This is a genomic window from Anaerolinea thermolimosa, from assembly GCF_001050195.2.
Taxonomy (GTDB): Bacteria; Chloroflexota; Anaerolineae; order Anaerolineales; family Anaerolineaceae; genus Anaerolinea; species Anaerolinea thermolimosa.
In genome coordinates this window covers 1-57,671 of the sequence record NZ_DF967967.1, presented here as the reverse complement: position 1 = coordinate 57,671, position 57,671 = coordinate 1, and the positions used below count along the sequence as shown (strand labels likewise).

The following is a 57,671-nucleotide window of genomic DNA, read 5'->3' as shown; positions in this document are numbered from 1 at the left end:
GTGGTGAATTTATACAGCGTGAAAACCTGCCCCCGATAGCCGGGGCGTTGTTGCCGGAAAAGAATCGGTCTCCCCTGGGTCGCCCAGATCAACAAGGCCAGAAAGGCCATCAACGGTGAGAGCAGCACCAGGGCGGGGATCGTCAGGATTAAATCCAGGATACGTTTAACAACCGGCACACCGCGTGGAAACAACACCAAGGTCATCCTTCTCCCTGTGGATGATGCCGGCCAGAACCCCACCGGCTTCTATATTATAATTACACTCAATCCTTTGGGAGGAAAAGCTCATGTGGTCCATTGAAATTACTTATTGCACGGTCTGACACTACACCGAACGCGCTGCCGGTCTGGCAGCAGAGTTGCTGAAAGCATTCGAGCCCGAGATCGCCCGGCTCACGCTCATTCCGTCTGATGGTGGCCGGTTCGAAGTGGTGGTGAACGGCCAGCTCCTTTATTCCAAGTTAAAAACCGGGCGTCATGCCAACCCGGGCGAAGTGGTTGAGTTATTCAAAGCCTTGCTTAAGAAAGGGAACTTATGACAAAAAAAGGTCGTGTTTTTTCGGGGGCTCGCCCCACCGGACGCCAGCATCTGGGAAACTACCTGGGAGCCATCCAGAACTACGTCGCTCTGCAAAAAGAATACGACTGTATCTACTGCATTGTCGATGTTCATGCTCTTACTACCCTCGAAACCACGCGCGATATCAAGAACAACACCTACGAGATGGCTCTCGACTGGCTGGCCGCTGGCATCGACCCGCGAGAATCCATCGTCTTCATTCAGTCCCATGTCCCTCAGGTAATGGAACTGTTCACCATCCTCTCCATGGTCACGCCTCTGGGAAAGCTCACCGATCTGCCCACCTTTAAAGAAAAAGTGCGCATGCAGCCGAACAACGTCAACCTGGGGCTGGTAGGTTACCCTGTGCTTATGACCGCCGACATCGTCCTCTATAAAGCCGACCTGGTGCCGGTGGGGATCGATCAGGCTTCGCACGTCGAGTTTGCCCGCGAAACGGTGCGATCTTTTAATTTCCGCTACAACACCAGCGTCCTCAAAGAACCCGATATCAAACTCACCGAGGTGCCCAAAGTAATCGGCACCGACGGCCAGCAAAAGATGAGCAAGAGCCTGAACAACCATATCGAGCTTGCCCTGACCCCCGAAGAAACCGAAAAAGTGGTCATGACCATGGTTACCGATCCGGCCCGCAAACGCCGCAGTGACCCCGGTAACCCCGATGTGTGCAATGTTTTCAGCATGCACAAGGTGTTCTCCAGCCCGGAAGAAGTGGCCATGATCAATCTCGAATGCCGACGGGCAGGCATCGGCTGTGTGGACTGTAAAAAGCTCTTCGCTAAAAACCTCAATGCTCATCTGGCTCCCTTCCGCGAGCGCCGCGCCGCCCTGGCACAGAACCCGGATGACATTCTGGACGTGCTCCGCGATGGTGAACGCCGGGCACGCGTCATCGCAGAGCAGACCATGGCTGAAGTCCGCGACGCCATCGGCCTGCCCTGATTAACCGGGGGGTTCCCCCGCCTTGCCGGTTTCTTCTGGAACCGGCCTCACTCCTCAGGAGGTACTGATATGCCATACGTCGCATCCGAAAACCGTTACGAGGGTATGATCTACCGGCGCTGTGGACGCTCGGGGCTCAAATTACCCGTGATCTCTCTGGGGTTATGGCACAACTTCGGTGGAGATCATCCCATCGAAAACTCCCGCGCCATGCTCTGCCGCGCCTTCGACCTGGGCATCACCCACTTTGACCTGGCCAACAACTACGGCCCCCCCGCTGGCTCAGCCGAGGAAACCTTCGGCCGGGTGCTCAAAGATACCCTCGCCCCCTATCGCGACGAGCTGATCATCTCTACCAAGGCCGGTTATTATATGTGGCCCGGCCCCTATGGAGAATGGGGCTCGCGCAAGTACCTCATTGCCAGTCTCGACCAGAGCCTCAAACGCATGGGGCTGGAATATGTGGATATCTTCTACAGCCACCGCCCCGATCCCGAAACCCCGCTCGAAGAAACCATGATGGCCCTGGATTATGCCGTGCGGAGCGGGCGGGCGCTTTATGTGGGCATTTCCAATTACTCCGCAGAGATGACCCGCCAGGCGGCCCAGATCCTTCGCTCGCTTGGCACCCCCTGCCTCATTCATCAGCCCTATTACAACATGTTTGGCCGCTGGATCGAAGACGGCCTCACTACCGTCCTCGAAGAAGAGGGCATTGGCTGCATTCCCTTCTCCCCGCTTGCCCAGGGATTGCTCACCAACCGCTATCTGGAAGGTCTTCCTCCCGATTCGCGGGCTGTGGCCGATGGTCGCTTCCTCACCCCCGATTCGATCACCCCGGAGAAAATCGCCAAGGTGCGCAAACTTAACGAGCTGGCCGTTGCCCGCGGGCAAAGCATGGCGCAAATGGCCCTCGCCTGGGTATTGCGCCTGCCCCAGGTAACCTCCGCCCTGATCGGCGCAAGCCGGGTAAGCCAGATCGAAGACGCCGTCGGCGTGGTCAACAACCTCACCTTCAGTGCTGAAGAACTGGCCCGGATTGATGAAATCCTGGCCTGATTCTCTTCAGCCGTTATAAGGCAGAAAAAAAGCGGGGCAAACGTGTGTTTGCCCCGCTTTGATTACGACCAGTGAAGGGTTTCGCGCTGTGCGGCCAGCAGGTCATCGGCCAGCTTCACCGCCACCTCCGGTGAGGATACTCCCCCATCAAGGATCAGAGCCTGGATGAACTTCTCCCGGCTCCGTTCCAGCGCCGCCTCGACCACCGTCTCTACCCACTGGAAGCGCGTGGCCAGGGTACCAGCAATGGCGGGCGGCAGAGGGGGCAGCGCCACCGGGTGAAGGCCACGAGAATCGGTAACGGCGGGTGCTTCTACCACCGCTCCCAGAGGCAGGTTGGGCACCTGCCCCGTGTTGGGTAAATTGGCCGAATACAGCCGCGGGGTGTTGGAGCGAATCGCCTGAATGATCTCCAGCGCCTGTTCATGCTCGCCCGAAAGCCGCTCAAAGTAATCCTCTGGAAGAGCTCCAGGCGCCTCTGCCTCTGCCTGCATTTCAGCGTATACCTGATCTCCCACAGCAATCGTCCCCTCAAAGGAGAACTCATCCACCCCCAGGGTCTTCCCGTAATAAGCCCCGGTGCGGAAGAACTGCGGAAAGAATTCAGTGACGTGCCGGTCGAGCGGTGCCGGAAAGGCCCCAAACCACTTCAGACATTGCCAGCTAAAAGGATGCTCCAGCGACGACTCGAAGGGGCTGCCACAGTGCGGCATGGGCTGTCCGGCGGCATGAGCCGCTTCAGCCTCAGCCAGCCGGGCCAGCACCCCATCGGCAATGGCATGCAGGCGCGGCATGGCATCCTGACCATCTACCTGCACCTCGGTAAACCAGGTGAGATGGTTGATGCCCACTGCCGTGTACGCCAGGTTCTCCAGCTTCACCCCCAGCAGGCTTGCAAGGAAGCGCGCTGTGTCAACCGTCCCGTGGCACAGACCTATCAACCGGGCGCCTGTGGCCTTTATCACCCCCCGGCAGACCGCTGCCATGGGGTTGGCATAGTTAATAAACAGTGCATCCGGTGCCAGGTCGAGTACATCGCGAGCAATTTCCACCATCGCCGGGATCATGCGCAACGCACGCGATGTGCCCCCCGGCCCAACCGTATCTCCCACCGGATAATACAGCCCATATTTGCGCGGCACGAAGACATCCTGCTCCCAGGCGCGCCTGCCCCCCACCCCAATGGTGGTTATCACAATGGTGGCCCCTCGCAAAACCTCTCTGCGTTCCAGAGCGGCGCTCAGACGAAGAGGCGCCCCAGAAGCGGCGATCATTTTCTCGGCCAGCCCGCTGGCCGTCCGTAAAGCCACCGGGTCAATATCCACCAGGGCCAGCTCGCCCCGCATTCCTGTATGAATCAGGTCGCTGACCAGCCCCCGGGTAAACATGGCGCTCCCGGCTCCGATCAGGACAATCTTCTCTTCCAATGTCATGCAAACCTCCCGTTTAAGACTTACCACTCCCGCCCTTCGTACGTTGCCAGCGCCCGTCCGATGGCCGTGAAGGTTTTCTCGAAGTGCTCGAAGGGGAAATCCTCTGTACACCCCATCACCAACCGTCCGCCAGGGGCCGATTCCTCCAGTAACCCCAGGGTGTAGTTAAAAATCACCTCTTCTTCTTCCAGGAACATCCCCGCGGGGAAATTCACCCAGACCACTTTGTCGGGCCAGGCGGCCTTGGCCTCCACCACACTCAGGTCACCTCCCGGCGGTGGGGTAAAGGCCTCGATCACCGGCAGGGCAGTTCGCGCCAGGCACTTGACCAGCGGGCGGTTAGAACCGTCGTAGTGCGCAATGGGAATCTTCCCCGCAGGTCGCAGCACCTCCAGCGCCCGTGCATAGGTTGGCGCAAGGTAGCGCTCAAAAAGGCGCGGCGAAATGATCGTTCCGGTGACGTTATCGCCAAACCAGATGATCTCCGCCGGGCTTTCAGCGGCGATCTGCATCTGCTGCATATACAGCCCTGTCAGTGCATCGAGAAGAGCTTCAAATTCTGCCGTGTGTTCATAGATACCCTCAGCAAGCCCTTCCACGCCCATCCAGTTCACCATGAGCGTCATAATCGGCACCGGCATGATCTCACCCACCACAATCCCGGCTTCTCCCATCTCGCGGTCTGCCTCGATCCACGGAGCATAATCCGGCTCGCAGAGCGTATGCCTGAAAAGGTACTCCACCGCGGGATAATCCTGCACACCTTTAATGAAATATTCCCGAATCCACAGACTGCCATATCCCTTTTCACGGATGGCCCTCTGGGTGAGGGTGCCCACCGGGGTTTCGATCACCGTATGGTAAATGGTCTCTCCACCTTCCAGGGTGGTTTCTTCACGGATGGAAGCCCCCGAAACCACCTCACGGAAGATACGCCGCGTGCCCATCAGGCTCAGGCCCTTTTCCTGCAGGCGGCGTGAGGCCTCATTCTGTGGCACCAGCCAGGCGTAACAGTTCCAGGGGATACGGTCTGCCATCCCGCCACGGAGCACGGTAAGCAGGCGTTCGCGTCGATTCATGGACACACCTGTTCTCCTGATGGTTTATTTGAAGCCCGTAAGGGCAATACCGCGCACAATCCAGCGCTGGAAGAAGAAGTAAATCACCACGATGGGTAAGATCACCAGCACCGAAGCCGCCATGGTCAGGTCAGCGCGTGAACCATGCTGTGAGTTGTACCAGGTGAGCATGATGGGCAGGGTGCGCTTTTCGGTGGTGGTGATGACAATCAGCGGCCAGAGGTAGTCGTTCCACGTGCCCATGAACTGGAAAATGCCCAGGGTGGCCAGCGCAGAACCCATTTGCGGCAGGATGATGCGATAGTAAATCCCGAATTCTGAAGCACCATCAATCCGCGCCGCGTCGATCAGTTCGGAGGGAATTCCTTCGATAAACTGACGCATCATGAAGATGCCAAACGCGCTCGTCGCACCGGGAACAATCAAACCCAGCAGAGAATCGGTAATTCCCAGGCGCACCAGCACCAGATAGAGCGGGATCATCGTCACCTGGAAGGGAATCATCATCGTGGCCAGAATGAGCGTGAAGAGCACATTCTTCCCAAAGAATTGATACTTGGCAAACACAAACCCCGCCAGCGAGCTGGTAAAAAGCACCATCGTTACAATGCTGAAGGTAACGATGACACTGTTCATGTAAAAGCGCCCCAGCGGCACGCGCGGATCGTTAAAAATGGTGAGATAACTGTTGAGAGTGAATTTCTCCGGGATGATCGTAGGCGGCATGCGCACGATCTCCGTAGCCGATTTGAAGGACGTACCCAGCATCCAGAGGAAGGGAATCAGGGTGTAAATGATCCCGACGGTCAATACCAGATACACCAGCACCTGCCCCAGTGTGACATGGAGACCTGTTTTCGCCGGAGCGGTGCCGGTGGTTTCTTTCAAAAGTGTTTGGGGTTTTCCAAGAACAGCCATGGTTTAGTACTCCCAGTCTTTACGCAGCAGTTTGAGCTGGATGAGCGTGGTGATCATGATGATCAGGAAGAGCACCATCGCCACCGTAGCCGCCAGCCCCATTTCCTGATAGCGGAACGCTGTCTCGTAAATGTGCAACACCAGCACGCGCGTCAGGTTGGCCGGCCCACCGCGGTTAGTCATCACGAAAAAGAGCACAAATACCTGCCACGAAGAAAGCATGGTCATCACCATGACAAAGGTCAGCGTGGAGCGCAATAAAGGCAGGGTGATGTACCTGAAGCGCTGCCAGGCATTTGCCCCGTCCACCACCGCAGCTTCATGATACACATCCGGAATGCCCTGCAACCCTGCCATGAAAATGACGATGTTGTACCCCATATCCGACCATAGATAGGTGATCAGCACACAGATCATCGGCAGGGGAATACCCAGCACGCGGGTATTGGGATCGCTCAGCCATGCAAAGCCGTTGAATCCCAGCGCTCGCAATCCCAGGTTGAGCAGGCCAAAGGTAGGGTGATAAATCACCCCCCAGACGAGAGATACTGCCACAGCTGAAGTGACCGTGGGCAGAAAGTAAATGGTGCGGAAGAAGCTCTTAATCCGGCTGGAAACCGATTCGATCAACACCGCCAGGGGCAGGGTAACGATGAGGTTGAGCGGCAGGTAAAGCAGTGAGAAAATCAGAGTATTCTTCAGAGAAATCCGAAATAACTGCCCTGTGGGGGTGTTTGCAAAAAGGTCCAGGTAATTATTGATGCCAACAAACGGGTTGGCCCCTCCCAGACCAAGGAACCCTTCACCCGCCCGGGTGGGGCTGTAACGGAAGAAAGTAATGAGAATTCCCCAGACCATGGGCACCATGGTGAAAAACATCATGTAGACCATGATCGGCGTGAGAGTGACTCCGGCAAAAAGATGCTGTCGGCGAAACAGGCTGCCTTTTTTGGGTGTCGCAACCGCCATGCTGGCCTTCCTTTCCCTCTGGCCGCGCGGCGCGGCCAGGTAGCAAGAAAATCTGGGCGGGTTCCCTCTGGAACACCGCCCAGAAGTGAAAACGCAACGTTATCCCTGCAACTTCTGATCGATCATCGCATTGGCTTCATTGTTCATCAGCTGCATGGTCTCATCCACCGAGCGGGCGCCCTGCAAGCACTCGGTTATGCGGGTAGCTAGCACCGTGTACCAGATATAGTCACGATCCTGGAGGAAACCCACATAACGCCCCTGCGGGAGCACCTTCAGGCTGGGTCCAATCCAGTCGATGTCCTGAAGCAGGGTAGGATCCTCGGCGACCTCAATGAGCGCCGGGATGGTGCCCGTGGCTACATTCCACTGTCGGGCGTTGGCTTTATCCATCGTACAGAAGGCAGCGAACTTCCAGCATTCGTCAATTGCCTTGCTGTTCGGAGAAACCACCTTGCCCCAGCCAGAGTCAGCCGCAAATTTGCGCTCGGAACCGAAATGCGGGCAGGAGACGTAGCCCCACGGGTCGGCAAAATCCGGATAGTTGCGGCGCCCTTCGGGGACAATCCACGGCCCGATGAACCCGATGGCTACCAGCCCCTGGAAGAAGGACTCACCCACCCAGTTAGAGTTGGGGTTGAAGGTCATGGGGTCTACCACCTTATCCTTCACCGCCATGTCGTACATCCACTGTACGGTTTCTTTGGCCTGCGGACTGGTCAGGTTGAGATGCACCCCATCATTGGCAAAATATTCGCCGCCTTTCTCCAGAACACCTTCCCAGAAGAGGAAGCCCAGCCCATCCCCGTTGACAAAGTGGAACCCCGCCACCGTCATGGTTGGGCCGTCAAATTTCGTCATCTTCTTGGCATCGGCCACCAGCGCATCCCATGAGGGCCAGTCGGGTGGGTCTTTCACACCGGCTTCGGAAAACATGCGCTTGTTGACCAGCACAGCGCCGTTCTCCAGGTTGTATTCATTGGGCATTCCGTAAAGCTTGCCTTCCCACACGTAACCATCCAGCGGGGCGGCATAGAACAGCTCACGAGCCTTACCCAGCGTCAGCACACCCTCATCCACGGGCGCCAGAGTCCCCCCCTTGGCGTACGATTGCACCCAGCTGCCGAACATTTCGATAATATCGGCCTCATTTTTGGCCGCCATAGAGGTCTGGATGTTGGTAATGAAGTCGTTGTAGGGGAAGTTCTCGTATTTAATCTCGATGTTCGAGTTTAATTCCATGTAACGGGCCACCAGCTTTTCATTGGCGCCCACGAAGGACGGGTTTTGATGAGACCACATTCGCAGGGTGATCTTCTCTTTAGAGCCCGCATCGGGCTTGGGTTGTTCACCACCGGCAGGGGCCGGGGTGGCCGTCTGGCAGGCTGCCAGTGCCCCTCCCACCGTCGAAAGCGCCGCTACACGCAGAAAGTCACGGCGGGACATCGATTTCTGAGCAGACATTTCATCCTCCATTTCCGATTCAAAGACTCAAAATTAGAAGCACGATCTCGGTTCTGCTGGACGTAGATTCATTTCTCCTTCCGCTTCACCTCCTTCCAGGCATCCCCACCCCTTCTACAGGTCAGGGGACGCTTCTGCCCCAATGCAGGTCTCACTCCGCTTTAGACCATGATCATTTGCACACCCATTTGTTCAAGTTCAGTGATCATCGAAGGCGCCACGCGGTCATCGGTCACAATAACGTGCGCGGCGGTGACCGGCGCAACGAACACCGAACAAATCCGGCCAAACTTGGTGTGATCTGCCACCACAATCACCTGCGATGAAATATGAAGGATCTTCCGGTCTGTGAGAATCTCTGGCAGATAATCGTTGGTGAACCCCAGGTGAGGATCAATGGCACGCATTCCCATAAAGGTTTTATCGGCACGGAACTCATCCAGCATCTGTTCGGCAGGATGCCCCACCATCGAAAGCTCATCCGGGCGTAACATGCCGCCAATCACCACCAGGCTGATGTTCTTCCGGCCCGTCAATTCATTGATGACCGGCAATGAATTGGTGATCACCGTGAGGGGAATTTCAACCGGGAGATGGCGTGCCACCTCGAGCGCAGTCGTACCACTGCTGATGAAAATCGTTTCTCCGGGGTTGACCATCTGCGCCGCCCGCTGCCCGATGCGCCGTTTGATCTCGGCCTCTCGGGGCATGCGCTGAATGACGGGCAGTTCAGCCGTGCTCGCCTGACGGATCACTGCCCCGCCGCGTGTGCGCTGTAACCAGCTGCCGTCCAGCTCATCCAGGTCTCGCCGGATGGTAGCCTCGCTCACATTGAGCATGGCGCTCAACTCAGCCACCGTCGCGCGCTGTTGCTGTTCCAGGAGCTTGCGAATTTGAGCCTGTCGGTGAACTTTCATCGGGTGGACTCCCTTGCTGGATGAAGGGAAAGAGCAACTTACACCCTCAGTTTAGCATGATTCACGCAAAAATCAATAGGTTTCAATCATTTTCATGCATTCTATCAGGCATTTATGCCGCGCCTCACACGAAACACCTTTCGTTTACGTTCACTTTTGCTCATTCGTTTTCGTTTCGCCCGCCTCTTGAAAGGGGTCACCGACAGCCTTCCCGTGTCAATCGATGCAGAAAAGCATGACATTCAATGTTTAATCCTGTGGTTTAATACACATAGAACCAATCTCCCTCTCCGCATCAGACGAAAGTGCAGGCCCTTATGCGATCTCCCGCCCGTTGTTACGATGCATTGCGTGCCTACCTGGAAACCATCCCCCTCATCGACTGTCACGATCATTCTTCTCAGACCGGCCCCCAACCTTCCGATCCCATCCGCGCTGTCATCGACTGGTACATGCAGAGCGATCTGCACAGTGCCTCTTCCGATGCTGACATTCAAATCATTTTTGACTCTGCCCGCCCTCTCGAAGAACGCTGGCCGGTGCTGGAACGAGCCTGGCAGCGTACACGCTTCACCGGCTACGCCCAGGTTGTTCGCCGCGCCATGCGGCGGTTTTACGGTGAAGAAGAACTGACCCTGGCCGCACTGCGCCGCATCAGCGAAAAGATGATCGACTTCAGCGATGAGCGCAATTACCTCTCGGTGCTCGATCAGGCGGGCATACTCGTCCGGCTGGAGGACATCGGCGCCGCACCCGACGCCGCACGGGGAAAATTAAAACAACCCCCGCGTTCACGCCTGATCATCGGCCTTCCTCCGTACCACGCCATCACCAGTTATGAAGAGGTGCAGTCTAACGTTGCCCCGCTTGGCCTCACTGTCACCAGCCTCGATGAATATCTGGAAGCCTGCCGCACGCTCTTCACCCGCTGCAAAGAGGCCGGAGCAGTGGCCTTCAAAGATCAGTCGGCCTACACCCGCCCGCTCGACTACACCAACCCCACCCGTTCTGCCGCCGAAGAAGCCTTCAACTGGATCATGGAAGACCCCCGCAGACGCCTTTCTTATCCTGAAGGCAACCGCCCGCTGGGAGATTTCCTGTTCCACCAGTTCATGCGTATGGCGCGTGATCTTGACCTGCCGGTGCAAATTCACACCGGGCACATGGCCGGCATCCGTAACGAAATCACCAAAACCAACGCCGTGCATCTCACCCCGTTGATCGAGCTCCACCGTCAGACGCGCTTCGACCTCTTTCACGCCAACTGGCCCTATAGCGGAGAACTGCTTTTCCTGGCCAAAAATTACCCCAACGTGGCCATCGATTTTTGCTGGGCGAACATGGTCGATCCCATTTACTGCCAGCAAATGTTCGCGCAGGCCATTTCGAGCGTGCCGCACGCCAAAATTCATGGTTATGGCTCCGACCTCCCCGGAGATGCTCTCATCTGCGCCTGGGCCCACGCCGACCTGGCGCGCGACAATATCGCCATTGCCCTGGCCAACCTGGTAGAAATGGAATACCTCAACCTCGACGAAGCCAGAGAAATCGCCCGCGGATGGCTCTTTGAGAATGCCAATCAGTTCTTTGGTCTGCAATTGCAGCCTGAGGGTACAACCCTTTGATCCAATCTCACCTTAAGGAGTTCAAACATGCCTGTCTCTTCCTCAATCTCTTCCCGCCCTGCCTGGCTGGAAGACGCCGTCTTTTACGAGATCTACCCGCAAACCTTTTACGACACCAACGGTGATGGCATCGGTGATTTGCCCGGTATCATTGCCAAGCTGGATTACATCCAATCCCTGGGAGCCAATGCCATCTGGCTCAACCCCTGTTTTGAGTCCCCCTTCTTCGATGCCGGTTACGACGTGGCCGATTACTACAAAGTGGCTCCCCGCTACGGCACCAATGATGATCTCAAGCGCCTGTTCGACGAAGCCCACCAGCGCGGGATGCGCGTCCTCCTCGACCTGGTCGTCGGGCACACCAGCATCGAATGCCGCTGGTTCAAAGAATCCTGCAAGGCCGAGCGCAACGAATATTCCGACTGGTACATCTGGAACGACAATCCCTGGCGGTGGGATGAACCCGGCTTCCATGTCGTGCATGGGTATGCCGACCGCCACGGAAACTACCTGACCAATTTCTTCTACTCCCAGCCCGCCCTCAACTTTGGCTTCGCCCAGCCCGATCCGCAAAAGCCCTGGCAGCAGCCGGTAGATGCCCCCGGGCCTCAGCGCGTCCGGCAGGAAGTGCGCAACATCATGAAGTTCTGGCTCGACCTGGGCGCCGACGGCTTCCGGGTAGATATGGCCGGTTCTCTGGTCAAGAACGACCCCGGACAGGTCGAGACGGCCCGCTTCTGGCGTTCCATCCGTGACTGGCTGGACGTGGAATACCCTGAAGCCGTTCTCGTTTCGGAATGGAGCAACCCCCCGGTAGCCATCCGGCAGGCCGGTTACCACATGGATTTTCTCCTGCATTTCGGCAGCCGCGGCTACACCGCTTTGCTGCGTAAACCTTACGCCAGATGGCACGGCGATCCTTACAGCTTCCCCTTCTTCGATCGCTCCGGGCACGGCAACATTCGTGAATTCCTCGATGAGTACCTCGCCTATTATGAGCAAATTGCCGGGAAGGGCCATATTGCCATTCCTACCGGCAATCACGACATCAACCCCCGCCTGGCCAAGAACCGGGACTGGGACGATCTGGAAGTGTTCTATCTCTTCTTGATGACCTTCCCCGGCACGCCTTTTATCTACTATGGCGATGAGATCGGCATGCAAACGCTCGATCTACCCTCCAAAGAAGGGGGTTACGAGCGCACCGGATCACGCACCCCCATGCAGTGGGATGATTCTCTCAACGCGGGCTTTTCCAGCGCCCCCGCCAGCAAACTTTATCTGCCGGTCGATGAGACCCCCGGGCGCCCTACCGTGGCCGCGCAAGAAAAAGACCCCCATTCTCTGCTCAACCGCGTGCGCCGTCTGGTAGCTTTGCGCCACAGCCATCCTGCCCTCCAGGCCAGCGCTGACCTTCAAATTATCTATGCCGAAGGCGGCAAACTACCCTTCGTCTACCTGCGCACCCGCGGTGATCAGAAAATCCTGGTGGCCCTCAACCCTTCGGCCCAACCGGTGGAAGTGCTTCTGGAAGCCTCCCTGCTCTCGCAAGTGCAGCAGACCCTCTTCGGCCCGAAAGACGCCCTCACCCGCCATCCCCAGGGCTGGCTCCTCCGCCTGCCCCCTGTAAGCGGCATCGCCTACCAGATCGGCTGACATTTCATGAGGGGCAGCCCGGTGTGGCTGCCCCTCATGAGCCTTCTTGCAGAATTCGGTCAAGCCGGGCACGAATGCGCTCGTAATGAGAACCTTTCCAGTAAATTTGCCCGCATCCCGGACAGCGATGAAATTCGTCGTAGTACTGCCGGGTAAGCGGCTGCAGACGGTCGAGGATGGCCTCCTTTTCGACCGGCTCCAGCGGCGTATTACAACGCGGACAGCGCCGGAAAGGTTGAACGTACCCCGCCAGCTGAAACCGCCGCACCACTTCTCGCACCTGTTCCTCAGGCTTCAGACTGCGCACCCAGTATCCGCGTTCTACAGCCTTTCGCATGAGCAGACGGTGGTCGCGGGTGAGTAAAATGCGTTCGCCAGAGCTGGCAATTTCTGCCAGCTCCTCATCCTGAAAATCATTGCGGTAAAGGGCATCGAATCCGAGCAGGCGGAGCAACGCCGCCAGGCGGCCCAGGTGATTATCCAGCACAAAACGCGGTAAAACCGGCGGCTCCCTGCCCGCCGACGGCAAAGGTGGGAAGACCTCCAGGTGGTCACCGCTCCGCAACAGGGCATCGAGCGGCGCTTCTCTACCGTTAATCCGCACCTGACCCACCTCGGTATGGGGCACCCCCAGCGATTCAACCAGGTGTTTCACCGTCACCTGGCCGCGAAAACGCCGCCGGAACGGCCCATCACGGTATTCCGGTGGGAGCAAGACCGCCAGAGCCGGATCGAAAGATAACGTAACCCAGGGCATGGATTAATTTTATCCCATTCAAATGCTGGAGTGTGTTCTCGAAATCACTATAATAAAAGTATTGCCCGTGGTATAGATAAATCCTTGCACCTCATTGACAGGCCTCCCACACCCTCGCTCTGGAAGCAGCCCATTTGAATGAATAGCAGGCTACCCATCCTCACCACGAAAATCCTCATTCCCCGCAGGCGCGAGGATATTTTGCCGCGCCCGCGGCTGATTCAACTGTTAACCGACTGGATGGATGCCCGCCTGATCATCGTCGCCGCTCCTGCCGGATACGGCAAGACCTCCCTTCTGGTTGACTTTGCCACCACCGGGAAACTCCCCATCTGCTGGCTATCGCTCGATGCCTATGACCAGGACCTTCAACGCTTCTGTGCCCACCTCATTGCTTCGGTTCAGCGCCGCTTTGAATCCTTTGGGCACACCAGCATGGCGGCCATCCAGAATCTGGATCAGCAACAAATCAGCCTCGAATCCCTGGCCTCGCTCATCGCCAACGATCTCTACGAAACCACCCGCGAACATTTTGCCATCGTCCTCGACGACTACCATCTCATTGAAGACAGCCGCCCGGTGACGGGACTGCTCAACCAGCTCATCCAGAGCGTTGATGAGAACTGTCACTTCATCATCGCCTCGCGCACCCTGCTCAACCTGCCCGACATGCCTCTGCTGGTGGCGCGCTCTCAGGTAGCCGGACTTTCTTTTGAGGAACTTGCCTTTCAACCGGATGAAATCCGCGAGCTATGGCTGCGCAACTTTCACCTGCACCTTTCAGAGAACGAAGTGGCCCGCCTGGCCACTGAAACCGAAGGATGGATCACCGGCCTGCTTCTCAGTCGGCAGGCAAGAAGCGGCCAAACGGGTGAAAAGAAAGGCAGTGCCCGGGTGCCAGGTGTGGGGCTGTACGAATACCTTGCCCGCCAGGTGCTGGAGCGCCAGCCCCTGCCCATGCAGCAGTTCCTCCTGCGCACCTCCCTCCTGGAGGAATTTGATGCTGACCTCTGTCAGAAGGTCATCGGGCCGCTTACAGGCGGTGATAATCACTGGCACGAGCTGATTACAGCCGCCCTGCACGCCAACCTCTTCATTCAACCCATCGGTGAAGACCCGGTTTTCCTGCGTTATCACCACCTGTTCCGCGATTTCCTGCAAGACCGCATGAAGCAACTTTACCCGCTTGAGGCGGAACAGATCCAGCTCAACCTCGCCAGAACCTGGGCCGAACGCGGTGAGTGGGAACGCAGTTACCAGGTATATCGACAGCTCGGGCGCATCGAGGAAATGGCGCGTTTGATCGAACAGGCCGGCGCAGACCTCATTGCCCGCGGGCAGATTACCACCCTGGCCGAATGGATCGAGTCCCTCCCCCAGGGTGTTCAAGTCCGCCCCACCCTGCTCTCCCTGAAGGGGGCAATAGCCGCCATCAACGGGCGCAGCGAAGAGGGGGTTTCACTGCTCACCGAGGCCAGCCAGGCATTTGAACAAACCGGCGACCTCTTCAACCTCGCGCGCACACTCACCCGCAAAGCCACGGCACATAAACTGGCGGGCCAGTACAGACAATCGCTGGATGACATGCGCCGGGCTTATGAAATTGCCCGACAGCTCCCGGAAGCCACTGCCGTAGCCGCCGATGCCCTGGCAGGCATTGGCAGTGCCCACTTTCACCTCGGCAACCTGGCCGAGTCTCAGGCCTGGCTGGTACGCTCCATTGAGGCTTTCGAACAAATCGGAGATGAAGAAAGTGTGGCCAAAACCTCCATGCAGCTGGGCGTGGTGGCGCGCGCCCTGGGAGATTTTCCCGGAGCAGAACGCGCTTATCGGAAGGCGCTTCAATATTACGAAGCCCGTGGCAATCTCATCTGGCAGGGGAATGTGCTCAACAACCTTGGCGTCTTACAGCACTGGCGCGGGGCCTTCGAAGATGCCGCATCTTCTTTTGAAAAAGCCGTCCAGTATGCGCGCATCGGGGGGTTCATCCGCCTGGAAGCCTACGCTCTGGTCAGCCTGGGCGATCTCTACCGCGACCTGAGTGCCTTTGAAGAAGCCCAGGATGCCTACCGTCAGGCACGTGCCATCGCGTTGCGGGTCAATGATCGCTTCCTCACTTTCTACCTCGACCTGATGGAAGCCTCCCTCTCGCGTCAGATGAACCACACCGAACACGCCCAGCGGCTGATCGAAAGTTCCTGGCAGGCCGCCAGTCAGAGCGGTTCGGCTTACCAGGTAAATCTGTGCCGTCTGGAGCGGGGCAAGATGGCCGCCAGCCGGGGCGATTACACTGCCGCAACCACCGACCTGACGGAAGCTCTGACCTACTTTGAGCGGGAAGGACGACGCGCCGAAAGCATGGTGGCACACCTTTACCTTGCGGTGGCGCATGCTTCTCTGAAACACCGCGACGCGGCGTTCTCCCACATTCAAAAGGCTTCCATCGCCGCGCTGGATGAAAACGCCCGCACCCCGGTGCTTGTGGCCGGGCGAGAAGTGCGCGACCATCTGGCGGCTTTACGCACTGACAGCCTCTTCGAACGTCCGGTTGGCAGCCTGCTGGCACTCATCGATGCCTTTGACCAGCGCATTCCCGCCCTGCGCCGTCAGTTACGGCGGCAATCGCAAATGGTTGCCTCCGGCCCTCCCAGGCTCATCATCCACACCCTGGGGCGCGTGCAGATCAAAGTCAACGGGCACACCCTCACCCTCACCGATTGGACAACCCAGAGCACGCGCGATCTCTTCCTCCTCCTTGTGTTCCATCCCGAAGGCCTGACCAAAGAAGAAATTGGGGCCATCCTCTGGCCCGATGCATCTCCCGACGAGCTAAAAATTCGTTTCAAAAATTACATTTACCGCGTGCGCCGGGCGGTGGGCAAAGAAGCCATCCTCTTCGAGGATGAAATCTACCGCTTTAACCGCAGTCTGGATTATGAAGAGGACAGTGAAATCTTTCAGCGCGAACTTGACCTGGCCGCCCGTTCCGGAGACGCAGAACAGAAAATCCATCATTACCGCGCCGCGTTGAAGGTCTACCGGGGGGTTTTTCTCCCCGACCTGAAAGAGAGCTGGGCACTGCCTGAACGCCAGCGGTTACACCAGCGGTATCTGGATGCCCTGCTCAGGCTGGGCATGCTGGAGCTGGAACGGCATCAATTCGATGCCGCCCTGAATTGTGTGGAGCGCATGCTCGCAGAAGATGCCTGCCTTGAAGATGCTTACCGCCTGGGAATGCTCATCCACGCCGGTCGGGGAAACCGCGCCGGGGTGATTCGGCTCTACGAAACCTGCACCAGGATGCTTCAGGAGGAATACGGCACACCTCCCAGCCCCCAGACCCAGCAACTCTACCAGAGCCTCATCCGTTGATCGAGACCACAGGCCAATCCCTTCTCCCCGCTCCAGCTCCAATCGTAAGATTTCACTTCCAGGTCTTGATCAACGAAGGTTTCAAATGAATCAGCAGGTTCTCCGGGTCTTCAATCCACGATTGCGGCTCAGCTTCCAGCACCCCCTGCGGGCCGAGATAACGCGCATAAACCCAGGTGGTCTTCTCGCGCAGGAGTTCGGGTGGGGTGGTCACCAGCCTGGCCTCACCTTCCATGAGCACGGCACGCAGTCCGGAAGTGGGGCCATCCACATCAATGACAATGGAACACCGCGGATTCCTCATCAATTCTTTGACCTTGCGGGTACTGCGAAACGCACTGATCCATAACCCCTGCCCATCCCAGCCGTACCAGACAGGCACCACATGCGGCTGGAGGGTATCAGGGTCAGCCGTGGCCAGCCGCGCCAGAAGCGGGCGGGCTAAAAACTCATCGATTTCGCTCATGCACACCTCCCCATCACCGATTCTATCTCAATTAGCTTCAGAAAGTGGTTATCGCGCGGCCCAAACCCTGCCCCTTCCTCACAACAGGGCTCGGGCCATCCTTCCTCATAAAAAAATGCCCGACCCGGAAACTTCCCGGATCGGGCCGGATATCTCAAAACAACCTACACTTTTGCCGAAACCTGCACCCCTACCGGATGCACTTCTGACGCACGCAGGGTGGCCCTCAATACCCGCTGTGGCTGAACCAGCAAACCGAAACGCGACGCTCCCAGATAGAGAATTTCCAGGATGAGATCGCGGTACGAGATGCCCTCAGCCTGTGCGATAACACACAGATCACTGAAGCCGGGCGTCAGCCCGGGCAGGGTGTTGATCTCCAGCAGGCGAGGATGCCCCTCGCCATCCAGGCGAATATCCACCCGCGACACATCCAGCGCGCCAATGGCCTGATGCGCGCGGATCGCCAGCCCACTCAGTGTCTCGGCCAGCGTAGCGTCGATCGGCGCCGGGCACAGAAAGCCGGGCACCCCAGCTTCTCCGGGATGAAGCGTCTTGGCCAGGTGGCCATAAACGCCCGGCGTGATGGTATTGGAGTTGTCCACTTCTAAAATCGGGAACCGGTGAAACCCATCCGCCCGGTAAAGGGTGGGGTTGTACGCCCATTGTGGGGCATCTGTCCGGCCAAGCACCCCCACCGTAAACTCGCGCCCGGGGAGATAGGCTTCGACCAGCGCAGGCTGTTTATAGGACTGGATGATCCAGTTCACCCGCCGACGCAACTGCACCTCATTCTCCACAATGGAGTGCTCATCCATACCCATGCCGGTGCCCTCCCGCGCCGGTTTGACAAAAAGCGGAAAGTGCAAATCAGGATCGAGCGGTTCACTGCCGGTGATAAACTCCTGGAAAGGCGCGGTGGGCAGGCCCTGGTCGCGCCAGATACGCTTGGTTAAGGTCTTATCCAACCCGATGGCATTGGCCAGCACGCGCGAAGCCGTATACGGGATGCGCAGCATCTCCAGCAGTGCCGGCACCTGGGCCTCTCGCGAGTCACCCATAATCCCTTCGGCAATGTTGAAGCAGATATCCGGGTGATATTCGCGCAGGGTATCGAGCAGGGTATGATCGGCTGATAAAAATCGGGTGGAATGTCCGTCAGATTCGATGGCGTCCTGAATGGACTGAACCGTTTCTCTTCGATCAAATTCCGCTCCGGCATCCGGCGGGGCATCGAATGGCAGTGCTGTCTCCCCCTTCACGTTCGCAATCACAGCCACCCGCCAGGGTCGGGCCGGTCGCGGACGAAGACTGGGAGGCTTCTCGGCTTCTTGCTCCTGTTCTTGTTCAAACAACTTTTGCAGGTCCATCGTTTTATTTCCTCTTTACGGCAAAAAATATCTGGTCACCGGCTTCAGTGACCAGAAGGCTATTATATCATGGATCAATGAGCTGTGCATTTTGGATCGAAGGCAGTTTTTTTAATCAGGGGGTAATCCGGGTTTGGCGTTTCTCTGCCACCAGTGCCCGGAAACCGGTCGTTCCAACGTCAACGGTTGACGTATTCGCACCCATCAGGTATGCTTAATCCGGGGATGGATGAGCCCCGGTGGGCTTCGCGGTCTTCAAAACCGTTGGCGGGTCGCGTTGCGGGCCGCGGTGGGTTCGACTCCCATCCATTCCCGCTCGCTCCAGCACCTTCATGGCCTGATACGCTCTCCGGGTTCCTCACCGGCCCTGTTTCCCGGTCGACCGGTGCCCTTCATTCACCCGCCAGAGCGTTATAATGGTTTACATCATGATCATCCGAGGAAGGATCATTCCATGAATATCGGTTATGATGAACTTTCCATTGATATGCTCGTCGGACGGGTTCTCCGCATCGAAGATAAAACCATCGGCGGAGAGAAGGATCCTTTCCTGCAGCGTTACCGCGGGCGCCTCTACAACGAAGATACTGCCGCAGCTTATGATCAATTGAGCGATCTGCTCAAGCCCTACCACCTCATGCCACTGTTCCGCTGGGACGGCGACCGCCATGCCGTGCTCATCGTCCCCCAGCGAGAACGCCCCCAGACCGGGAATCCGCGCGTCAATGTATTTCTTTTCATCGCCACCTTGATCAGTGTGTTAATCTCAGGGGCTCTCTTCGCACCTGCCGGCCTGCCTGAAAACGCCCAGCCCACCCTGCCCCGGCTTCTGCTGGCTGCTGTGCCTTTCACGGTGAGCTTCCTGGCCATCATGACGGCCCACGAATTCGGGCACTTTCTGGTGGGGCGCTATCACGGGGTGCGGGTCAGCCTGCCCTACTTCATCCCCATGCCTTTTGTCAGCCTTTTTGGAACTTTTGGCGCGTTCATCAATATGAAGGAACAGCCCAAGAACCGCCGTGTGCTCCTGGATATCGGCCTGGCCGGGCCGCTGGCCGGGCTGGTGGTGACCATCCTGGTGCTGACGATCGGCCTTTCGCTCTCCACCCTCAGCCGCCTGCCGGCATCGCCAGGCGCGACCCCTCAAATCACCATGGAAGGGAACTCCCTGCTTTACCTCTTCCTGAAGTATCTGCGTTTTGGCCAGTGGCTCCCGGCCCCCGCCGATTACGGCAACACCCCTGTATTACTTTACTGGCTGAGATATTTCTTTACCGGGCAGCCCTTCCCCTTCGGCGGGATTGATGTCACCATCCATCCGGTGGCCTGGGCAGGTTGGGGTGGCATGTTGATCACTTCGCTTAACCTCATCCCCGCAGGGCAGCTGGATGGCGGGCACGTGCTTTATGTGTTGCTCGGACGCAAACGCGCCGCACGGCTTCTGCCGGTGGTGCTGGTATTGCTGGTTGCTCTGGGGTTTTTCTGGTCGGGCTGGTGGTTGTGGGCTGTGCTGATCTTCCTCTTCGGGCGTGCCTACGCCGAACCCCTGGACGAGATCACCCCCCTGGACACACCCCGGAAGCTCCTGGCCATTGTGGCACTGATCGTATTCCTGCTGGTGTTCATCCCCGTCCCACTCATCATGGTGTAGCGCTCTTGCCCGGTGGGCTTTCCTTCCCATTGGAGGGAGAGCCCTGCCGGGGTTGCCTGCCCGCCTTTCCTGCTGAGGCGGGCTTTTTCTTTTCTTCGAGCCACACAAACCCCACCACCTGGTTAAATCGCGGAACCCCCACCCGGCCATCTTTGCCGAGATGCACCACGGTTATCGAGGCTGTATCAGCCCCAAGACGCTGGAAAGAATCCAGCGGCATGTTAAGGAAATAGGCCGTCACCAGGCGAATGACATCTGCATGAGTGAAACAGGCCACCAGCTCATCGGGGTGACGTTCCGCAATGCGCTGAAGCGCCTCGACAGCGCGCGCCTGAGCCTCGGCAAAAGTCTCTCCCTGGGGGAAGCGAAAGGTCGCAGGCTGGTTTTGCACTGCTTTCCAGGCTTTGAGGCGGCGCAGCTGGCGAAGGAACCGCCCCTGCCACTGCCCCGCATCGATCTCATTCAGCCCGGGCTCGATGAGCACTTCAAGCCCCATCATCTCTGCCAGCGGTGCGGCGGTTTCGCGGGCACGCTCCAGCGGACTGCTGTAAATGGCCCGTACAGGCGCCCCGGCAAGTGCCTGCGCAAGCGCCAGGGCCTGTTGCTGGCCGCGCTCGTTCAGGTGCACGTCGGGCAGGCGGCCAGCCAGGCGCTTCCCGACAAAATCATTCTCTCCGTGACGAATCAGAATCAGGGTGGTCATGTTCTTCCTGGTCTCCGCGGGGTCGTAGCCCTTCTAACTGTAATTTTCGCCAGGCCGCCAGACGTTCAGCGATCTTCGCCTCGTATCCCTGATCCGACGGCTCATAGAAGATCGTGCCCAGCAGGCCATCGGGCAGGTATTGCTGGGGGATAAAATGACCGGGGAATTGGTGCGGGTACTGATATCCCTTTCCGTGCCCCAGTCCTTTCGCATCGCGGTTAGCATCCATAAGATGGGTCGGAACCGCTCCGGCCCCCTCTTTCTCGACCAGCTCCAGTGCTTTAAAATATGCGCCGGTCGAATTGCTCTTGGGGGCAGTGGCCAGGTAAAGCGTGGCCTCTACGATGGGGTACACACCTTCAGGCAGCCCGACAAATTCGAAGGCCTGTGCCGCCGCAGCGGCCACAACCAGCGCCTGCGGATCCGCGAGACCAATGTCCTCTCCGGCCAAAATGATCAACCTGCGCAGGATAAAGCGCGGATCTTCTCCGGCAGCCAGCATCTTGGCCAGCCAGTAGAGCGCGGCATCGGGGTCTGAGCCGCGAACCGACTTGATGAACGCCGAGATGGTATCATAATGCGCGTCACCGTCTTTATCATACAGGATGGCGCGCTTCTGAATCGACTCCTGCGCCACCTCCAGGGTGATGTGCTGAACACCGTGCTCATCTGGCAGGGTACTTTCCACGGCCAGTTCGAGCGCATTGAGCAGGTTTCGGGCATCGCCGCCGCTCACGTCCAGTAAATGCTGGCACGCCTCAGGGGTGATCTCAATCGCCCGACCTCCGTAGCCGCGCTCCGGGTCGCTCAGGGCACGGTCGAGCAGGGTGGCAAGGTGTTCCTCTTTGAGAGGTTGCAGTTGGAAAATCCGCGAACGTGAAACCAGCGCTCTGATCACTTCAAAGTAAGGGTTCTCGGTGGTCGCCCCCACCAGGGTGATCATGCCGCTTTCCACATGCGGAAGCAGAGCATCCTGTTGCGCTTTGTTCCAGCGGTGTACCTCATCTACGAAAAGGATCGTCCGTTGATGATACAATCGGCGGCGTTCCTCGGCCTCGGTAATGACACGGCGCAGTTCAGCCACTCCGGCCAGCACTGCCGAAATACTTTCAAAATACGCCCGGGTATGCTGGGCAATCAGGCGGGCAATGGTGGTTTTCCCCGTCCCCGGCGGCCCCCAGAGAATGATGGAAGAAAAAAGGCGGTCTGTTTCAATCGCCCGACGCAACAGCCGCCCCGGCCCAAGGATATGCTCCTGCCCGACCACCTCATCCAGCGTACGCGGCCGCATCCGGGCCGCCAGCGGGGCCTCTTTTTCCATCCGTTCCTGCATGGCATGGTCGAACAGATCCATAAATTGTATTGTACCTTCAATTCTTCCAGAGGATTCATACTTCTGTTTTTGATGTAGAATAAAATCATTACCATACTTTTTGTTGCGGGGGAGATCTTGGGCGCTCTAAAACGCTTCGCCGCCTTCAGTGCGATTGTCGTACTCCTCGGAGCCGGGATTGCCTGGCAATCGCGCCAGCCATCCGCTGTTCAGGCAGAACTGCCCGCACCCGGGCTGGCCACACCACGCGAACACCGCACACCCCTTCCTGCAACGCCAGTGATCATGGGGGCTCTTCAGGCAGCTGAAGTTCCTGTTGCCCCGCTGGCCGCCCCGGCCAGCCATGCCCCTGACGCCAACGCTGTGCAGCCCGCCCTGGCTGAGAGCCCGTTGCAGGTTTTCCAACCGGCCAGCGCTCCCATCGATCCGGCCAATGAGTATATTTACCGTTTTGCCCGCAGTTTCCGCCCCCTTCAGGATGGCGGGGGATGTGCAGCCATCTGGGAAATGGTGCCCGATTACACCCGCCTGCCCAACTATCTCACCACTCCCGACCGCCCGGAACAAATTTATTCCAAAGTCTCGCTCTACTTCCTGGCGGCCATGTTGATTCGCAACAAAGCTGTAGACGCTTCAGAATGCGATAACGGGGGAATCTCCGCCAACAACATGTGGGTGGCCAACAACTGTGGTCTGGCAAAAGCCTATCCGGCGGTCATCGAGTGGCAAAACCGCTTCAACCAGGTCATCCTTAATATCGCCAGAGAGACCGGTGTTCCGGCCCAGTTGATGAAGAATATCTTCAGCCGCGAAAGCCAGTTCTGGCCGGGCATCTTCACCACCCTGGAAGAAGCCGGGTTCGGACAGCTCACGGTGAGCGGCGCCGACGTGCTCCTGATGTGGAACCCCAATTTTTACAACCAATTCTGTCCACAGGTGCTCATCCCCGAAGCCTGCCGCAAAGGATACACCAACCTGACCGTTCAGGAACAGCAAATGCTCACCGGCGCACTGGTGCGCATGGTAAACGCCACCTGCCCCACCTGCCCCGAGGGCGTGGATCCCTTCCTGGCAGAGTTCAGTGTGCGCGTCTTTGCCGAAAACCTGGTGGCCAATTGCAGCCAGGTGGCTCAGATCATCCTGAATGAGACCAAACGCCCGCCCAACCGCATCAGCACCTATGAAGACCTGTGGCTCTTTACCCTGGTGAATTATCATGCCGGTTCGGGGTGCCTGGCGGGAGCCATTCGCGCCGCGCAAACCCAGGGCTACGACCTCACCTGGGCACTCGTCGCCGCCAACCTGCCCGATTACTGCGCCAGCGCCAAGGGGTATGTTGAAGAGATCATTTATATGCCCGAAATAGCTCCTAACCCCACCCCGCCGCCCGAACAACCCACGGCAACCCCTACCCCCCGGTAGTAAAATTCCGGGGAACCTCCGGGCAGAATAACACACGGCAGAGAGCATCTGCCGTGTTGTGCTTATTATATAGAATATCGCCTGCTCCGAGGCTGGCTTCTCTCCTTATTCGTTTTCGGGCTCGGCCTGTTTCTTCTCTTTGGCCACCACATCCGCCAGCACTTCAACCGCCTCAGGGCTGAACTGCGTCTCGGCCGCCTTTCGGAGTTCATCGATGGCCTCTTCCTTGCTCTTCGCCGGACGGTTGGGCAAATCCACCGTCATCACCGAGAAGGCCTCAGCCACGGCAATGTAACTGGCCGGGATAGGAATCTGTCGCCCGGTCAGGTGATCAGGATAACCGCGCCCATCCCAGCGCTCCTGATGGTGGTAGATCCATGGAATGATACGCGACAGCGCATCAACCGGTTTGAGGATTTGCGCCCCGTAATACGGGTGCATCTGAATGGTCTGCCACTCATCCTCCGTAAGAGGATCGGTCTTGTTCAGGATATGTTCCGGGATCGAAACCTTCCCGACATCGTGGAGCAGAGCCGCGATCATCAAGTAATCGATGTCCGTCTTATTCCAGCCTGCATTCCGCGCCATTTTAACCACCAGACGGCTGACCACATCGGAATGTCCGCGCATATAACGGTCGCGCGAATCGATGGCCGAGATCAGCGAACGCGCCATGGCGCTCATCTGGAGCAGCGCCGTCTCGTCTCCCTCCGAAACCGTCGCCAGGGCACGGGTCAATCCGGGCCGGCGGCGCTCCAGGTAGGCCAGTTCGGTCTCGATGGTGGACTCATAAGTGGCCACAAAACTTTCAAGCACTTCCAGAGCACGCTCCAGCTCCTGCCGCTGGCCGGTGATCCACAATTCCGGCACCTGTTCATGCAGTTTGATCGTCATCCGGGCGATCTCCTGCTGCGAGATGACCGTCTTCCCAAAGGAAACCAGCATATCGTGCTTGGTGACCAGCCGCGTGAAGCGCTCTTCCACTTCTCGCACCCGCATCGAAAGATTCGGCGCATCGCGAATCATCGATTCCAGGTTGTATATGTTAAGCACCACCTCATCAGGGTGAAGCTCCCCCACTTCGTTTTTCCGTAAAATCTGGTTGAGATGATCAATCCAGTACTTCTGGGCCTCTTCCAGCTGAAGCACCTGCGACCCAAAGGTCACTCGCCCCTCGCGGTCAAGCTGTTCGATGTAGCCCAGCGCCAGGTCTAACGAGCGCCTCGCTGCCGCAATTCGCGACTGAAGATCAGCCCTGCGTTGTTCTTCCTGCCGCTGGCGCTCACGCTCAAGCTGCCGTTCATTGTATTCCTTGAGTTCTGCCGGCGCCCTGGCGATCATCTCCTGCAAAGCCTGCTGATCCGTCAGGAGTTTCTCCCAGGCATCGTTCAGAGAGCGCAATTCTTTCAGCCCGCGCAAGAACAGAGGCCGCCGCTCCATCTCTGTGATCAGGCGCTGTTTCTCAGTTTGAATATGGTCATATAAATCCCAGACACGCTGATCGGTATCGGGAGCCTTGTAATCCAACTCCGAAATGACCAGGCGGTATTCACTCAGGCTATCTTCAAGCGCCCGAATCTTCTCTTCCACCTGCTCCGGGAAAGAGGACACACGCGCCCTCAACCCCCGCCACTCTCGAAATTCGGAGGTGAAACGCCTGAAACCTCGTTCCGCTTTCGTCTGGCTGACCTCGGCTGGCTGTCTTTCTTCTTCGCTCACGTCGGATCTCTCCGTCCAGTGTAACTGCTTACTCCCCATTCATGCCCCCGTCCATGAAATCGATCCACAAGGCTCACCTGGCGAAACCTAACTATTCTGGGTTGATTATAACTCTATTTTTATTCCGAGTTTCATCACAGATCAGTTGCGCTTCTGCCCCTTTGAGTTGTAAAAGGGTTTGCCTTTTCAATCGATGTTGAATACAATACTTTTCATCAGCATATTTCTGCTGTGACCTGGAGGGAGTCATGAGTCCGCAAAAAGTTACCCGTGTTCTGGTCGTAGAAAACAACGCCCAGGCAGCCAAGAATTTTCGCAAGCTGCTTTCGCTGATCGAAAACATCGAAGTGCTCGATTTTATCTCCACCGCCCAGGAGGCGCTTGAACTGGTCGGCCAGATGAAGCCCGACATTATGCTGGTGGAGGAGCACCTGCCCGACATCGATGGCATCAGCTTTACCGAAATCATTCGGCGTGACTACCCCACCACGCAGGTCATCATCATCTCTCAGGATAAAAACTACGAAACCGTCCTGCGGGCTTTGCGTACTGGTGCCTCCGATTTTCTGGCTCATGATGTCTCGGTGGGCGAATTCCGGGAGGCCGTTCTTCGCGCCGCCGAACAGGCCGCCATCGAACGCACGAAGTATCACCCTTACTTCGCTCCCGAAACAATCAAACCTGATGATACCGCGGGTACCTCCAGAGCTCATGCAATCAGCGTGTACAGCCCGCGCGGGGGAAGTGGCGTGACCACCATCGCCAACAACCTGGCGCTCGCCTTTCGCGACAACGAAAGTCAGATTGCCCTCATCGACACCGACCTCCAGTTCGGCGACGTGGACATCCTTTTCAACGAGGTGGGGCAGGTGTCGCTCATGGATCTGGTTCCCATCGCTTACGAGCTTGATCCCAAAGTGGTCAAAGAAGTGATGATGTTGCATCGCTCTTCGGGCATCTTTCTGCTTGCGCCCCCCAAACGTCCGGTCATCCAGGAGGCCATCAGCGGCGAACAAATCGCCCGCGTGCTGGATTACATTCGTAATTTCTTTGACTACATGGTACTCAACACCACCAGTTTACTCACCGAATCGAGCCTGGCCGCACTGGACACGGCGGACCTGGTGGTGCTGGTCATCACACAGGAAATTGTCGCCATCAAATCCATGCGCGCTTTCCTTGAACTCTGGGACGGCCTGGGCATGAAGCGCGACCGACTGGTGCTGGTGCTTAATAAATATCGTAAATCTGGCGCACTCACCGCCCGTAAGATCAGCGAAACCCTCAACCATCCCGTAGAACTCACCATTCCGGAAGACTATGAAGCGGCACTGCGGGCGGCAAACCTGGGCAATCCACTTCTGATGAGCAACCCCAATGCCGATATCTCTCAGGCCATTGTTGAGTTGAGCGAGCGCATCAAACAGAAAGTAACCTCTCTGGGGAGCGAAGAACGCTTCCGTTTATTTGTCAAGAATGTGTAGCTTACAGACCTCACCTCAATCCCCGCGATAAACAAAGCTGTCTACCGCACACACCGGGGATGGGTCGGTAAAATCGAGGCAAACCTGGTATTCCACCACACTCATGGGCGGCAATCCCTCCAGCGGAGGGAGGGTTACTTCTGAACGGCCCTCTTCGTTGGTAGGCGGGAAGGGACGGCCCTCCTGGCCGGGCAAATGAAGGCTGATCGTTCCGGTGGCCAGAGCAATGCCTTGCCCATCCTGCCACGAAATCACCTGAATCTGGATAACCTGCATTGCACCCCGGGCAAGCTGGGGATGAGCTTCGGAGAGTTGAAGGGTCAGCGTTTCAGCATCGAAACGTCGGCGGGCAATTTGCGCGGGTTCCGTGGCCATGGCATACTCCCAGCCCAGATCGACCAGACGCACCCGCCGGTCAGACGGAGCCGAAGGATCGTACTCAAGACAGTAATTTTCAAAACACTGTCGGTACCGCCCCCCTTCCACAGGATAAAATTCGGTCAACGGATGCCCGGCGTTCTCCCGCCCGCCATGGGCGGCAATGAACGCGTCAAAGAAAACCGGCACGTTGTGCCCCAGTCCATTTTCCACCCCATAAAATACCAGCTGTTCGTGCGAGATTTCCGTAGTAAGGGGTTGTGCCTGTACCCCCAGCCAGAGAGCCAGCGGTCGCAAATGCGGATGAGCCAGATCATCCGGCGCGGCATAAAGCAAAGCACGATCGTAGAGCTGTTCGATCATTCCATCATCAGCCCGGCGTGCCTGACCGAGCGGGCGCCCAAAGCCATTCCAGCCCAGGCGATAGAGGGCGAGTTCAAAGGGCTGGGTTATCTCCCCCTGGCGCACAATCGACCAGTACTCTTTTAAATTTCGCGAGCACCCCGCCCCGCAGAGATATTCCCCGTAAGGCAAAAGATGTACCTGCCCTTTCGGATCGTCGAAACGGCGGTAGAACCCCACGTTCTCAAAAAATTGTTCAAACCGGCGTGTCTCGTGGTTTACCCGAACGCGGGTGAGTGGCCGCCCAGCATACAGAGCCCCATACAGGCGGTCGTAAAGGGGTATGAATTCATGATACAGTGAGTATCCACCCCCCAGGTCTCGATCTCCGGGGTCAAGCGGTACCGGAATGCCCGGGTCATCTTTCACTCCCATCCGATACCCCAGCCCTTCCAGGGCATAGCGTCGGCTGTTTTCCAGTTCGTTCTGATAAAAACACATCAGAGCTGCTTCAACGTACTGGCACTTTTTACCCTCCAGCTCCACCACCCCGCTGAGCGGCAAACCAAGCACTTCCTGACCGCCAAGGGCCTGGTAAAACTCCTTGAAGAGCGGGTCAACCGAGAGTGCACTGACCGGGATCTGGGGCTCAGTCGGGCCAAAGGCCCCCACCGGCCCACAGGCCACCAGCCAGAGGAGAAGGATTATCTGAAGGTAATATCGACCCTTCCTATTGACCCAATTCATTCGTCTCCCCCTGCCAGGGTTCGGATAGAAACCGCACCGCAATGAAATCTACCCAATCTTCGGATATGCCGCCCCATATTTTCTCAGCGGCCGTATCCCTTGCCGAATCACTCACCCATCCTCAAATCTGAAACATGGTTTCCTGATAAAGAAAGCTATCCCCATTGTATTCGTTAACCTTTCCGTCAGGATAAAAATACCATAAAAAATCCAGCCTGCCCTCTGATGTAGAGCGGTGAATTCATTCACCCCCACCTGTCAATCGTTCATCTTTTTGTAGAGAGTAAATCACAGGAGCCGCCCCGCAGAAATTCAGACACCCTCACCCTGAAACCTCTATTTTCATTATAGAGACTGCCTTTAGTTATGCGCATTACAGAACGATTGCAGATTTTTAAGCGTTATTCACTCCAAAAGAAAGAACCCGGCAGGAGCCGGGCACCAGAAGATCATCTTCGCATCCGATGAGTTTATTCCGATTTCTCAGCAGAGGAGGAAGCGGTTTTCGTTTCTGACGAGCCTTTATTTTCAGATTTTCCCTCGTTGTGGTTGCCCACTTTCCCGCCGCCAGATGGGGAGCGGTGATCGGTGGCATAAAACCCCGACCCCTTAAAAACAATCCCAACCGGCTGGTAAACCTTCCGTAGAGATTTTTTCCCGCATTCCGGGCAACGGGTCAGCGGGGGGTCGCTGAACTTCTGGTTCTGTTCAAACCGCACACCACAACTCTCGCACCGGTAGGTATAGATTGGCATAACCACCTCGAACTCTCAAGAACTACCGTGCCTCCATATTCCGGCACAGTCCCTTCATTATACGACCCTTTCGGGCCATCTGACAAGAGACTTCTGAGACACGACACTCGCAACTATACCCCCTTTTTGTATGAAATGAATAAGAAAATCAGCCCTTAATGTTAACGTTTCTTTTTTTGTGCACCTCACCAACCAGCCCCAGACCTGCTTCCGGTGTAAAAAACTTTCCGGGCCATGGGCAAATCATAATCAATCTCGGGCGCAGTATCGAAAGCTCGACCGCGCCCGAGATCAAAAGCCTGCTTCTGAACCTTGATTAGCTGAGCGAGCGATCGCCTTTGCGCCCCATCGCTTCAGCCACCACCAGGAAATCCGTCGCCGAAATCATCCCGATCACTATGCCATGGTCATCCACCACTGGCAGGTGGTGAATACGGTGCTCGTTCATCAACCGTGCGCATTCAAAAATCGACATATCCAGTGGAACGGTGATGAGCGGACTGGTCATAATTTCGCGCACCTTGACCTCTTCAGGGTTGCGTTCTTTGGCAACGATCTTATCGCTGATATCTGTGGAGGTGAGGATTCCGTAATCCGGGTTCGTTTCCGATTTATTGACGATGACACTGTTGATGTACCGACGGCGCATCGTGGCCAGTGCCTCTGTCACCGGCGTATCCGGGTCAACAAAGACCACCAGATCGATCATCCAGTCGCGCACTCTGAATTGCATAGGCACCCTCCTTGGGCAGTGAATCGATGGAAAAACCCTCCAACCTTATTGGATGATCACAGTATAGCAAAAAGGAGAGGCTCAATGCAAGCCGGGCAGGCACCGTTTGTCTTCCCTTGACAGATCCATCGCCTATGCTATACTCCAGTATAGTATATCTTTCTGGAGGTGAATCGTTATGCCCCTTTACGAGTACCATTGCCAGGAATGCGGCGCCGATTTCGAAAAGATGGTGCGCTTCTCAGAGGCCAACACCAACCCACCCTGCCCCCATTGCAACAGCCTTCAAACCAGCAAACGCCTCTCCACCTTCGCTTCTCCGGCTTCAGGCGCGCCCGGCATTCCTTCCTCCGGCGGCAGTTGTTCCACTGGCGGACGATTCAGCTGAGCAGGTTAACCCTTTTTCCGGCCGTGCGCCGGATTGACCCTACTTCTATGAAACTTACAGACCCAAGAACCCAAACCCGTCTGGTTCAGCGCCTGCGCCGCATCGGCGGCCAGGTTCACGGCGTGGAAGCCATGATCACCTCGGGGCGTGAATGCCGTGAAATTATTCAACAGCTGAGCGCCATTCAATCGGCGCTTCACAGCTTCAGCCGGGTTCTGCTGGAAGATTACGCGCTTTCCTGTCTCCTGCCCGAAGAAGGCCAGCCTCTCAACCGGCAGGAGCAGGAACGCAACCTTCGTGAACTGATCGAGCTACTCAACCGGGCCCCCTGAGGGCGTTACCCTCAGGGAGTATCCCAACCCCGCCATCAGGAGGACTTTGTGGGCACAGCTACCGTACGCTGGATTGGTGGACAAACCTACGTCGGCATTGACTCCACCCAACACTTAGTAACCATTTCCACCCCTGCGGAAGGAGTGGGGGTTAAACCCTCCGACTTACTGCTCCTGGCCATGGGCGCCTGCCCTTCCGTGGATGTGGTGGAAATTTTACGCAAGAAGAAAATTACGCTCAGCCTGCTGGAAGTGACGGTGACCAGCGAGCAAGACGCCGACCCGCCCTGGACTTTTCGGAAGTTCCACCTTCACTTTCGCCTGAAGGGTGAAGGCCTCACCCCTAAGGCAGCCGAACAGGCTCTGCATCTGGCGGAAGAGAAATATTGCTCGGTTTCGTCCACGGTGAAACCTACCGCCCAGGTGAGCCTCAGTTACGAAATCATCGAATCCTGAATTTCTCATCCGCACGTGTCACTTCAATTCAAAAACGGGGTTAAAATAGGGCGAATTCCCTTTCCCGGAGATCACGTGCCCAACTTAAGCAACTCACCCAGGCCGGGAGTGTTGGCGCGTTACGGCGCCCTCCTTGACCTTCCACCCCACACCATACCTGTGACCCTGCAAGAGGGAGATACCCCTCTCATCCCCATGCCGCGCCTGGCCGAAGAACTGGGAGGCGGCTTTGAGCTGTTTGTTAAATTTGAGGGGATGAACCCCACCGGTTCTTTTAAAGATCGGGGAATGACGGTAGCCATCAGCGAAGCTTTCGGGCGGGGCGCCCGCTCGGTAATCTGCGCCTCCACCGGTAACACAGCCGCCTCAGCCGCAGCTTATGCCGCCCGCGCCGGGATGCGTGCCGTGGTAATCATCCCCGAAGGAAAAGTGGCCGCTGGCAAACTGGCCGGAGCCGTTGCCTACGGGGCTGAAGTGATCCAGATCGAAGGCTCTTTCGACGATGCCCTTTCTCTGGTAGTACAGATCTCCCAGCATCATCCCATCGCGCTTGTCAATTCTCTGAACCCCTACCGCCTGGAAGGGCAAAAAACCGCCGCCTTCGAAATTTGCGACCAGCTGGGCACCGCCCCGGACTGGCTCTGCCTGCCGGTGGGCAATGCTGGAAACATCACCTCGTACTGGATGGGATTCCGCCAGTACCATACCCTGAAGGGAACCGGCCTGCCGCGTATTCTGGGGGTGCAGGCGGCCGGTTCAGCGCCACTGGTGCTGGGGCACCCCGTAGAACACCCCGAAACAGTGGCCACGGCCATTCGCATTGGCAAACCTGCGCGTGGAGAACAGGCCCTTGAAGCCGCTGAACAGTCTCAGGGGCGGATCATTGCCGTGACCGATGAGGAAATCCTCCACATGCAGCGCCGACTGGCGGCCAGCGGTGTTTGGGTCGAACCGGCTTCTGCCGCCGGGCTGGCCGGGCTGGCACGCCAGCTTCGTGAAGGGCAGCTGGAACTTTCAGAACTGCGGGGAAAACGGGTGGTGGGCATCTGCACAGGACACGGCCTGAAAGACCCCGAAATTATCGCTCACAGCATGCCTGCACCGCGTCGCCTGCCCGCCCGTCTTGCCGCCCTCGAAGATGCCCTCCTGGGGGCCGCCTGATGAACACGGCGATCACGGTGCGCGTCCCTGCCACCACGGCCAACCTGGGGCCGGGCTTCGACTGTCTGGGGCTGGCCCTCAACCTGTGGAATGAGGCCGACTTCTCCCTGGAAGGCAGCGGGTTGTGCATCGAACTGCAGGGAGAAGGCATCGGGAGCCTGCCCATAGATTCCAGCAATGCCGTGGCACAGGGATTCTTCCTGTTCCTGAAGGCTCGCCATCTGCCGCATCCCCCGGGACTGAAGATCCTCTGCCGTAACCGCATTCCACCCGCTTCCGGGCTGGGTTCCAGCGCATCGGCGCTGTTGATTGGGCTTCTGGCCGCCAACGGGTTGTACGGGTCACCGGCCAGCCTGGAAGAAATCCTCACCCTGGCCTGCGAAGTGGAAGGCCATGCCGATAATACGTCGGCGGCTTTATATGGCGGGCTCACGCTCTCCATTCATGAAGCACAGGGTTGGCTGGTGCGGCGTTATCCCGTTCCCCCTCTGCAGGTGATCCTTGCTTTGCCAGCGATAAACCTCCCCACCCGGGTTGCCCGGGCAGCACTGCCCGAACAAGTCTCCCGCGAAGCCGCCATCCATAACATCGGGCGCACCGCTCTGATGATCGAAGCTCTTACAACCGGCAACCTGGAGCTCCTCAGCCGGGCCATCCACGATTGCCTGCATCAACCCTACCGCCTTCAGCTCATCCCCGGTGCCGCAGAGGCCATGCAGGCCGCCCGCCACGCTGGAGCCGCGGGGGTAGCTCTTTCGGGGGCTGGCCCCAGCCTGATCGCCTTTGCCGACCATCATCACCCTGAAATCGGTGCGGCCATGCAGGCCGCCTTCGAACAGGCAGGCGTTTCTACCCGGATCCTCCACCTCACCACCTCGCTGGAAGGGGCTCAGGTGCTCATCTGACCGCTTCCGCACACGTCGAGAGGAGAGAACCTCGCCATACTCATCGGTTAACAGCAATCATCAAAAGGAGACAGTATGAACCTCGATGGATCATCCGCCCGATGGCTTAACCGCCCCCGTTCCTTCGAAATCACCAGCCAGAGTGTCAGGATTATCACCGACCCCCAAACCGATTTCTGGCAGCGCACCTACTACGGCTTTCGCAACGAGAATGGCCATGCTCTGCTCTGGGAAAGCACAACCAGTTTCACATTGACTGCCAGAGCTTCGTTTCATTATCGGGGCAGGTTCGACCAGTGCGGGTTAATCCTGTATTTCGATCACGATCACTGGTTCAAAGCCTCCGTTGAATACGAAACGGAAACCCTCTCGCGCCTGGGAAGTGTGGTGACTCATTTCGGCTATTCAGACTGGGCCACCACCGATATCTCCACCCCCACCGAAATGTGGTATCGCCTCAGCCGCAGAGGCCCCGATTTTCTTATCGAGGCCTCTGCCGACGGGCTCAGTTTTCACCAGATGCGGATTTTCCACCTGCACCCGCTGGGAGAAACCACCCCTGAGATAGGCAAAAGCAACCCGCCTGCCTCGACAGAACGGCCAATCTCCTTCGGTGTCTATGCGTGCAGCCCGCTTCATTCCTCCTTCGAGGCCTGCTTTGACCACCTGCAACTGGAAGAATGCCAGTGGCTGGCGCATGAGTAGGGTCTGACACGCTCCGTACCCTCACCTGACTTCCCCCAGAGTAAAAACCAGCTCATTCCGGGATGGATCGTGCAGTACCAGTTCTCCATCTCTCTGCTGGAACGGCACCCCCACATGCTGAAGATGAGCCGTAAGACGTGCCATTTCGTCAGCGCTGGGGAGCACAAACGAAAAATACTTCAGGCCAAGCGCATCTGGCGGCGGAGGAGGGACACCCTCCCCCTGCCAGGTATTGAAACCAATGTGGTGATGATACCCTCCCGCCGAAACCATTCCCATACGGAATGAACGCATCAACCCCATGTGGTCGAACCCGAGCAGACCGTGATAGAAATGCAGGGTCTCCTCCAGACTGGCCACGTAAAGATGAAAGTGCCCTATCCTTGCCTCAGACGGGATCGGCAGATCTAACGGCTCGGTTTCTGGCAGATATGCGAAAAGCGCCCGCAGGTCCAGAGGTTCACGCCCATCGCTGAGCGATCCATCCGCGCGCCGCGCAACAAACTCCTCACCTTCCACGCCAAAAAAGCCGTCTTCTGCTGATTCACAATAAAGCTCGATGGTGTTCCCTTCAGGATCATCCAGATATGTGGTCTTGCTCATGATGTGATCTGTGGGGGCGTTCGGCCAGCGCAGTTCCATCAGCCGGGCAATGGCGCGGGCCAGCTCGCGGCGGTCTGGGAAAAGAATGGCGAAGTGATAGAGCCCACTCACTCCGCGGTAACGCCGCCCGTGAGGAATTTCGCTCAGGCGCACCAGGTCGGCACCTCCGGCCCCCAGACCAGCTCTCGTTCCTTCTCGCCAGTGCAACCTCAGCCTCAATACCTGCTGGTAAAACCGAACCTGCCGTTCCAGGCTGGCGACCTTCAGGTGAACCATACCCGGGCGAGTCTCAGGATGAATGCGGTGCGGCGCAATCGCCACAGGTTGGGGCACAAAAGAGGCGCTCATGGAATGCCCGTAGCCCCGGGTGCGGCTCTGTTCTCAGCACATTGAATCCCCTGACCGAATTTTTCACTCCATACGGAGCCCATACTTCGTTCCTTTCACCGGTGCTTTGGACCGGAACACACCTCTAAAAACCCAGTTTCTCTTTCACCAGGATCATGGTGGTACGGCCAGGCATGACCTCGCGGTGAACGATGAGGACCTTGCTGATATTACTGTGCATCCCGTAAGCCTGCAAGGCCCGTTCATCTTCCAGAGGCAGGCAATAGTTTTCGATGCGCCTGAACCCTTCTTCCAGGGTCGGGACGATCTTCTGGGTTCCAACCACCCAGATTACATGTGCCGCGCTGGCCGCATACCCCGCCAGCTGACTGCCCGTGTTAGAGGCAATCAGCACACTACCGCTTTCGGTCACCGCATGCACACTCCCAACCATATACTCCGGCACAGCGCCCATCTTAACCATTTCCCGGCCCTGGGTAGCGCGATCCATTTTTGCCAGCCTGACCCTCACCGAGTCGTACCGCCCGGAATGGTCAATATCCTCACTCACCCCCAGTTCTTGCAGAGTCACCGAACTTCCCAGAAACACCTCTGCTTTCTCGGGGAGCAGTTCCAGAAGCTTTTTTCTGGCTTCCTGGCGGTTTTCAACCACCACGGTACGAATTCCATTGGATTCAAGCGCCTGCCTGGTGCGCTCGATCTGCTCATCTGAAGCCAGTTGAGCATACTTTGCATCGATGGTTGCCATTTTCTCGGTCATCTTTCCTCCAGTGAATGATGTTGATGATTGGTCCGGCACACCGGGAAGGTCTTGACTCGCTCCCGGCGGTATGATAAGATACAATCATCGTATAAACAACGACTGTTGCTTATTAAACATCCGATGCACAGGCGGGTCAACCATCAATTTATCTGCTTTGTTGGATAAGCTACAGAGGAGAAAAAATGTTGACAACCCCTCTTCCCCAGGAAAAACTCGACCCGCGTGTGCGGCGCACGCGGGCGCTCATTGAACGGGCTTTCAGTGAACTGCTCACGGAAAAAGGCTTTCATGCCATCACTGTGCAGGATATAACCGCACGGGCAGAGATCAACCGCGCCACGTTTTATGCCCACTTTTCAGATAAATATGCCCTGCTTGAGTCCAGCATTCAGCAGGCCTTTCGGCAAGAGCTGGAAAAACGCACCCTGAACGCCTGCCATTACAGTGAACAGAACCTGAACGCCCTGCTGGTGACCGTGTGCGAATTTATCGCCCGCTCAAGCGGCCATTGCAAATCGCTCGAGAGTCAGTTCGAGTCGCTGGTAGAAACCCAGGTAAGGCAACAGATTCGCCTTCTGCTGGAATTATGGCTGAACCAGGTCGGCTCCGAGCTTGACCCCGCCATCGCCGCCACCGCCGCCAGCTGGGTCGTCTACGGGCTGGCTCAAGAGTGGAGCCACGAAAAGAACCGTCCCGCAGCCGAGGAATATGTGGGGCGCATCTTACCCATCGTTCTGGCCAATTTGCGGCTCAAACCGCCGGAAGGCAACCGGGAGAATTAACCGAAGGTACATCCTCCAGCTGTACGGCAAGAGCCAACGAGCAATACACTCTCTGAAGACGCAATCATCCAACTCAAGCTTTCGCTGAACCCTTATGCAGGGTAATCTCATAAGGAAAGGAGAAAGGTTGTTATGGAGCAGAGGCTTGCATCTTCAGCGATCCGTCATGTGGCTTTCATCGGGAATTATTTGCCAAGGCAGTGCGGTATTGCCACCTTCACTACCGACCTGTGTGAATCCTTTGCAACGCAATTCACCGACACCAACTGCATTGCCCTGCCGGTCAACGATATAGAAAGCGGATATGCCTATCCGCCCCGTGTCCGTTTTGAACTGGAAGAGAAAAATATCGATTCATACCGCTCCGCAGCAGATTTCCTGAACATCAACAATGTCGATCTGGTGTGCCTGCAACATGAATATGGTATTTTCGGCGGACGCGCCGGGAGCCACATCCTGGGCCTGCTGCGTGAACTGCGTATGCCCATTGTTACCACCCTGCACACGGTATTGCGCGAACCGGATCCAGACCAGCGCTGGGTGATGGAAGAGATCGCCGCGCTTTCGGACCGGCTGGTGGTGATGAGCAACCGCGCCTCGGAGTTTATGCAGGAAATTTACCGTGTTCCGGCTGAAAAAATCGATATCATTCCCCACGGCATCCCCGATGTACCCTTCGTGGACCCCGCCTTTTACAAGGACCATTTCGGGGTAGAAGATCAGATCGTCCTGCTCACCTTTGGGCTTCTCTCGGCCAACAAGGGCATCGAAAACGTCATTTCGGCCCTGCCAGCCGTTCTGGACCGCCATCCCAACGTGGTCTATATCGTCCTGGGTGCCACTCATCCGCACGTCAGACAGCACGAAGGAGAAACTTACCGCCTTTCCTTGCAACGGCTGGCCCATGAAAAGGGAGTGGAAGACCGGGTGCTCTTCTACAACCGTTTCGTCAGCCTGGATGAACTGATCAAGTTTATCGGTGCGGCGGATATTTACATTACCCCCTACCTCAGCCCGGCGCAAATCTCTTCGGGCACGCTTTCCTACGCTCTGGGAATGGGGAAAGCCGTGATTTCAACTCCCTACTGGTACGCCGAAGAGATGCTGGCCGATGGACGTGGTGTCCTTGTCCCCTTCCGTGACCCCGCGGCCCTGGCCGAAAGCATTAACCAGCTGCTGGATAATGAAGCCCAACGGCATGCCATGCGCAAGAGGGCCTATCTCTTTGGCCGCCGCATGATCTGGCCAGAGGTAGCCCGGCAGTACATGGAAACCTTTGAGCGCGCCCGCGAGCAAAGAAGCCAGATCAGCCGGTACCTCTTTACGTTCCGACCGCTTAAAAAGCGCCCGGACGAACTTCCGCTTATTAAACTCGACCATCTGCACCGGTTGACCGACAGCACGGGGATCTTGCAACATGCCATCTTTACCATTCCTAATTACGCCGAGGGCTATACCACCGATGACAATGCCCGCGCGTTGATGGTGAGCGTTCTGCTGGAAGAACTGGGGAACGGGGTGGCTTTCGATCTGGCCTCGCGGTATCTGGCTTTCCTCTGGTATGCCTTTAACCCCGAAAATGGCCGCTTCCGCAATTACATGGACTATCAACGCCGCTGGCTGGAAGAACGCGGCTCAGACGACTGCCACGGCCGGGCGCTCTGGGCCCTGGGTACTGTTCTGGGGCGTTCAGCTTCTCTCCCGCTCCAGGGCACGGCCACACGGCTCTTTGAGCACGCCCTGCCCGCCATCCTCGAAACCACCAGCCCTCGTGCCTGGTCTTTTGCACTCATTGGCATCCACGAATATCTCCGGCGCTTCACCGGCGACCGCATGGTAAGCCAGGTGCGCAAAGAGCTGGCCGCCCGCCTGATGGCCCTTTATCAGGCTCACGCCACGCCGGACTGGTGCTGGTTTGAAGACCGACTCACCTACTGCAACGCCAGCCTGCCCCATGCCCTGTTGCTTTGCGGTGAGGCCATTCCTGACCCCGCCATGAGCGACACTGCGCTCAGGTCGCTTCGCTGGCTGGCAGACCTCCAGCGTGACAATGGCGAAAATGGCCACTTCGTGCCGGTAGGCACCCAGGGCTTCTATCTGAAAGGGGGCGAACGGGCGCGGTTCGATCAGCAACCGGTAGAAGCCCAGGCGATGGTTTCAGCCTGTCTCGAAGCCTACCGCCTCACGGGCGACTCGTACTGGCGGAAGGAAGCCGAACGCGCCTTTGAATGGTTCCTGGGGCGCAATGACCTCAACCTGTCGCTCTACGATCCCACTACAGGTGGCTGCCGTGATGGGCTTCACCCTGACCGTGCCAATGAGAACCAGGGAGCAGAATCGACCCTGGCATTCCTTCAGGCTCTGCTCGAGTTGAAGCTGCTCGAAAATTCTCTGCAATCGGTGGAGGCTCGTTCCAATGAACCATCAATACCCTGAACTTTTCCACCGCCATCGGCGCAACCCGATCCTCACTGCCGCCGACTGGCCCTACCCGGTGAACACGGTGTTCAACCCCGGCGCCACCCTGTTGCCCGATGGCTCCACATTACTCTTGTGCCGGGTAGAAGACCGCACCGGGCGCTCACACCTGTGCGTGGCCCGTTCGGCAAACGGGGTGGATGGCTGGCAGATTGACCCGTCTCCCACCCTGCCACCCGACCCCGAAAATTACCCCGAAGAGCTCTGGGGCATCGAAGACCCGCGCATCACCTATCTTGCCGAGTTGAACCGTTACGCGGTCGTCTACACAGCCTATTCGCGGGGCGGGCCGGGAGTCTCACTGGCGCTCACGGAAGACTTCCAACACTTCGAGCGTTATGGCATGATCATGCCTCCCGAAGATAAAGACGCCGCCTTACTGCCTTACCGCATCGGTAACAAATGGGCGCTGATCCATCGCCCCATTGGCTACCTTGGCGCCCACATGTGGATCTCTTACTCCCCCGATCTCAAGCACTGGGGCGACCACAAATTGATGCTCGAAGCCCGCCGGGGTGCCTGGTGGGACGCCAATAAAATTGGCCTCTCTTCTCCCCCCATCCAGACCCCTCAGGGGTGGCTGGTAATTTATCATGGCGTACGTCAGACGGCCGCCGGGGCCCTCTACCGCCTGGGGCTGGCCCTCTTCGACCTCGACAATCCCGCCCGTTGCCTGCGGCGAAGCGACAGCTGGATCTTTGGCCCCGAAGAGCCTTACGAGCGGCATGGTGATGTAGACAATGTCGTTTTCCCCTGTGGATACACCCTTGCCCCGGATGGCGATACCCTGCGCCTGTATTATGGTGCGGCCGATTCCTGTATCGCACTGGCTACCGCCAGCGTTCGCGACCTTCTGTCATGGCTGGAAGAGCACAGCAGTGCAACCTTCAGCACCTGATGCCTCCTCCCAGCAGGTGATCGCAGAACTGCCGGGCATGCATCCACCCTCCAGCGCGGGGCATGCCCGGCACTATTTCCTTCGCTCAAAGGGAGAATGAACCCTCACCGATATTTTTATTTCTCCCGGGTTACAACTTTTTTATAAAAACGGCTCCTCCCTGAAAGCTTTTGTTCTATACTATATAGCAAAGTAAAACTATCCGCGCACCCATCCGGTTAACCGGGAAGATGGAGTCGCAGGGAAGGAACGAGAAACCTGGAGGATAATCATGCAACTGGATAAACACGAGATCAAGCAAGCCATTACCAGCGGAAAAACCGCCCTGGGGATCGAGTTCGGCTCAACGCGTATCAAAGCCGTGTTGATTGGTGAGAATCATACCCCGCTCGCTTCGGGAAGCCACGAATGGGAAAACCGCTACGAGAACGGCATCTGGACGTACAGCCTCGAAGATATCTGGACGGGGCTTCAGGAGTGTTTCCGCAATCTGCGCGCAGACGTGCTTGAAAAATACAGCGTCCCGCTCACCACGGTGGGAGCCATCGGTTTCAGCGCGATGATGCATGGGTACATGGCTTTCGACAGAAACGAGAACCTGCTCGTTCCGTTCCGCACATGGCGCAACACCATGACGGCAGAAGCTGCGGAAACCCTGACCCGGTTATTCCAGTTCAACATTCCCCAGCGCTGGAGCATTGCCCATTTGTACCAGGCCATTTTAAATAAAGAGCCGCATGTGCCAGATATCTGCCACCTGACAACCCTGGCAGGGTACGTCCACTGGAAACTTACCGGACAAAAAGTATTAGGAGTAGGCGATGCTTCTGGCATGTTCCCTATCGACAGCCAGACACTGGAGTATGATCGGCAGAAACTTGACCTGTTCAACGGCCTTCTCGCCCGCGAAAACATTCCATGGAAGATCCAGGAACTCCTGCCGAAAGTGCTTGTGGCCGGAGAACCCGCCGGGGTATTGACCCCAGAAGGGGCTAAACTGCTCGATCCTTCCGGTGAATTGCAGGCGGGCATTCCCCTTTGCCCGCCCGAAGGTGACGCCGGTACGGGCATGGTGGCCACCAACAGCGTTGCAGAGCGAACCGGTAACGTCTCTGCGGGTACTTCGGTCTTCGCCATGATCGTCCTCGAAAAGGCGCTCTCCAAAGTCTATCCAGAGATCGACATCGTCACCACCCCCACCGGGAAACCCGTGGCAATGGTCCACAGCAACAATTGCACATCAGACCTGAACGCCTGGATCCACCTCTTTCAGGAAGCCATTCAGGGGCTCGGCGTAGAAGTGAGTGAAGCTCAGCTGTACGAGACTCTGTACCGGAAAGCCCTGTCAGGAGATGCCGATGCCGGTGGGTTGCTGGCCTACAACTATGTGTCCGGAGAGCACATCACCCATTTCGAAGAAGGCCGCCCGCTTTTTGTGCGCACTCCCGAAAGCCGCTTTAACCTGGCCAACTTCATGCGCGTTCATCTCTTCTCGGCACTCGGCGCCCTGAAAATAGGCATGGATATCCTCTTCGAGCAGGAGCGCGTCAGGCTCGACCAGCTCCTCGGGCACGGGGGATTTTTCAAAACCAGAGAAGTGGGCCAGCGAATGATGGCCGCGGCGGTAAATGTCCCTGTTTCGGTCATGGAAACCGCCGGAGAAGGCGGCGCCTGGGGCATTGCCTTGCTCGCCGCTTATATGCTCCGCAAATCGTCTCAGGAATCTCTGGAAAAATACCTCTCGGAGAAGGTCTTTGCCGGAGAAAAGGTTTCAACCATTGCGCCCGACCCCGCCGATGTAGCCGGCTTCGCTCAATTCATGAAGCGCTACAAAGACGGGCTGGTCATTGAACGGGCCGCCGTGGATGGATTGAAGTAACCCTTCAGCCAGTCAAGAAGGCAGGCATAAAGTATGCCTGCCTTCTTTAAAGTCATGCGGCACACCGCGATCGGCCTTCAGGCGCAGAAAAGGAAGCCAAAGGCAATCCCACCTTTATTGGAAGCAGGGGGCTGACCGCCCAACCTCTCGCCCACCTTGTAGAATGCAACCCTCTGCCTCGCTTTCTGGCCCCCGGAATACACACCTTCTTTATGGCGGTCTTCGGGCAGCGATCAGCAACAGCCAGGGGCGCCTTCCACCCTCCTCAGGCGCTAATGACCCTGACAACCATGACCGTGGAGGGTGGAACCTTCATCAAAAGGAAGGATACGATGAACAGCCGTGTCACAGAAGATCTTCTCCCCCAGAAAACCGTCCTTTTGCTTATCGATGTTCAAAAGGGATTCGATGACCCGGTCTGGGGAGAAAGAAACAACCCCCAGGCCGAAGAAAATATTGCCCGCCTGCTTGCGCGCTGGCGGATGACCCGGCGTCCGGTCTATCACGTACAACACCTGTCCCGGTTACCCCTCTCGCCCTTAAACCCGGCGCACCCCGGGCACGAACTCAAAGAAGTGGCAAGGCCAGCCGAAGGCGAACCCCTGTTTCAGAAACACGTCAACAGCGCCTTCATCGGCACAAACCTGGAAGAGAAACTCCGCGAAGTGGGCTGTGAAGCCCTGGTCATCACCGGACTGACCACGCCTCATTGTGTTTCAACCACAGCCCGCATGGCCGGGAACCTGGGGTTCAGAACTCTGGTCGTTTCGGATGCCACCGCGGCTTTCGCGCTGACGGGCCACGATGGCCGAAGGTATTCTGCCGAAGAAATTCACGCGGTTTCCCTGGCCACCCTGCATGAAGAGTTTGCGACTATTGTCGATACAGAGACCCTGCTTGGCCGGGTGCGATAACCATTTCTGCAGCTGGCGCCCTGATCACTTCTGTACCCTGGCCGGGAAAGGCATGGAGAAAGGCTCGCCCCTGCCATTGAGCAAGGCATAAAGGGTTTAAATACTCAGAGTAGGAAGGGAAGCGATCTTCTCAACAGGCCTAAATGGAAATTGCCCGGTTCTTCTCTATTAAACAGGGGGAACTTTGTGCGTAGAACCATTTTTAGAATTCTGCTGTTTCCATTCGATCATCTTTTGGCGAATGCCTGAGTGATATGGAAGGAGTTCTAGAGCTCTCTGCAAGTTCTCGATCGCTGACGTTATCTCCTGATTATGGTATGCCGCAAAGGCCAGGCCAACCCAGGCATATGCCAGGGTCTGTTTGCCAGGATTGTTCTTATCCTCAAGGATCGTTTCGAATGGAGATTTTGCCTCCTCAAATGATCGTGCGGATAAGTAATTACATCCTCGTAACAGAACAGTTGTCTTTCGGTTAAGATTAAATCTGTTGTTTTCGGCTTCTGCTAAAATTTCGGCAGCTTTCTCATGACAACCCGTCAGGATCAATCCCATGGCATAGGTGTTTTGAATATAAGCGTCTCTTATCGGCCTGTTTTTAAAACTTCTTTCAAACATCTGTACTGCCTTTTGCGGCTCCCCCAGGGCAAGATATACCCTTCCCAGGAGCTCAACGACAAAGCCTTTTCGCTGGTTGCTGGATTTGGGAGACCAGGGTAAATTCAACGCCGCCCGGTTCTTCTCTATTAAACAGGGGGAACTTTGTGCGTAGAACCATTTTTAGAATTCTGCTGTTTCCATTCGATCATCTTTTGGCGAATGCCTGAGTGATATGGAAGGAGTTCTAGAGCTCTCTGCAAGTTCTCGATCGCTGACGTTATCTCCTGATTATGGTATGCCGCAAAGGCCAGGCCAACCCAGGCATATGCCAGGGTCTGTTTGCCAGGATTGTTCTTATCCTCAAGGATCGTTTCGAATGGAGATTTTGCCTCCTCAAATGATCGTGCGGATAAGTAATTACATCCTCGTAACAGAACAGTTGTCTTTCGGTTAAGATTAAATCTGTTGTTTTCGGCTTCTGCTAAAATTTCGGCAGCTTTCTCATGACAACCCGTCAGGATCAATCCCATGGCATAGGTGTTTTGAATATAAGCGTCTCTTATCGGCCTGTTTTTAAAACTTCTTTCAAACATCTGTACTGCCTTTTGCGGCTCCCCCAGGGCAAGATATACCCTTCCCAGGAGCTCAACGACAAAGCCTTTTCGCTGGTTGCTGGATTTGGGAGACCAGGGTAAATTCAACGCCGCCTGTAAAAACTTCAATGACTTTTCGGCGAAAGGTAAAGCCTTTTCTGTATTGCACATCCCATAACAGCTCAATATCCAGTACTGCAAGAAAGCCACTTTCCCCAACCAGTAAAGACGATATACCCCTTCTGCCTCGCCACTGGACGGTGTTTCAGCCAAATTGCTTTCATCCAACCTCAGGTTCGGATTGGGTCGGTCTACCTGCCAGCATTTATAAAAATAATCCCATGCTTTTTGGGCATTTTCAAGGTCACGTGCCAGATACGCTTCAGAAGCAGGCGGTGTACTTTTTAATTGCAGCAAGATAGTGATCTCATCCCAATTATTCCTGACGAGTTCATAATACGCCTGCCCAAGGGTATACAGACTTTTAATATATTCTTTCCGATAACGTTTTTTCCGGTCGTCGTTTTCCGGCCAATCTTCCCAACAACCGATGAGTTTTTCCAGACACGCTATCCCTTGTTTTCTGGCTTCATCTTGGGATAGTATGTCCTTATAACCTCCGTACTGAATTTGATCAGGAAGAACGCTGGTGAGCAAATAACCTTTCCGGTAAAGGTCATTCAGACGCTCGGAAGAGAAAGATAACGCCTTGTCAAGATACTTTAAAGCCAGAGAAATTATCTCATTGATATCTCCTTCTAAACGTTCTCGAGAAGCTTTAAGTTGAAGAGCATAAGAATAATAGTGATAACCCAGGTTTGAATAATGCCGGGGATTCTCAGGTTCTAATTCCACACATCTTTTATATAACAGCGTGCATTCCTGACGATGCTTCGCCAGTTGTTTCAGATATTCCTCTTTCTTTTTCTTGTCTTTGGAGATTTCAACCGGGAGAGTGCCAACCTCCGATAACTTCCCGCACGCAAAACCAATACTGCTCAATATTTCAGCGTTGTTCCAAATCTCAGGTTTCTGAGGGAGATCCTTGATCGGTTGATAAAGTTCGTAAATTCCGGCCCAATTGTTCTCAGAGAATAGTTCTTTGACCCTCGATGTACGATCATCCAGAATCTGGCTGATTTGCTCGGATGTAAACACGCAAACCAGGGGTAAGAAGCCATTCTCATTCCAGGAAGTTGATTTTCTCATCACACCTCGGGCGTGCAATTTTATTTCCTGTGAAGTCAGGGGAACCTCACCTGTTTTCTCAAACTTGATTTGAAGGCTGTTGGGGTTTTGGAAAATTTCTTTAACTTTCAATTGAAGTGCTTTTTTATGCCCCAGTTTTGATGGCCCCCAAATCCCAATGGCCTGGGAAATATCACTCAATTGCAATTGGCTTATTTCAGGAAACAACCTTTTTGCTTCTTCATAATATTTCTGGCTGATTTGGATAAATCCTTTCTGATAAGGAGTATCATCAAACGCCACAAGGATCAATGAACGGTTCAGCGATGTGGTAGAGTTCATTTATTTCCACCCCTAAGTTAGTTATTTTTTGCTTTCTTGATTGTATATAAGTAATAAAATAGTGTCAAATTGGTTAGAGGAACATTTTGCCCAACCCCAACCCTTTTCTAAGTAAGTCGGGAATCAAAATAAGCTCTGGAATACGCTTCAATTCTCTATAGAGAAACAGCCCTGAGCACTCTTGAGAAAATCATGATTTATCCCCCGGAAGAGAACGTCTGCACCAGAAGTAAAATGTTCAAAGTCAAAATAATCGCCGTAGTGATCCAGGCCTGAAGAGTGGTAAAGGGGCGGTTGGTCAATTCTCCCATAATCTTGCGGTTACTGGTAAAGAGCACCAGGGGGATCATGGCAAAGGGCAGCTGGAAAGACAAACTGACCTGCGAAAGGATCAAAATCGTCAGGGGGTTCAATCCCAGCCCAATGATGATCAGCGATGGGATCATCGTAATGGCCCGGCGCAACCAGACATTGATATGATGGTTGATGAATCCTTCCATGATCACCTGTCCAGCCATGGTGGCTGTGGTGGACGAGGAAAGCCCTGAAGCCAGCAGGGCAATGGCAAAAGCCGTTCCTGCCAGAGGGCCAAGGAGTGGGGTGAGGGTTTGATGGGCTGATTCCAGCGAGTATTCGTGCAACCGTCCGCCTGAAAATGCCGCCGCCGACATGATGAGAATAGCCGAATTGACCAGAAAGGCGCCGTTAAGCGCCACAACCGAGTCCAAGATCGCCAGGCGGTAAACCGATTGCTTACGCCTCAATGAGTCGCTGGCTCGGACACGGGTTTGAATCAGGGCGCTGTGGAGATATAGATTGTGCGGCATGACCGTTGCCCCGATAATCCCTACTGCCACCAGCAAGGCGCCGTCTGGCAGGGTGGGGATGAGCAAACCACGCGCAATTTGCGACCAATCAGGCCTGGAAAACCAGATTTCCACCATGTACATCAGGCCAATCACAGCAATTAACCCGATGATGACCATTTCCAGTTTGCGAAAGCCGTAATGCTCCAAGAGCAAAATGAGCGAGATAATCCCACCCGTCAACAGGGCGGCCGGGAACAGAGGAATACCGAAGAGCAAGTAAAAACCGACAGCCCCGCCTAAAAATTCCGCCAGATCGGTAGCAATAGCGGCCAGTTCTGCCGTCACCCAAAGCATAACGCTCAACCATTTGGGGTAATGGTCTCTACACACTTCTGGTAAGGATTTCCCTGTAGCAATCCCCAGCTTAGCAGACAGCGTTTGCATTAAGATCGCCATGAGATTGGCAAGCAGGATCACCCATAAAAGCCGGTAACCGAAGCGCGCTCCCCCCTCAATATCCGTTCCCCAGTTTCCGGGGTCCATGTAACCAACGCTGATGAGGAAAGCAGGGCCAAAGAATAAAAACGCCCGCTTAAGCACCGGCCCGCTGCCATACCGAAGCATTAATTCTTTAAGACGTTCAAACTCTTCCTGCAACCAGGGTTTCTGGGGGAGAGGAATTTCGCGGATCGTGCCTGCATCCAGTTGAATTTGATTGGCCTGCACACGCTTCAGGGGAATGGTAGCTCCGTTCACCCGATAGTAAACCGGGTCTCCTAAGGGGTCAGCACGGATCGCGGCGATTTCAGAACCTTCCCGTAGCCCTGCGTTGATCAGCATGGGATCCAAGGCCTGGGTATCACCCAGCCGAAGAATCCGGCCGGATTGTCCGATCTCGATTTCCGAAAGAGCCACCTGTTGGGGAGGTTGCGGTATGACAAAAACACAATCCGCGGCGGCGGGTGAAAGAGCAATTCGCTTTCTACCGCTCCACAGTAAGATTCGGCCGGGTTCTCGCTCGTCAATTTCAACCTGCGCGCCAGGCGTCAAGCCTAAAAGAGCCAGTTGAGAAAACAGAGCAGGGGGCTCATCTTCCACATGCGTCACCTGAGCAATTTGCTTCTCGGGCCAACGGGTGAGAGGCACCCCTTTTTCACCATAAGTTAAAAGGCCCTCGCGTGAGGGGATGGGATCGCCATGCGGATCGAACCGGGGGTTCCCCAGTTCCGCCGCCAGGCGATCTGCTTCTTCAGGAGAAGTCAGGTGCTCCCGGCGCATGGCCTCTTCATGCAGATCGTGAAGAGCCAGCCCTTCCTTATCTGCCAGATAACGCTCCCACAAACGATGAGCACGAATGAGTTCCACGGCGCGCCGCTCGCCTGCCGGTAAGAGGGTAAGATTTTCACCATCCATGAAAATCCACTTACGGCGCATCATTTCTTCCACAATCATGGGGAAACGGTCCGGGTGAATCTCTGCTCCACGGATGAGTTCTCTCCGGGTGACGGGCGACTTCTGACGGGAGAGATGATACAGGGCCTTCAGGGCATCTTCGGCAACCTCATCCAAGCCTAAAACTACCCGCTTGCTTCGCCGCCAGAGCAGGAAGATGAGAATGGTTTGAATGATGACAATCAAAACGAGAACTGCTACAACCCAGTAGATATTCATTAATGGCCCTTACGGTTGTACTGGATGCCCTTATCCCTGATACAGGATATACAATATTACCGCGATTTCTAAAAATCAAGCCTTAAAATATCCAATTTGTTTTAAAGGATCATGGAAATCGGCATTGCCTAGACCGCAACCCCAAACAGTTTTCCAATTCCAGCCGTGATGGCCATGGCAATGGCTCCCCAGAAGGTCACACGCAAAACAGATTTTCCAATCGGCGCTCCACCCAGAGAGGCAGAAAGAGCGCCAAGCGAACCCAGAACAACCAGCGAAACCAGTGGAATGATCAGAGGAGCCATGGAAACCGGCGCAATGACAGCAGAAAGCACCGGAAGAATCCCCCCGGCCGAGAAAGTCAGCGCGGAGGTCATTGCCGCCTGTATCGGGCGTGCCACAGTGACTTCTGACATACCTAACTCATCATGGGCATGGGCTTCTAAGGCATTCCGCTCACTCAATTTTATTGCCACCTGACGGGCTAATCCTTCATCCAGGCCCCGCTTAACGTAAATTTGCGTCAATTCTTCCAGCTCTGCCGCCGGATCTGCCGCCAGTTCTGCTCGCTCACGAGTAAGATCTGCCTTTTCTGTATCGGACTGTGAACTGACAGAGACGTACTCTCCGGCAGCCATGGACATCGCTCCCGCCACCAGACCCGCCACCCCGGCGATTAAGATCCCGGAGTGCCCTGTCCCAGCAGCAGCCACGCCCATGAGCAGGCTGGCAATGGAGACAATCCCATCATTGGCTCCCAGCACCGCAGCCCGAATCCAACCAATACGATCGGTGTAATGAGATTCTCTATGAGGCATATCCAAATCCTTTCTTTTTCCAGGAGGTGCCTATCATCAAAACCGAGCCCATCTAAAGGCGGTAATTTTCAACCTGTCTACCAGAAGTAAATACAGGGCCACAACTATCAGCGTTATCACAATGAAAGAAAACGAAATGGGTGGCAACAAAATTCCCAGAGAAGCCAGCATGCCTACCAGGATAACATCGACCAGCGTTCCCAGAAGCATCCAGCGGCTGGGGATAGAATTCCAGAAATGACGCCTCTCTCGGACAAGATAGACATTTGCCTGCCCGGTAAATACCAGCATGACAAACATCAAGGTCTGAACCTGTTCCAGAGGGAGGTTAAAAAGGCTCTTTGCCGCATAGAAAAAGCCAAAAGAAAGGATCAGCACCGGCAAAGCAAGGAATAGAGCGATTTTCATGAGGGAAAAGATGTTCCAGCGATCAGGCTTTGGTGATGCTGTAACCCGATCGGTCGCAATGGACATGGTCATAAAATCATTGGCAAACAACAGTAAAACAATCTGCAACGGTGTAATTACAAATTCTCTGGAAAAAAGAAACCCCAGGCTTAAAAACAAAGCAATCTGGAAAGTCTTAATAATTTTATTGAGGGTATACGTCAGCATCCTCTGGTAGATTTCTCGACTTGTTTCCACAGCGCTCAAAATATTCCTGAGGCCGGGGGTTGTCAGCACCAGGCTTGCTGCCGCCTTCGCCACATCCGTTGCACTGGCGACGGCAATTCCTACCTCAGCCTGCTTCAAAGCCGGCGCGTCATTGACGCCATCTCCAGTCATCCCCACAATGTGTCCGGCCTTTTGCAATTTCTGCACCAGATGAATTTTGTCTTCCGGAAATACCCCCGCATAAATCGTACAGGAACCATCTGCACTTTCTGTAGGTGATTTAAGCGTTTCTGCCGAACAGGCATTTCCAGCGATACCCACCTGGTGAGCCACCGCCTGTGCCGTCTGCGCATCATCCCCTGTGACCATCAAAACCCGTATTCCTAAATCAGAGAGTGATTGAATCAATTCTTTAGAATCTTTTCTGGGAGGATCGTATAAGCCAATCAGCCCTGATAAGCGGAGAGACTCGTCATCGTTTCCGGCAGCCACTGCCAGAACACGGTAACCCTTCTGGGCAAATTCACGGACCTCTTCTTCAATCTTTTCGCCGGTTCCACTCAGTTTTGCCAGGGTGAGAGGTGCACCCTTCATGACTTTCTGGGTGGTTCCATCAGATTGTTTAATCAGGGCTTCAGAACGTTTCTTTTCCGGGTCAAATGGCGTGAATTGAATCGTTTCCGCCGAAACAGCGATTCCTCTTTGCCGGGCGGCATCGAGAATCGCCATATCCAGTGGATCCTGCGTAGCTTCATCGGAAGCCAGCACGGCCATTCGCAAAACATCCTCTTCCGTGAAGGGAGGATAGGGCTTGATTGCCGCAAGGGTAAGACGGTTTTCAGTAAGCGTTCCGGTTTTATCGCTTGCCAGCACATCCATCGCCGCCGCTTCTTCGATGGCAGATAGCCTGGATACCAGCACCCCCTTGTGAGAAAGCTCCGTGGCCCCAAGCGCCGTGGTCAGGGTAAACATGGCAGGTAGCGCCACAGGCACCGACGCCACCAGAAGGATGAGGATAAAAGGCAAAATGGTATGCCAGGGAAGTTGAAGGATGATAGAATAAACGGCCACAATCAAAGCCAGGGCAACATCCGCCACAACCAGATATTTCACGATAGCGAAGACCACCTCTTCCAGGTGACTGGCGGTTTTTGCCGTACGCACCAGTTCTGCCGTCTTGCCAAACCTGGTCTGCGCGCCGGTGGCCATCACTTCACCGGTTGCTTCTCCCCGTTTGATGATCGACCCGGCATAAGCCATTTGATCTTTCCCCCCATCGACAGGCGTCGATTCACCGGTCAAACTCGATTGGTCCATCTGGATTTGGCCATCAAGCAATTTCACATCCGCAGGGATCAAATCTCCCATGCGCAGGTGGATCACGTCTCCCGGCACCAGGTTCTCGGCTGGAATAACCTGCCATGTGCCATCCCGCAACACCCGCGATTGAATGGTTAATTTTTTACGAAGCAACTCCAGAGCATTTTGCGCATGTCTTTCCTGGAAGAAACTCAGCATGGCATTGAATACCAGAAGCGAGCCAATGATGATTGCTTCGGTAGTTTTGCCAAGGTAAATTTCCAGCAAAATGGTGAGTTCCAGCATCCATGGAATCGGCCCCCAAAACTTCTTCACCAGGAGCAAGAGAGAACTGGTTTTTTGCTCGCGAACTGCATTGGGGCCGTATTGTTTCAGCCTTTCTGCTGCTTCCGATGCAGATAAGCCGTTAAATGCAGGCTTATTTGAATCAACATTCACAGGATGTGCGGTGGACAGATTCATATGCATTGCCTTTTGGTGAGAGATAGCAATAAAGCCTCAATTCCATAAAAACTTGAACAAAAAACCCTCTCCTGAGTGTACTTTCAGCAAAGTGGTTAATACCAGTGAGAGACTGCCTACTCCAGGATACACCAGATAACGTGGCTCCCAGCGGGGGTGAAATTTTTCTTTAAACGCGTGCAAACCCTTGAAATTATAAAAGCGAGAAACATACTCCGCGATGACATGCAAGGCCTGTTCTACCCGCGGATCTTCTGGCTTTTCCCCCACTCCAACAATCGCGCTCAATCCAAGGCTGAAGCTATCATATCCCTGTTGTTTTGCCCATTGAAGCATTCTCACAAACAGGAAATCCATCGTGCCATTGGGCACACCAGGAAAATGACGCATTAAATCCAGGGTCAGTTCATTCTTCTGATATTCCGTTACCAGATTGGCAAAGGCAATCATTCTCCCTTCTGCACTACAGACCGTAATGATTGGGCTGTGGCGAATATACTTTTCTTCAAACCAGCCAACCGAAAAGTGCATCTCTCCCCCATGGCGTGCCGTTAACCACGCATCACTGATCAGTTGCAAATCATGGATCAATTTATCCTGCAGGGGTGGAAGATGTACTTCAGTAGTATAACCGTTGCGCTCCATCCGGCTGACGGCATTACGCAAACCTTTATTCTGGCTGCCCTCGAGCGTAAAACTATTTAAATCTACAATGGCTTCATAACCAATACAGGTGGCATCAAAACCCAATGCCCGGTAGATCTCCAAATAGTCTGGCAGGGTGGAGGAAAAAGCCGGGGTCCAATCATTCCGCGAACAAAAATCTCGAAACTTTTCGATCGCGGTGGCTATTTGATCATCAGGCCCGATCGGATCTCCTAACGCCATGGCTCCACGTCCACTGGTAGCATAAGCAATAACAGTATCCTCACTTCCAAAAAAATAAGACTTATCTTCAAACAAAGCAGCACGGGCGAGAGGGGTACGCCCATATTGCTGAATAATGCTTTCAGCCCGCATACGCTCCTCGGCGGTGGCAGGCTGGCGCACCAGCACCGGGCGAATCAGCATCACCAGTGCAAACCCCAGGGTGCCAAGGCCAATGATATAAATCGAATCGGCAAAATAACGTCCAAAACCGGTGATGGGCTGTAAGCCGGGATCATAAAAAGCAATAAACATCATCAGGGTTTGCCGGAAAGCTTCGGAAAAATTAAAAGGGGTGCTGAAATGTCGGTCGAGGAAGTAAAACCCGACCGTTCCATAGACCAGTGTAAACAGAATCGCCCCGACAAGAACCAGTATTCCCTGCCTGATAGAAGGTGGATCTGATAAGGCATGGAAACTGTGACGCAGAAGGATCAGCAAGATAAGCAAAGCCAGAGAAATGCTCGCCTCTTCGACATCTAACCCTTTAAGCAAATGACTCACTACAGAAACACTCAAAAGAATCGTGGTTAGAATCCAGGCAACCCGCTTCCGTCGAAACAAACTGTTCGCCAGAAGTAAAAACGCAAAACCTGCAAACGCAGAGGTTAACCGACTCCCAAACCTCACTTCAAGCGGGATGGCGGCTTCTCTCAGAATGGTCAATCGTTCCAGTAAAGCCGGCTGAACGGCTGAGATAAGATTGACCATTCCCATCAGGAAGGTAAAAATAGCGGAAAACCTTACCCCCCAGATTTCCAGACTGGGGATTCTCTTTAAGTTCGTTGAATAACGCTTCATCAATTGCTGCTCCCCTGGCGCATCAAATAAGGATGGCAACGATTTACGGTCTATCTCACAGAATTAAATTCAACGATAAATAAAGCCAATAAGAACAGGGAACGACACAGTTTATTCTCTGTTTTCGATAGCCCGATAGAACCAGCGCTTGGTCAGTTCTGCCGAGACAAAGTAAACCAGGACGATAACCAGTAACATTAGCATATAGAAAATGGGCAATGGAGTAAACCCGAGCACCTTTCCCAGAGGGGAATATGGCAGGGCAACAGTGACGAAAGCGCTCACCAGGGTTGTGCCAATCATTAGAAGGCTGGGATGACTGCGGAAGAAAGGTAACCGGGTGCGAACGGCAAAGACCACAAACATGGCCGAAAGCACCGACTCGAAAAACCACCCCGTTTGAAATTGTGCTTCACTGGCTTTCAAGAACCAGAGTAACAAAGCAAAGGTCAAATAATCAAACACAGAACTCAAAGGGCCAAAGATTAACATAAACCGGCGGATAAAATCCACATCCCAGCGATGCGGTCGTTCAATGTACAGGTTATCCACATTATCGCTGGCAATGGTCATCTCCGGAAAATCGGTCAGGAAATTGATCAACAGGATTTGTTTGGGAAGAAGTGGAAGGAAAGGCAAAAACAGTGAAGCGCCCGCCACACTGAACATATTGCCAAAATTGGCGCTCACCGCCATGAAAACGTATTTCAGGGTATTGGCAAAAGTTCTGCGTCCTTCTCGAACACCTTCATCGAGCACGTCCAAATCCTGCTTGAGCAACACAAAATCGGCGGCATCTTTGGCAACATCCACGGCATTCTCCACAGAAATTCCCACATCAGCGCTATGCAACGACGGAGCATCATTGATTCCATCCCCCATATAGCCCACCACATGTCCCATCTTTTTGAGTGCCAGGATAATGCGTTCCTTCTGGTTGGGGTCTACCTGAGCAAAAATATCCGTTTGTTCGGCAACATGCCACAGGGCTTCATCGCTGAGTTGATCCATCTCCCTGCCCGTTAAAATTTTCGCCGATTCAAAGCCGATCGATTCGGCAATATGAGCGGCCACCAATTTGTTGTCACCCGTTATGATTTTGAGATGGATCCCCAGGCCATGCAAGCGGGCAATGGTTTCTTTGATTCCTGCCTTGGGCGGATCAAAGAACAGCAGGAAGCCCGCGAAGCACAGTTCCCTTTCGTCGTCCTGAGAGTAGGCGGGTTTTACTTCCACAACCCGCGAAGCAACCCCCAGCACGCGATACCCTTGAGCACTCCACTGGGTGTACCTGGACTGAATCTCTGCCAGATGGTCCGAAGTTAATCCCTGAACGGCATCGTCGATTAATGCATGTGTACAAATTGAAAGGACATTCTCCAGGGCACCTTTGCAGATCAAGGTACGTGTACCCTGTTCCTGTACAACCACACTGAGACGCTTGCGCACAAAGTCATAGGGAATTTCATCCACTTTTTCCGCTCCCTGTACAGTGCTTTGCACAGAAGCCAGAATAGCCTCATCCAGGGGATTCGAAATGCCAGTCTGAAAATAAGCGTTCAGCCATGCCTGGCGCTTCACTTCCTCAGAGTCCTGTCCATGGAAATCGCAGGCATGATCCAGCCGCACCACGCCTTCGGTGAGGGTCCCTGTTTTGTCGGTGCACAGAATATCCATACTGCCAAAATTTTCGATGGAGGACAAGCGGCGCACAATAACGCCGTGGACCGCCATTCTACGCGCGCCTCTCGCAAGGTTGATATTGATAATTGCCGGAAGAAGTTGGGGCGTTAAACCAACCGCTAAGGCAATGGAAAACAGCAGTGAATCCAGAACCGGCTTCTGGAAGAACACATTTACGGCGAAGATCACGATCACCAGAATGAGCATCACCTCGGTAAGCAGGTTCCCCAGTTTACGAATGCCCCGTTCAAATTCTGTTTCGGGAGGGCGCAGAGTCAGGCGTTTGGCTGTGCGGCCAAAAAAGGTTTGTGTACCTGTGGTCACGATCAGGGCTCTGGCACTGCCACTGCGCACGCTTGTTCCCATAAAGATGCAATTACTGCGTTCCGATAAAGTCGCTTCGGCGTGGACCGTTCCGGGCTGTTTTTCGACCGGGAAAGTTTCCCCCGTCAGCACCGCCTGATTGACAAAGAAATCTTTAGCCTCTAGGAGTATTCCATCTGCCGGAATCAGGCTCCCTGCTGAAAGAAGCACAATATCGCCAGGCACCACTTCCTCGGCGGGGATGGCCTGTTCTTTACCATCCCGTAAGACCTTCGCTTTTACATTCACCTGAGCCTTGAGCCGGGCTGCCGCATTACTGGCTCGATACTCCTGGACAAAACTCAGGAGTGCACTGCCGAAGATAATCGCCAGAATAATCACTGCATCCGTCCAGTCCTGGACGAACGCAGAGATCAGAGTGGCTACCAGGAGAATCAAAATGATCGGGCTTTTGAATTGATTGAGAAACAAGCCAATGGGCGTCAACTCTGTTTGCGCTTCCAGGGTGTTTTTGCCAGAACGTTTCAAACGCTCCTGGGCGGCGTCTGTATTCAGACCGCCCGGGGTAGTTCCCAATTCCTGCAGCAGCTGTTGTGCTTCTACGCTCCAGTAATTGGAAAGATGTTCAGAAGGAAAAGATTGAGCAGACATGGTAAAGATGCATACCGAGGATTAATTATTTTGTGGCGAACATGCGGGATTTTGTTTATTATCCATCCGTTTACTCAATATTGCAATCGTTAGACTTCGAGCCTGCAACCTGCTTCAGGAATAGGGGAAAACATCGGGCAGGTGAGTGTGGGTATTTCGGCGGAAAATACGATGGGGGTATGGGTGGGCATGTCTGTTGAAACACGAACTACCGGGGCGGCTCATGTGCAGGCTGTTAAAACAATGAAAACCAACCACAAAACCGAAACCCTTTGCATTTCCTGATTTTTCCCTTTTTATAAACTTTGTTTGCGAACAAAGTTTGAGCGCCTATAATTTCTGAAAGGTTTCCAGCCAACGGCTGGTGTTAGTGGCAGGAAGACGATTATGGGTTCTTTTGGGAATAGAGAAAACACGAAGCCAGAAAAAATCCTCGGAAATATCGCAGAATCCGCCGTATCAGATGAACATTTTGTTGATCTCAGAGCTTGCCCGCTACCTGCAAACGACACCACGCATATAATGCATCATATACTTCAAATTGCCTTTCCAGATTTTCAAAGTCATCGGGAAAACGGAGGCTGAAACCTGTGGCAATCGCTTCCAGCCCCGCAGCAATTGGATCTGTGTGAAGTTCGCTTTCGATATCTGCCGCATGGACAATTTTGGCAAGTCGAAGTAAAGCGGGGTCGGTCAATCCATACTTTTCGATCAGGGATTCAAACGAACATTTCCCGTCCTTATGTCCAAGTTCAACATCAGGAACGTCATACGGAATCGCCCCTGTTTCTTTTACCACCTGTTCCACCTGATTCCTGGCGACAAAGATAAACTCAGCTTCCGAGTCAATGAATCGAGTGATAAGCCAGGGACAAGCAACGCGGTCAACGTGAACATGTGCACGAGTTACCCATTTCATATTCTTTTACTCCTATTCTTTTTGTGAAACTGGGACATACCCTAAATCCTGACCGAAAAGAGCAAAATACAATGTGCCTATCAAGCCAAACCCAAAAGCAACCAGGAAATTGGTTGCAGGCGAAGCCACGGCGTTGAAGAAAGGTAAAAGAAAGTTTCCAAAGCCGATTGTCTTAACAATCAGGTTTGCGGTAGAAGCGTCCCAAAGCAATGCCCCGCCAAACGCTGCTATGGAAACAATGACATCACGAATGAGATAGTAAACGCCGAAGGTGGCTGCCTTTCTGCCGTCGGGGGCCAGATCCATGATTAGGGCTTTGCGAGTTGGCTCGCCAAACTCTTTCAGCCCGCGAATGATGAAGGCGATCACCAAACCCCAAAAAGATCGCGCCGCAAGTAAGATAAGCGGAAATAGCGTGAAAAATACAAATGTGGTCACAACAAATGGTTTCTTGGTGCTCTTGTCTGCCAGATAGGCCACCGGGATATACACCAGAACCGCCGTTGCCATTTCAATGGTTGTGAGCAGGCCAAATTGCAGCGGCGTAATTCGGTTGATGCTTACGCACCAGATCACGACAAACGCATAAGGGATCTGCTCACAAAAACGAATCAGGATATCGGATACCAGCAGTTTTCGCAATTGCGGCGTAAGTAAAGCAGTTCCGTTTTTCGATGTATTCTCTTTGAGGGCTGTTGGCGAATCTTCGATCATCGTTTGCTGGATGACGAGCGACACGCCCCCTAAAACAAACGCCACGATAAAAGCGATCAGGATGCCGGTCTTTTCCCCGAAAGCCCCAATCAGCGCCCCACCAACAACAGGTCCCAGCGCCATAGGAATACGGCGAACCAAAGAATTGACCGAAACGCCCATGGTGCGCTTATTTTTAGGTAAAACAGTCGCTACCATATCCATTGTGGCGGGCAGGGAAATGGCAGTCCAGGAGATAAAAAGAATTGCGCCAACGATGACAGCTTGCCAGTAGTGGAAGATAATCACCACCGCATATCCTGCCATTGCAATCAGGTTGAACAACAGCAAGGCTTTCTTATGGCCTAATCGGTCACTGGCATAACCACCGGGGAGCGAATACAACGCACTCAATAAATTGTCGAGACCGTTCAATAACCCGATAGAAAATGTCCCGCCGCCTAAAACCATGAGGTAAAGCGGCAGAAAACGCTCCGCCATTTTTTCGCCCATACCGATCAAAACGACCATGATAAGCACGGCGACAATACTTTTCTTGAGACCAAGAAAATCGGCTATCTTTCTGCGCTGTTCAGAGATGGACATACTGGATGATGTGCTTTCTGGGTGCGGAGAATAAGTGGATAATGGATTATACTGCTCTCCATATTTGCTTCATATTTTCGTGATCGTTCCAAAGCTGGTAAAAAGGTGGTTAAATGGATGAGGGGTAGTTAGCAAGCCACCCCACATCCGACGAACAGAGAGGC

At 55.1% G+C, this 57,671-nt stretch carries 46 protein-coding genes, 1 tRNA gene and 1 pseudogene (1 of these 48 running past the window's edge); 21 read left to right on the top strand and 27 right to left on the bottom strand.

Annotated elements, in window-relative coordinates:
- A protein-coding gene (locus tag ATHL_RS17590; protein WP_062196424.1) for a sugar transferase crosses the window boundary here: on the bottom strand, window positions 1-206 show its start. 421 nt of this gene lie to the left of the window's left edge; 206 of the gene's 627 nt are visible here — the first part of the coding sequence; it begins with the start codon at window positions 204-206; the stop codon falls past the left edge of the window.
- A 119-nt stretch (window positions 207-325) separates the two neighbouring features.
- Here ATHL_RS17590 and ATHL_RS17585 point away from each other — a divergent pair.
- The 3 genes and pseudogenes from ATHL_RS17585 to mgrA form a co-directional block, all read left to right on the top strand.
- A pseudogene (locus ATHL_RS17585) lies at window positions 326-541 on the top strand (Rdx family protein); the annotation flags it as partial.
- Window positions 538-1,524, top strand: coding sequence for a tryptophan--tRNA ligase (trpS, locus tag ATHL_RS17580; RefSeq protein ID WP_062196421.1), 987 nt, complete (start codon window positions 538-540; stop codon window positions 1,522-1,524). The pseudogene ATHL_RS17585 and the gene trpS, both read left to right, overlap by 4 nt.
- A gap of 69 nt (window positions 1,525-1,593) precedes the next feature.
- Window positions 1,594-2,583, top strand: a complete 990-nt coding sequence (mgrA, locus tag ATHL_RS17575) for an L-glyceraldehyde 3-phosphate reductase (RefSeq protein ID WP_062196420.1) — start codon at window positions 1,594-1,596, stop codon at window positions 2,581-2,583.
- Between the two features lie 62 nt (window positions 2,584-2,645).
- On the opposite strand, the gene ATHL_RS17570 is transcribed toward mgrA, so the two are convergent.
- The 6 genes from ATHL_RS17570 to ATHL_RS17545 all read right to left on the bottom strand — a co-directional run bounded on the left by ATHL_RS17570 (window position 2,646) and on the right by ATHL_RS17545 (window position 9,363).
- The gene (locus tag ATHL_RS17570) at window positions 2,646-4,016 is read right to left on the bottom strand and encodes a family 4 glycosyl hydrolase (protein ID WP_062196418.1); all 1,371 of its coding nucleotides are present in this window, start codon (window positions 4,014-4,016) and stop codon (window positions 2,646-2,648) included.
- Window positions 4,017-4,036: 20 nt separating this feature from the next.
- On the bottom strand, window positions 4,037-5,095 hold the full coding sequence (locus ATHL_RS17565; RefSeq protein WP_062196416.1) for a uroporphyrinogen decarboxylase family protein: 1,059 nt from the start codon (window positions 5,093-5,095) through the stop codon (window positions 4,037-4,039).
- Between the two features lie 24 nt (window positions 5,096-5,119).
- Window positions 5,120-6,013: a carbohydrate ABC transporter permease gene (locus ATHL_RS17560; protein WP_062196414.1), complete on the bottom strand. Its 894-nt coding sequence runs from the start codon at window positions 6,011-6,013 to the stop codon at window positions 5,120-5,122.
- Between the two features lie 3 nt (window positions 6,014-6,016).
- Window positions 6,017-6,982, bottom strand: coding sequence for a carbohydrate ABC transporter permease (locus ATHL_RS17555; protein ID WP_062196412.1), 966 nt, complete (start codon window positions 6,980-6,982; stop codon window positions 6,017-6,019).
- Window positions 6,983-7,081: 99 nt separating this feature from the next.
- Entirely contained in the window at window positions 7,082-8,446 is a 1,365-nt protein-coding gene (locus ATHL_RS17550) for an ABC transporter substrate-binding protein (protein ID WP_062196410.1), read from the bottom strand.
- Window positions 8,447-8,607: 161 nt separating this feature from the next.
- Window positions 8,608-9,363 (bottom strand): DeoR/GlpR family DNA-binding transcription regulator, encoded by a 756-nt coding sequence (locus ATHL_RS17545; protein ID WP_062196408.1) that lies wholly within the window; start codon window positions 9,361-9,363, stop codon window positions 8,608-8,610.
- Window positions 9,364-9,680: 317 nt separating this feature from the next.
- Between ATHL_RS17545 and ATHL_RS17540 the strand changes: the two genes are divergently transcribed.
- Entirely contained in the window at window positions 9,681-10,988 is a 1,308-nt protein-coding gene (locus ATHL_RS17540; protein ID WP_062196406.1) for an amidohydrolase family protein, read from the top strand.
- A gap of 27 nt (window positions 10,989-11,015) precedes the next feature.
- A complete protein-coding gene (locus ATHL_RS17535; RefSeq protein WP_062196405.1) occupies window positions 11,016-12,644 on the top strand; it encodes an alpha-amylase family glycosyl hydrolase in 1,629 nt (542 codons plus the stop codon).
- A 34-nt stretch (window positions 12,645-12,678) separates the two neighbouring features.
- Here the strand turns inward: ATHL_RS17535 and ATHL_RS17530 are convergent, their stop codons facing one another.
- A complete protein-coding gene (locus ATHL_RS17530; RefSeq protein WP_062196403.1) occupies window positions 12,679-13,401 on the bottom strand; it encodes a Mut7-C RNAse domain-containing protein in 723 nt (240 codons plus the stop codon).
- Window positions 13,402-13,539: 138 nt separating this feature from the next.
- Between ATHL_RS17530 and ATHL_RS17525 the strand changes: the two genes are divergently transcribed.
- Window positions 13,540-16,773, top strand: coding sequence for a tetratricopeptide repeat protein (locus tag ATHL_RS17525; protein WP_062196401.1), 3,234 nt, complete (start codon window positions 13,540-13,542; stop codon window positions 16,771-16,773).
- A gap of 52 nt (window positions 16,774-16,825) precedes the next feature.
- On the opposite strand, the gene ATHL_RS17520 is transcribed toward ATHL_RS17525, so the two are convergent.
- Together ATHL_RS17520 and ATHL_RS17515 are read right to left on the bottom strand one after the other, a co-directional pair.
- Window positions 16,826-17,239: a pyridoxamine 5'-phosphate oxidase family protein gene (locus ATHL_RS17520; protein WP_062196399.1), complete on the bottom strand. Its 414-nt coding sequence runs from the start codon at window positions 17,237-17,239 to the stop codon at window positions 16,826-16,828.
- A gap of 164 nt (window positions 17,240-17,403) precedes the next feature.
- Window positions 17,404-18,609 (bottom strand): D-alanine--D-alanine ligase family protein, encoded by a 1,206-nt coding sequence (locus ATHL_RS17515; RefSeq protein WP_062196397.1) that lies wholly within the window; start codon window positions 18,607-18,609, stop codon window positions 17,404-17,406.
- 221 nt (window positions 18,610-18,830) lie between these two features.
- Between ATHL_RS17515 and ATHL_RS19035 the strand changes: the two genes are divergently transcribed.
- A tRNA-Sec gene (locus ATHL_RS19035) sits at window positions 18,831-18,924 on the top strand.
- Window positions 18,925-19,063: 139 nt separating this feature from the next.
- Entirely contained in the window at window positions 19,064-20,260 is a 1,197-nt protein-coding gene (locus ATHL_RS17510; protein WP_162787797.1) for a site-2 protease family protein, read from the top strand.
- On the opposite strand, the gene ATHL_RS17505 is transcribed toward ATHL_RS17510, so the two are convergent.
- Complete coding sequence (locus ATHL_RS17505) at window positions 20,250-20,963, bottom strand: histidine phosphatase family protein (protein WP_062196394.1); 714 nt, start codon at window positions 20,961-20,963, stop codon at window positions 20,250-20,252. The two genes, ATHL_RS17510 and ATHL_RS17505, sit on opposite strands and share 11 nt — an antisense overlap.
- Entirely contained in the window at window positions 20,926-22,317 is a 1,392-nt protein-coding gene (locus ATHL_RS17500; RefSeq protein ID WP_062196392.1) for an AAA family ATPase, read from the bottom strand. Before ATHL_RS17500 ends, ATHL_RS17505 begins: the two co-directional genes overlap by 38 nt.
- Window positions 22,318-22,413: 96 nt before the next feature.
- Here ATHL_RS17500 and ATHL_RS17495 point away from each other — a divergent pair, with 96 nt between their 5' ends.
- A complete protein-coding gene (locus ATHL_RS17495; RefSeq protein ID WP_062196390.1) occupies window positions 22,414-23,718 on the top strand; it encodes a hypothetical protein in 1,305 nt (434 codons plus the stop codon).
- Between the two features lie 105 nt (window positions 23,719-23,823).
- On the opposite strand, the gene ATHL_RS17490 is transcribed toward ATHL_RS17495, so the two are convergent.
- The gene (locus tag ATHL_RS17490; RefSeq protein ID WP_062196388.1) at window positions 23,824-25,437 is read right to left on the bottom strand and encodes an HD-GYP domain-containing protein; all 1,614 of its coding nucleotides are present in this window, start codon (window positions 25,435-25,437) and stop codon (window positions 23,824-23,826) included.
- Window positions 25,438-25,685: 248 nt separating this feature from the next.
- Between ATHL_RS17490 and ATHL_RS17485 the strand changes: the two genes are divergently transcribed.
- Entirely contained in the window at window positions 25,686-26,921 is a 1,236-nt protein-coding gene (locus ATHL_RS17485) for a CpaE/TadZ family protein (RefSeq protein WP_062196386.1), read from the top strand.
- A gap of 15 nt (window positions 26,922-26,936) precedes the next feature.
- Here the strand turns inward: ATHL_RS17485 and ATHL_RS17480 are convergent, their stop codons facing one another.
- The 3 genes from ATHL_RS17480 to ATHL_RS17470 form a co-directional block, all read right to left on the bottom strand.
- Window positions 26,937-28,388, bottom strand: coding sequence for a hypothetical protein (locus ATHL_RS17480; RefSeq protein WP_062196384.1), 1,452 nt, complete (start codon window positions 28,386-28,388; stop codon window positions 26,937-26,939).
- A 470-nt stretch (window positions 28,389-28,858) separates the two neighbouring features.
- Window positions 28,859-29,143: an FmdB family zinc ribbon protein gene (locus ATHL_RS17475; RefSeq protein WP_062196382.1), complete on the bottom strand. Its 285-nt coding sequence runs from the start codon at window positions 29,141-29,143 to the stop codon at window positions 28,859-28,861.
- Between the two features lie 316 nt (window positions 29,144-29,459).
- Complete coding sequence (locus tag ATHL_RS17470) at window positions 29,460-29,876, bottom strand: CBS domain-containing protein (RefSeq protein ID WP_062196381.1); 417 nt, start codon at window positions 29,874-29,876, stop codon at window positions 29,460-29,462.
- A 178-nt stretch (window positions 29,877-30,054) separates the two neighbouring features.
- On the opposite strand from ATHL_RS17470, the gene ATHL_RS17465 reads away from it, so the two are divergent.
- The 6 genes from ATHL_RS17465 to ATHL_RS17440 all read left to right on the top strand — a co-directional run bounded on the left by ATHL_RS17465 (window position 30,055) and on the right by ATHL_RS17440 (window position 33,823).
- Entirely contained in the window at window positions 30,055-30,264 is a 210-nt protein-coding gene (locus tag ATHL_RS17465; protein WP_084001712.1) for an FmdB family zinc ribbon protein, read from the top strand.
- A 47-nt stretch (window positions 30,265-30,311) separates the two neighbouring features.
- Window positions 30,312-30,596 (top strand): metal-sensitive transcriptional regulator, encoded by a 285-nt coding sequence (locus tag ATHL_RS17460; protein WP_084001710.1) that lies wholly within the window; start codon window positions 30,312-30,314, stop codon window positions 30,594-30,596.
- Between the two features lie 48 nt (window positions 30,597-30,644).
- A complete protein-coding gene (locus tag ATHL_RS17455) occupies window positions 30,645-31,052 on the top strand; it encodes an OsmC family protein (protein WP_062196377.1) in 408 nt (135 codons plus the stop codon).
- Between the two features lie 75 nt (window positions 31,053-31,127).
- Window positions 31,128-32,213 carry a threonine synthase gene (gene thrC, locus ATHL_RS17450; protein ID WP_062196375.1) on the top strand — a complete coding sequence of 362 codons (1,086 nt, stop codon included), beginning with the start codon at window positions 31,128-31,130 and terminating at the stop codon, window positions 32,211-32,213.
- Window positions 32,213-33,118 (top strand): homoserine kinase, encoded by a 906-nt coding sequence (gene thrB / locus ATHL_RS17445; RefSeq protein WP_062196373.1) that lies wholly within the window; start codon window positions 32,213-32,215, stop codon window positions 33,116-33,118. Before thrC ends, thrB begins: the two co-directional genes overlap by 1 nt.
- Before the next feature lie 75 nt (window positions 33,119-33,193).
- The gene (locus ATHL_RS17440; RefSeq protein ID WP_062196371.1) at window positions 33,194-33,823 is read left to right on the top strand and encodes a DUF1349 domain-containing protein; all 630 of its coding nucleotides are present in this window, start codon (window positions 33,194-33,196) and stop codon (window positions 33,821-33,823) included.
- A gap of 21 nt (window positions 33,824-33,844) precedes the next feature.
- Here ATHL_RS17440 and ATHL_RS17435 read toward each other — a convergent pair whose 3' ends face one another.
- A complete protein-coding gene (locus ATHL_RS17435) occupies window positions 33,845-34,774 on the bottom strand; it encodes a VOC family protein (RefSeq protein ID WP_062196370.1) in 930 nt (309 codons plus the stop codon).
- Between the two features lie 124 nt (window positions 34,775-34,898).
- Entirely contained in the window at window positions 34,899-35,534 is a 636-nt protein-coding gene (locus ATHL_RS17430; RefSeq protein WP_062196368.1) for a lactate utilization protein, read from the bottom strand.
- A gap of 185 nt (window positions 35,535-35,719) precedes the next feature.
- Between ATHL_RS17430 and ATHL_RS17425 the strand changes: the two genes are divergently transcribed.
- The 5 genes from ATHL_RS17425 to ATHL_RS17405 all read left to right on the top strand — a co-directional run bounded on the left by ATHL_RS17425 (window position 35,720) and on the right by ATHL_RS17405 (window position 42,488).
- Entirely contained in the window at window positions 35,720-36,319 is a 600-nt protein-coding gene (locus tag ATHL_RS17425) for a TetR/AcrR family transcriptional regulator (RefSeq protein WP_062196366.1), read from the top strand.
- 132 nt (window positions 36,320-36,451) lie between these two features.
- On the top strand, window positions 36,452-38,755 hold the full coding sequence (locus ATHL_RS17420; protein WP_062196365.1) for a glycosyltransferase family 4 protein: 2,304 nt from the start codon (window positions 36,452-36,454) through the stop codon (window positions 38,753-38,755).
- The gene (locus ATHL_RS17415) at window positions 38,736-39,695 is read left to right on the top strand and encodes a glycoside hydrolase family 130 protein (protein WP_062196363.1); all 960 of its coding nucleotides are present in this window, start codon (window positions 38,736-38,738) and stop codon (window positions 39,693-39,695) included. The genes ATHL_RS17420 and ATHL_RS17415 overlap by 20 nt, the downstream gene beginning before the upstream one ends.
- A 271-nt stretch (window positions 39,696-39,966) precedes the next feature.
- The gene (locus ATHL_RS17410) at window positions 39,967-41,574 is read left to right on the top strand and encodes a xylulokinase (protein WP_062196361.1); all 1,608 of its coding nucleotides are present in this window, start codon (window positions 39,967-39,969) and stop codon (window positions 41,572-41,574) included.
- Window positions 41,575-41,906: 332 nt separating this feature from the next.
- A complete protein-coding gene (locus ATHL_RS17405) occupies window positions 41,907-42,488 on the top strand; it encodes a cysteine hydrolase family protein (protein WP_062196356.1) in 582 nt (193 codons plus the stop codon).
- 168 nt (window positions 42,489-42,656) lie between these two features.
- On the opposite strand, the gene ATHL_RS17400 is transcribed toward ATHL_RS17405, so the two are convergent.
- The 9 genes from ATHL_RS17400 to ATHL_RS17360 form a co-directional block, all read right to left on the bottom strand.
- Window positions 42,657-43,103, bottom strand: coding sequence for a tetratricopeptide repeat protein (locus tag ATHL_RS17400; RefSeq protein WP_162787796.1), 447 nt, complete (start codon window positions 43,101-43,103; stop codon window positions 42,657-42,659).
- Window positions 43,104-43,231: 128 nt separating this feature from the next.
- Entirely contained in the window at window positions 43,232-45,208 is a 1,977-nt protein-coding gene (locus tag ATHL_RS17395; protein WP_062196352.1) for a tetratricopeptide repeat protein, read from the bottom strand.
- Between the two features lie 197 nt (window positions 45,209-45,405).
- The gene (locus ATHL_RS17390) at window positions 45,406-47,688 is read right to left on the bottom strand and encodes an Nramp family divalent metal transporter (protein WP_084001708.1); all 2,283 of its coding nucleotides are present in this window, start codon (window positions 47,686-47,688) and stop codon (window positions 45,406-45,408) included.
- Between the two features lie 128 nt (window positions 47,689-47,816).
- Window positions 47,817-48,506 (bottom strand): VIT1/CCC1 transporter family protein, encoded by a 690-nt coding sequence (locus ATHL_RS17385; protein WP_062196351.1) that lies wholly within the window; start codon window positions 48,504-48,506, stop codon window positions 47,817-47,819.
- A 36-nt stretch (window positions 48,507-48,542) separates the two neighbouring features.
- Window positions 48,543-50,909, bottom strand: a complete 2,367-nt coding sequence (locus ATHL_RS17380) for a plasma-membrane proton-efflux P-type ATPase (RefSeq protein WP_084001706.1) — start codon at window positions 50,907-50,909, stop codon at window positions 48,543-48,545.
- 30 nt (window positions 50,910-50,939) lie between these two features.
- Window positions 50,940-52,631, bottom strand: coding sequence for a phosphatidylglycerol lysyltransferase domain-containing protein (locus tag ATHL_RS17375; RefSeq protein ID WP_174233969.1), 1,692 nt, complete (start codon window positions 52,629-52,631; stop codon window positions 50,940-50,942).
- A gap of 111 nt (window positions 52,632-52,742) precedes the next feature.
- Window positions 52,743-55,289: a magnesium-translocating P-type ATPase gene (gene mgtA / locus ATHL_RS17370; RefSeq protein WP_062196348.1), complete on the bottom strand. Its 2,547-nt coding sequence runs from the start codon at window positions 55,287-55,289 to the stop codon at window positions 52,743-52,745.
- A gap of 481 nt (window positions 55,290-55,770) precedes the next feature.
- The gene (locus ATHL_RS17365; RefSeq protein WP_062196346.1) at window positions 55,771-56,208 is read right to left on the bottom strand and encodes a chromate resistance protein ChrB domain-containing protein; all 438 of its coding nucleotides are present in this window, start codon (window positions 56,206-56,208) and stop codon (window positions 55,771-55,773) included.
- A gap of 12 nt (window positions 56,209-56,220) precedes the next feature.
- Window positions 56,221-57,507, bottom strand: coding sequence for an MFS transporter (locus ATHL_RS17360; RefSeq protein ID WP_062196345.1), 1,287 nt, complete (start codon window positions 57,505-57,507; stop codon window positions 56,221-56,223).
- Between the last annotated feature and the right edge of the window lie 164 nt (window positions 57,508-57,671).

Bases quoted from the DNA above. Each gene is read 5' to 3' on its own strand.
- trpS (WP_062196421.1), top strand. From the start codon at position 538: ATGACAAAAAAAGGTCGTGTTTTTTCGGGGGCTCGCCCCACCGGACGC.
- mgrA (WP_062196420.1), top strand. From the start codon at position 1,594: ATGCCATACGTCGCATCCGAAAACCGTTACGAGGGTATGATCTACCGG.
- ATHL_RS17570 (WP_062196418.1), bottom strand. From the start codon at position 4,016: ATGACATTGGAAGAGAAGATTGTCCTGATCGGAGCCGGGAGCGCCATG.
- ATHL_RS17565 (WP_062196416.1), bottom strand. From the start codon at position 5,095: ATGAATCGACGCGAACGCCTGCTTACCGTGCTCCGTGGCGGGATGGCA.
- ATHL_RS17560 (WP_062196414.1), bottom strand. From the start codon at position 6,013: ATGGCTGTTCTTGGAAAACCCCAAACACTTTTGAAAGAAACCACCGGC.
- ATHL_RS17555 (WP_062196412.1), bottom strand. From the start codon at position 6,982: ATGGCGGTTGCGACACCCAAAAAAGGCAGCCTGTTTCGCCGACAGCAT.
- ATHL_RS17550 (WP_062196410.1), bottom strand. From the start codon at position 8,446: ATGTCTGCTCAGAAATCGATGTCCCGCCGTGACTTTCTGCGTGTAGCG.
- ATHL_RS17545 (WP_062196408.1), bottom strand. From the start codon at position 9,363: ATGAAAGTTCACCGACAGGCTCAAATTCGCAAGCTCCTGGAACAGCAA.
- ATHL_RS17540 (WP_062196406.1), top strand. From the start codon at position 9,681: ATGCGATCTCCCGCCCGTTGTTACGATGCATTGCGTGCCTACCTGGAA.
- ATHL_RS17535 (WP_062196405.1), top strand. From the start codon at position 11,016: ATGCCTGTCTCTTCCTCAATCTCTTCCCGCCCTGCCTGGCTGGAAGAC.
- ATHL_RS17530 (WP_062196403.1), bottom strand. From the start codon at position 13,401: ATGCCCTGGGTTACGTTATCTTTCGATCCGGCTCTGGCGGTCTTGCTC.
- ATHL_RS17525 (WP_062196401.1), top strand. From the start codon at position 13,540: ATGAATAGCAGGCTACCCATCCTCACCACGAAAATCCTCATTCCCCGC.
- ATHL_RS17520 (WP_062196399.1), bottom strand. From the start codon at position 17,239: ATGAGCGAAATCGATGAGTTTTTAGCCCGCCCGCTTCTGGCGCGGCTG.
- ATHL_RS17515 (WP_062196397.1), bottom strand. From the start codon at position 18,609: ATGGACCTGCAAAAGTTGTTTGAACAAGAACAGGAGCAAGAAGCCGAG.
- ATHL_RS17510 (WP_162787797.1), top strand. From the start codon at position 19,064: ATGAATATCGGTTATGATGAACTTTCCATTGATATGCTCGTCGGACGG.
- ATHL_RS17505 (WP_062196394.1), bottom strand. From the start codon at position 20,963: ATGACCACCCTGATTCTGATTCGTCACGGAGAGAATGATTTTGTCGGG.
- ATHL_RS17500 (WP_062196392.1), bottom strand. From the start codon at position 22,317: ATGGATCTGTTCGACCATGCCATGCAGGAACGGATGGAAAAAGAGGCC.
- ATHL_RS17485 (WP_062196386.1), top strand. From the start codon at position 25,686: ATGAGTCCGCAAAAAGTTACCCGTGTTCTGGTCGTAGAAAACAACGCC.
- ATHL_RS17480 (WP_062196384.1), bottom strand. From the start codon at position 28,388: ATGAATTGGGTCAATAGGAAGGGTCGATATTACCTTCAGATAATCCTT.
- ATHL_RS17475 (WP_062196382.1), bottom strand. From the start codon at position 29,143: ATGCCAATCTATACCTACCGGTGCGAGAGTTGTGGTGTGCGGTTTGAA.
- ATHL_RS17470 (WP_062196381.1), bottom strand. From the start codon at position 29,876: ATGCAATTCAGAGTGCGCGACTGGATGATCGATCTGGTGGTCTTTGTT.
- ATHL_RS17465 (WP_084001712.1), top strand. From the start codon at position 30,055: ATGCCCCTTTACGAGTACCATTGCCAGGAATGCGGCGCCGATTTCGAA.
- ATHL_RS17460 (WP_084001710.1), top strand. From the start codon at position 30,312: ATGAAACTTACAGACCCAAGAACCCAAACCCGTCTGGTTCAGCGCCTG.
- thrB (WP_062196373.1), top strand. From the start codon at position 32,213: ATGAACACGGCGATCACGGTGCGCGTCCCTGCCACCACGGCCAACCTG.
- ATHL_RS17440 (WP_062196371.1), top strand. From the start codon at position 33,194: ATGAACCTCGATGGATCATCCGCCCGATGGCTTAACCGCCCCCGTTCC.
- ATHL_RS17435 (WP_062196370.1), bottom strand. From the start codon at position 34,774: ATGAGCGCCTCTTTTGTGCCCCAACCTGTGGCGATTGCGCCGCACCGC.
- ATHL_RS17430 (WP_062196368.1), bottom strand. From the start codon at position 35,534: ATGACCGAGAAAATGGCAACCATCGATGCAAAGTATGCTCAACTGGCT.
- ATHL_RS17425 (WP_062196366.1), top strand. From the start codon at position 35,720: ATGTTGACAACCCCTCTTCCCCAGGAAAAACTCGACCCGCGTGTGCGG.
- ATHL_RS17420 (WP_062196365.1), top strand. From the start codon at position 36,452: ATGGAGCAGAGGCTTGCATCTTCAGCGATCCGTCATGTGGCTTTCATC.
- ATHL_RS17415 (WP_062196363.1), top strand. From the start codon at position 38,736: ATGAACCATCAATACCCTGAACTTTTCCACCGCCATCGGCGCAACCCG.
- ATHL_RS17410 (WP_062196361.1), top strand. From the start codon at position 39,967: ATGCAACTGGATAAACACGAGATCAAGCAAGCCATTACCAGCGGAAAA.
- ATHL_RS17405 (WP_062196356.1), top strand. From the start codon at position 41,907: ATGAACAGCCGTGTCACAGAAGATCTTCTCCCCCAGAAAACCGTCCTT.
- ATHL_RS17400 (WP_162787796.1), bottom strand. From the start codon at position 43,103: ATGTTTGAAAGAAGTTTTAAAAACAGGCCGATAAGAGACGCTTATATT.
- ATHL_RS17395 (WP_062196352.1), bottom strand. From the start codon at position 45,208: ATGAACTCTACCACATCGCTGAACCGTTCATTGATCCTTGTGGCGTTT.
- ATHL_RS17390 (WP_084001708.1), bottom strand. From the start codon at position 47,688: ATGAATATCTACTGGGTTGTAGCAGTTCTCGTTTTGATTGTCATCATT.
- ATHL_RS17385 (WP_062196351.1), bottom strand. From the start codon at position 48,506: ATGCCTCATAGAGAATCTCATTACACCGATCGTATTGGTTGGATTCGG.
- ATHL_RS17380 (WP_084001706.1), bottom strand. From the start codon at position 50,909: ATGCATATGAATCTGTCCACCGCACATCCTGTGAATGTTGATTCAAAT.
- ATHL_RS17375 (WP_174233969.1), bottom strand. From the start codon at position 52,631: ATGAAGCGTTATTCAACGAACTTAAAGAGAATCCCCAGTCTGGAAATC.
- mgtA (WP_062196348.1), bottom strand. From the start codon at position 55,289: ATGTCTGCTCAATCTTTTCCTTCTGAACATCTTTCCAATTACTGGAGC.
- ATHL_RS17365 (WP_062196346.1), bottom strand. From the start codon at position 56,208: ATGAAATGGGTAACTCGTGCACATGTTCACGTTGACCGCGTTGCTTGT.
- ATHL_RS17360 (WP_062196345.1), bottom strand. From the start codon at position 57,507: ATGTCCATCTCTGAACAGCGCAGAAAGATAGCCGATTTTCTTGGTCTC.